The organism is Nonomuraea turcica (assembly GCF_030718205.1).
Taxonomy (GTDB): Bacteria; Actinomycetota; Actinomycetes; order Streptosporangiales; family Streptosporangiaceae; genus Nonomuraea.
In genome coordinates this window covers 56,502-114,172 of sequence record NZ_JAUZQF010000020.1, presented here as the reverse complement: position 1 = coordinate 114,172, position 57,671 = coordinate 56,502, and the positions used below count along the sequence as shown (strand labels likewise).

Annotated in this window: 50 protein-coding genes and 1 pseudogene (2 of these 51 cut by a window edge); 25 read left to right on the top strand and 26 right to left on the bottom strand. The window is 70.2% G+C overall.

Translation table 11 applies throughout. The features are described from left to right. The 5 genes from Q9G87_RS41570 to Q9G87_RS41550 all read right to left on the bottom strand — a co-directional run. A protein-coding gene (locus Q9G87_RS41570) for a segregation and condensation protein A (RefSeq protein WP_305922102.1) crosses the window boundary here: on the bottom strand, positions 1–187 show its 5' end (the start). The gene continues 629 nt to the left of window position 1, outside the view; the window shows 187 of its 816 coding nt (coding positions 1–187); its start codon is at positions 185–187; its stop codon lies off the left edge, out of view. Beyond that, complete coding sequence (locus Q9G87_RS41565) at positions 184–1,119, bottom strand: ParA family protein (protein ID WP_371825908.1); 936 nt, start codon at positions 1,117–1,119, stop codon at positions 184–186. Before Q9G87_RS41565 ends, Q9G87_RS41570 begins: the two co-directional genes overlap by 4 nt. Before the next feature lie 123 nt (positions 1,120–1,242). Then, on the bottom strand, positions 1,243–2,148 hold the full coding sequence (locus Q9G87_RS41560) for a site-specific tyrosine recombinase XerD (RefSeq protein WP_305922100.1): 906 nt from the start codon (positions 2,146–2,148) through the stop codon (positions 1,243–1,245). 15 nt (positions 2,149–2,163) lie between these two features. Further along, positions 2,164–2,772, bottom strand: a complete 609-nt coding sequence (locus Q9G87_RS41555) for an NUDIX domain-containing protein (protein WP_305922099.1) — start codon at positions 2,770–2,772, stop codon at positions 2,164–2,166. A 76-nt stretch (positions 2,773–2,848) separates the two neighbouring features. After that, positions 2,849–4,513, bottom strand: a complete 1,665-nt coding sequence (locus Q9G87_RS41550; RefSeq protein ID WP_305922098.1) for a CTP synthase — start codon at positions 4,511–4,513, stop codon at positions 2,849–2,851. A gap of 111 nt (positions 4,514–4,624) precedes the next feature. On the opposite strand from Q9G87_RS41550, the gene Q9G87_RS41545 reads away from it, so the two are divergent. Next, the gene (locus Q9G87_RS41545) at positions 4,625–5,287 is read left to right on the top strand and encodes an acyltransferase (RefSeq protein WP_305922097.1); all 663 of its coding nucleotides are present in this window, start codon (positions 4,625–4,627) and stop codon (positions 5,285–5,287) included. A 16-nt stretch (positions 5,288–5,303) separates the two neighbouring features. Further along, positions 5,304–6,428 (top strand): NAD(P)H-dependent flavin oxidoreductase, encoded by a 1,125-nt coding sequence (locus Q9G87_RS41540; protein WP_305922096.1) that lies wholly within the window; start codon positions 5,304–5,306, stop codon positions 6,426–6,428. Here the strand turns inward: Q9G87_RS41540 and Q9G87_RS41535 are convergent. Genes Q9G87_RS41535 through Q9G87_RS41525 form a run of 3 tightly spaced genes read right to left on the bottom strand, consistent with a single transcriptional unit; the run spans position 6,379 to position 10,537 of the window. After that, entirely contained in the window at positions 6,379–7,455 is a 1,077-nt protein-coding gene (locus tag Q9G87_RS41535) for a BadF/BadG/BcrA/BcrD ATPase family protein (protein WP_305922095.1), read from the bottom strand. The genes Q9G87_RS41540 and Q9G87_RS41535 overlap by 50 nt on opposite strands. Continuing rightward, positions 7,452–8,408 (bottom strand): N-acetylmuramic acid 6-phosphate etherase, encoded by a 957-nt coding sequence (locus Q9G87_RS41530; RefSeq protein WP_305922094.1) that lies wholly within the window; start codon positions 8,406–8,408, stop codon positions 7,452–7,454. Before Q9G87_RS41530 ends, Q9G87_RS41535 begins: the two co-directional genes overlap by 4 nt. Next, positions 8,405–10,537, bottom strand: a complete 2,133-nt coding sequence (locus Q9G87_RS41525; RefSeq protein ID WP_305922093.1) for an alpha-N-acetylglucosaminidase — start codon at positions 10,535–10,537, stop codon at positions 8,405–8,407. Before Q9G87_RS41525 ends, Q9G87_RS41530 begins: the two co-directional genes overlap by 4 nt. Before the next feature lie 94 nt (positions 10,538–10,631). On the opposite strand from Q9G87_RS41525, the gene Q9G87_RS41520 reads away from it, so the two are divergent. From Q9G87_RS41520 to Q9G87_RS41500, 5 genes are read left to right on the top strand one after another with little or no spacing between them, the layout of a single operon-like run. Then, positions 10,632–11,891, top strand: coding sequence for an ROK family transcriptional regulator (locus Q9G87_RS41520; RefSeq protein ID WP_305922092.1), 1,260 nt, complete (start codon positions 10,632–10,634; stop codon positions 11,889–11,891). A gap of 39 nt (positions 11,892–11,930) precedes the next feature. After that, a complete protein-coding gene (locus tag Q9G87_RS41515; RefSeq protein WP_305922091.1) occupies positions 11,931–13,250 on the top strand; it encodes an ABC transporter substrate-binding protein in 1,320 nt (439 codons plus the stop codon). Further along, on the top strand, positions 13,240–14,193 hold the full coding sequence (locus Q9G87_RS41510; protein ID WP_305922090.1) for a carbohydrate ABC transporter permease: 954 nt from the start codon (positions 13,240–13,242) through the stop codon (positions 14,191–14,193). Before Q9G87_RS41515 ends, Q9G87_RS41510 begins: the two co-directional genes overlap by 11 nt. Before the next feature lie 2 nt (positions 14,194–14,195). Continuing rightward, a complete protein-coding gene (locus tag Q9G87_RS41505; protein ID WP_305922089.1) occupies positions 14,196–15,011 on the top strand; it encodes a carbohydrate ABC transporter permease in 816 nt (271 codons plus the stop codon). 58 nt (positions 15,012–15,069) lie between these two features. Continuing rightward, the gene (locus Q9G87_RS41500) at positions 15,070–15,828 is read left to right on the top strand and encodes a GntR family transcriptional regulator (RefSeq protein ID WP_305922088.1); all 759 of its coding nucleotides are present in this window, start codon (positions 15,070–15,072) and stop codon (positions 15,826–15,828) included. Here Q9G87_RS41500 and Q9G87_RS41495 read toward each other — a convergent pair. Beyond that, positions 15,806–18,163, bottom strand: a complete 2,358-nt coding sequence (locus Q9G87_RS41495) for a GcvT family protein (protein ID WP_305922087.1) — start codon at positions 18,161–18,163, stop codon at positions 15,806–15,808. The two genes, Q9G87_RS41500 and Q9G87_RS41495, sit on opposite strands and share 23 nt — an antisense overlap. A 69-nt stretch (positions 18,164–18,232) precedes the next feature. Here Q9G87_RS41495 and Q9G87_RS41490 point away from each other — a divergent pair, with 69 nt between their 5' ends. Further along, positions 18,233–19,138, top strand: coding sequence for a phosphotransferase (locus Q9G87_RS41490; protein WP_305922086.1), 906 nt, complete (start codon positions 18,233–18,235; stop codon positions 19,136–19,138). A gap of 19 nt (positions 19,139–19,157) precedes the next feature. Beyond that, entirely contained in the window at positions 19,158–19,763 is a 606-nt protein-coding gene (locus Q9G87_RS41485; RefSeq protein WP_305922085.1) for a DUF4126 domain-containing protein, read from the top strand. A gap of 159 nt (positions 19,764–19,922) precedes the next feature. Here Q9G87_RS41485 and Q9G87_RS41480 read toward each other — a convergent pair whose 3' ends face one another. Both Q9G87_RS41480 and Q9G87_RS41475 read right to left on the bottom strand, forming a co-directional pair. Continuing rightward, on the bottom strand, positions 19,923–20,729 hold the full coding sequence (locus Q9G87_RS41480) for an alpha/beta fold hydrolase (protein ID WP_305922084.1): 807 nt from the start codon (positions 20,727–20,729) through the stop codon (positions 19,923–19,925). A 3-nt stretch (positions 20,730–20,732) separates the two neighbouring features. Beyond that, positions 20,733–21,548, bottom strand: a complete 816-nt coding sequence (locus tag Q9G87_RS41475) for a glucose 1-dehydrogenase (protein ID WP_371825906.1) — start codon at positions 21,546–21,548, stop codon at positions 20,733–20,735. Positions 21,549–21,632: 84 nt separating this feature from the next. Between Q9G87_RS41475 and Q9G87_RS41470 the strand changes: the two genes are divergently transcribed. Beyond that, positions 21,633–22,238 (top strand): hypothetical protein, encoded by a 606-nt coding sequence (locus Q9G87_RS41470; RefSeq protein ID WP_305922082.1) that lies wholly within the window; start codon positions 21,633–21,635, stop codon positions 22,236–22,238. A gap of 47 nt (positions 22,239–22,285) precedes the next feature. On the opposite strand, the gene Q9G87_RS41465 is transcribed toward Q9G87_RS41470, so the two are convergent. Continuing rightward, positions 22,286–22,774, bottom strand: coding sequence for a hypothetical protein (locus Q9G87_RS41465; protein WP_305922081.1), 489 nt, complete (start codon positions 22,772–22,774; stop codon positions 22,286–22,288). 422 nt (positions 22,775–23,196) lie between these two features. On the opposite strand from Q9G87_RS41465, the gene Q9G87_RS41460 reads away from it, so the two are divergent. Further along, a complete protein-coding gene (locus Q9G87_RS41460) occupies positions 23,197–24,081 on the top strand; it encodes a serine protein kinase RIO (protein WP_305922080.1) in 885 nt (294 codons plus the stop codon). Positions 24,082–24,249: 168 nt separating this feature from the next. Here the strand turns inward: Q9G87_RS41460 and Q9G87_RS41455 are convergent, their stop codons facing one another. Next, positions 24,250–24,783: a PadR family transcriptional regulator gene (locus tag Q9G87_RS41455; RefSeq protein ID WP_305922079.1), complete on the bottom strand. Its 534-nt coding sequence runs from the start codon at positions 24,781–24,783 to the stop codon at positions 24,250–24,252. 58 nt (positions 24,784–24,841) lie between these two features. Here Q9G87_RS41455 and Q9G87_RS41450 point away from each other — a divergent pair, with 58 nt between their 5' ends. Then, the gene (locus Q9G87_RS41450) at positions 24,842–25,603 is read left to right on the top strand and encodes an alpha/beta fold hydrolase (RefSeq protein WP_305922078.1); all 762 of its coding nucleotides are present in this window, start codon (positions 24,842–24,844) and stop codon (positions 25,601–25,603) included. A 105-nt stretch (positions 25,604–25,708) separates the two neighbouring features. On the opposite strand, the gene uvrB is transcribed toward Q9G87_RS41450, so the two are convergent. The 4 genes from uvrB to Q9G87_RS41430 are packed head-to-tail and all read right to left on the bottom strand — an operon-like array spanning position 25,709 to position 29,871. Beyond that, positions 25,709–27,820, bottom strand: coding sequence for an excinuclease ABC subunit UvrB (uvrB, locus tag Q9G87_RS41445; protein WP_305922077.1), 2,112 nt, complete (start codon positions 27,818–27,820; stop codon positions 25,709–25,711). A gap of 37 nt (positions 27,821–27,857) precedes the next feature. Then, positions 27,858–28,091, bottom strand: coding sequence for a helix-turn-helix transcriptional regulator (locus Q9G87_RS41440; protein WP_305922076.1), 234 nt, complete (start codon positions 28,089–28,091; stop codon positions 27,858–27,860). 14 nt (positions 28,092–28,105) lie between these two features. Then, complete coding sequence (locus tag Q9G87_RS41435) at positions 28,106–28,960, bottom strand: ABC transporter permease (RefSeq protein WP_305922075.1); 855 nt, start codon at positions 28,958–28,960, stop codon at positions 28,106–28,108. Continuing rightward, positions 28,957–29,871, bottom strand: a complete 915-nt coding sequence (locus Q9G87_RS41430; RefSeq protein ID WP_305922074.1) for an ABC transporter ATP-binding protein — start codon at positions 29,869–29,871, stop codon at positions 28,957–28,959. Before Q9G87_RS41430 ends, Q9G87_RS41435 begins: the two co-directional genes overlap by 4 nt. Positions 29,872–30,011: 140 nt before the next feature. On the opposite strand from Q9G87_RS41430, the gene Q9G87_RS41425 reads away from it, so the two are divergent. From Q9G87_RS41425 to Q9G87_RS41415, 3 genes are read left to right on the top strand one after another with little or no spacing between them, the layout of a single operon-like run. Further along, on the top strand, positions 30,012–31,616 hold the full coding sequence (locus tag Q9G87_RS41425; RefSeq protein ID WP_305922073.1) for an SPFH domain-containing protein: 1,605 nt from the start codon (positions 30,012–30,014) through the stop codon (positions 31,614–31,616). Position 31,617: 1 nt separating this feature from the next. After that, complete coding sequence (locus Q9G87_RS41420) at positions 31,618–32,859, top strand: SPFH domain-containing protein (protein WP_305922072.1); 1,242 nt, start codon at positions 31,618–31,620, stop codon at positions 32,857–32,859. A 9-nt stretch (positions 32,860–32,868) separates the two neighbouring features. Next, positions 32,869–33,642: a sporulation protein gene (locus Q9G87_RS41415; RefSeq protein ID WP_305922071.1), complete on the top strand. Its 774-nt coding sequence runs from the start codon at positions 32,869–32,871 to the stop codon at positions 33,640–33,642. On the opposite strand, the gene Q9G87_RS41410 is transcribed toward Q9G87_RS41415, so the two are convergent. After that, positions 33,639–34,424 carry a class I SAM-dependent methyltransferase gene (locus tag Q9G87_RS41410; protein WP_305922070.1) on the bottom strand — a complete coding sequence of 262 codons (786 nt, stop codon included), beginning with the start codon at positions 34,422–34,424 and terminating at the stop codon, positions 33,639–33,641. The genes Q9G87_RS41415 and Q9G87_RS41410 overlap by 4 nt on opposite strands. 148 nt (positions 34,425–34,572) lie before the next feature. Between Q9G87_RS41410 and Q9G87_RS41405 the strand changes: the two genes are divergently transcribed. The 4 genes from Q9G87_RS41405 (at position 34,573) to Q9G87_RS41390 (ending at position 37,441) form a co-directional block, all read left to right on the top strand. Then, complete coding sequence (locus tag Q9G87_RS41405; RefSeq protein ID WP_305922069.1) at positions 34,573–35,646, top strand: hypothetical protein; 1,074 nt, start codon at positions 34,573–34,575, stop codon at positions 35,644–35,646. 12 nt (positions 35,647–35,658) lie between these two features. Then, positions 35,659–36,282, top strand: a complete 624-nt coding sequence (locus Q9G87_RS41400) for a hypothetical protein (protein ID WP_305922068.1) — start codon at positions 35,659–35,661, stop codon at positions 36,280–36,282. A 10-nt stretch (positions 36,283–36,292) separates the two neighbouring features. Further along, positions 36,293–37,093 (top strand): inositol monophosphatase family protein, encoded by an 801-nt coding sequence (locus Q9G87_RS41395; protein WP_305922067.1) that lies wholly within the window; start codon positions 36,293–36,295, stop codon positions 37,091–37,093. A 105-nt stretch (positions 37,094–37,198) separates the two neighbouring features. After that, on the top strand, positions 37,199–37,441 hold the full coding sequence (locus tag Q9G87_RS41390) for a hypothetical protein (protein ID WP_305922066.1): 243 nt from the start codon (positions 37,199–37,201) through the stop codon (positions 37,439–37,441). A gap of 4 nt (positions 37,442–37,445) precedes the next feature. Here Q9G87_RS41390 and Q9G87_RS41385 read toward each other — a convergent pair whose 3' ends face one another. Beyond that, positions 37,446–38,618, bottom strand: coding sequence for an ArsB/NhaD family transporter (locus tag Q9G87_RS41385; RefSeq protein ID WP_305922065.1), 1,173 nt, complete (start codon positions 38,616–38,618; stop codon positions 37,446–37,448). A 58-nt stretch (positions 38,619–38,676) separates the two neighbouring features. On the opposite strand from Q9G87_RS41385, the gene Q9G87_RS41380 reads away from it, so the two are divergent. Continuing rightward, a complete protein-coding gene (locus Q9G87_RS41380) occupies positions 38,677–44,247 on the top strand; it encodes a WD40 domain-containing protein (RefSeq protein WP_305922064.1) in 5,571 nt (1,856 codons plus the stop codon). A 73-nt stretch (positions 44,248–44,320) separates the two neighbouring features. Beyond that, positions 44,321–45,043: a hypothetical protein gene (locus Q9G87_RS41375; RefSeq protein ID WP_305922063.1), complete on the top strand. Its 723-nt coding sequence runs from the start codon at positions 44,321–44,323 to the stop codon at positions 45,041–45,043. Positions 45,044–45,051: 8 nt separating this feature from the next. Here Q9G87_RS41375 and Q9G87_RS41370 read toward each other — a convergent pair whose 3' ends face one another. Next, a complete protein-coding gene (locus Q9G87_RS41370; RefSeq protein ID WP_305922062.1) occupies positions 45,052–45,603 on the bottom strand; it encodes an AAA family ATPase in 552 nt (183 codons plus the stop codon). 226 nt (positions 45,604–45,829) lie between these two features. Continuing rightward, entirely contained in the window at positions 45,830–46,432 is a 603-nt protein-coding gene (gene coaE / locus Q9G87_RS41365; RefSeq protein WP_305922061.1) for a dephospho-CoA kinase, read from the bottom strand. Positions 46,433–46,479: 47 nt separating this feature from the next. Between coaE and Q9G87_RS41360 the strand changes: the two are divergent. After that, a pseudogene (locus Q9G87_RS41360) lies at positions 46,480–46,620 on the top strand (Clp protease N-terminal domain-containing protein); the annotation flags it as partial. A 433-nt stretch (positions 46,621–47,053) separates the two neighbouring features. On the opposite strand, the gene Q9G87_RS41355 reads toward Q9G87_RS41360, so the two are convergent. The 5 genes from Q9G87_RS41355 to polA form a co-directional block, all read right to left on the bottom strand. Next, positions 47,054–47,527 (bottom strand): GNAT family N-acetyltransferase, encoded by a 474-nt coding sequence (locus Q9G87_RS41355; protein ID WP_305922234.1) that lies wholly within the window; start codon positions 47,525–47,527, stop codon positions 47,054–47,056. 85 nt (positions 47,528–47,612) lie between these two features. Next, on the bottom strand, positions 47,613–48,749 hold the full coding sequence (locus tag Q9G87_RS41350; RefSeq protein ID WP_305922060.1) for an epoxide hydrolase family protein: 1,137 nt from the start codon (positions 48,747–48,749) through the stop codon (positions 47,613–47,615). Between the two features lie 214 nt (positions 48,750–48,963). After that, positions 48,964–50,451 (bottom strand): 30S ribosomal protein S1, encoded by a 1,488-nt coding sequence (gene rpsA, locus Q9G87_RS41345; RefSeq protein WP_305922059.1) that lies wholly within the window; start codon positions 50,449–50,451, stop codon positions 48,964–48,966. 192 nt (positions 50,452–50,643) lie between these two features. Then, positions 50,644–51,738: a polysaccharide deacetylase family protein gene (locus Q9G87_RS41340; protein WP_305922058.1), complete on the bottom strand. Its 1,095-nt coding sequence runs from the start codon at positions 51,736–51,738 to the stop codon at positions 50,644–50,646. A 180-nt stretch (positions 51,739–51,918) separates the two neighbouring features. After that, positions 51,919–54,609, bottom strand: coding sequence for a DNA polymerase I (polA, locus tag Q9G87_RS41335; protein WP_305922057.1), 2,691 nt, complete (start codon positions 54,607–54,609; stop codon positions 51,919–51,921). Positions 54,610–54,713: 104 nt separating this feature from the next. On the opposite strand from polA, the gene Q9G87_RS41330 reads away from it, so the two are divergent. From Q9G87_RS41330 to Q9G87_RS41320, 3 genes are all read left to right on the top strand, one after another. Further along, positions 54,714–55,085, top strand: coding sequence for a PaaI family thioesterase (locus Q9G87_RS41330; protein WP_305922233.1), 372 nt, complete (start codon positions 54,714–54,716; stop codon positions 55,083–55,085). Positions 55,086–55,562: 477 nt separating this feature from the next. Continuing rightward, a complete protein-coding gene (locus Q9G87_RS41325) occupies positions 55,563–56,852 on the top strand; it encodes a branched-chain amino acid ABC transporter permease (RefSeq protein ID WP_305922056.1) in 1,290 nt (429 codons plus the stop codon). 16 nt (positions 56,853–56,868) lie between these two features. Continuing rightward, a protein-coding gene (locus Q9G87_RS41320) for a branched-chain amino acid ABC transporter permease (protein ID WP_305922055.1) crosses the window boundary here: on the top strand, positions 56,869–57,671 show its 5' portion. The gene runs 196 nt beyond the window's last position; only the first 803 of its 999 coding nucleotides appear in the window; its start codon is at positions 56,869–56,871; its stop codon lies beyond the right edge, outside the window.

Here is a 57,671-nt window from a genome sequence, read left to right as displayed (position 1 = left end):
CGAGGTCCCACTCGGGCCCGCGCGAACGGATGTACGCGATGAACTCGTCGGTGACCTTGGAGAGTGAGACCTCGGTGATGTCCAGCTTGTGCTTGGCGATGAGGCCGAGGAGCAGATCGAAAGGTCCCTCGAAGACGTCCAGGTGGACCTGGAAACCCCGAGGTTCGCTCTGCTCAGCGGTGGTCACCTGGACATTGTCGCAGGCTCCGGCCAGCGTGACAGCACCTCACGGGCCAGCTCACGGTAAGCGTTGGCGCCGAGGGACGACGGGTCGAACGTGGTGATCGGCTCGCCGGCCACGGTCGCGTCGGGGAACCGCACCGTACGGTTGATCACGGTGTGGAACACCTTGTCGCCGAACGCCTCCACCGTGCGGGCGAGCACCTCGCGCCCGTGCAGGGTGCGGGCGTCGTACATGGTGGCGAGCAGGCCCTCGATCTCGAGGTCCTCGTTGAGGCGCTCCTGGACCTTGGAAATGGTGTCCATGAGCAGCGCCACGCCGCGCAGCGCGAAGAACTCGCACTCCAGCGGCACCATGACGCCGTGGGCGCAGGTCAGCGCGTTGATCGTGAGCAGGCCCAGAGACGGCTGGCAGTCGATGAGGCACACGTCGTAGTGCGGCAGCAGCGGCTTGATCACGCGGCCGAGCACCTGCTCGCGGGCCACCTCGGTGACGAGCTGCACTTCGGCGGCGGACAGGTCGATGTTGCTCGGCAGCAGGTCGAGCCCCTCGACACCGGTCCCGAGCAGCACGTCCTCAGCGGTGACGTTGCGCTCCATGAGCAGGTTGTAGACGGTCAGGTCGAGCTGGAGCGGGTTGATGCCCAGCCCGACGGAGAGCGCGCCCTGCGGGTCGAAGTCGACCAGCAGCACCTTGAGGCCGTATTCGACCAGCGCGGCGCCCAGATTGATGGTGGTCGTGGTCTTGCCGACCCCACCCTTCTGATTGACCATCGCGACCACGCGCGCGGGGCCGTGCACGGCAGGGGGCACCGGTTCTGGGAACACCGGTCTGGGCCGCTGCGTGGGCCCGAGATTGACGCCATTGGAAGGCGCGTTGCTTTTCGTGCCGCCCCAGGGGTTGTCGGGGGTCCCCGGGGTTGAACCCTTGGTCGTCACAGTCACCAGCTCGAACCTCCCTGACGATCCCGAACCGGACCGTCCGGACGGACACTATGGCGTCACCACTTAACGCGGCAAGGCGGCACGCCGAGGGCGCCGCACGTCGCAAAAGACTATAGATCACTGACGGGCGCGAGGATGCGCGGCGGCATAGACCTCGCGGAGCCTATCGACCGTGACCAGGGTGTAGACCTGCGTGGTCGTCACCGAGGCGTGGCCGAGCAGCTCCTGCACCACCCTAACGTCAGCCCCGCCGTCCAACAGATGAGTTGCGAAGGAATGCCGGAGAACGTGGGGACTTATCCCGTCGAGTCCGGCGCGTTCGGCGGCTGTCTGGAGCACCTCCCAGGCTCCCTGCCTGGTCAGACGCCCGCCCCGGGCGTTCAGGAAGACGGCGGGGGTGCCCCGTCCGTGGGCGAGCAGTCCGGGCCGGGCACGCACCACGTACGCGTCCAGGGCGGAGTGGGCATAACGCCCCAAAGGCACGACACGTGTACGGCCACCCTTGCCGCGCAGGCGTACCTGGTCGTCTTCGAGGTCGTCCACGGCCAGCCCGACGGCTTCGGAGATGCGGGCGCCGGTGCCGTACAGGACTTCGAGCAGGGCGCGGTTGCGCAGCGTCAGGGGTGCTCCGTCGGGGCCGGAGGCGGCGATGAGCCGTTCGACCTCGTCCACGGCGATGGCCTTGGGGAGCCTGCGGAGCTGGCGCGGCGGGCGCACCTGGTGGGCGGGGTCGTGGGCGGTGACGCCTTCACGGAGGGCGAAACGGTGCAGCCCGCGCACGGCGGACACGGCGCGGGCGGCCGAGCTGGCGACCAGCGCCGGGTGCTCGCCGTCGCCCTCGCGCAACGCGGCGAGGAAGGCCTGGACATCGGCCTCCCCCACCTCGTCGAGCTCGGCGCGGCCACGCGCCTGCAGGTGCTCGAAGTAGCGGCGCAGGTCACGGCGGTAGGACGCGAGCGTGTTGGCGGCCAGGCCCCGCTCCACCGCCAGATGGGCGAGGTAGCTGGAGAGCACTGCCTCCACGAACCGGTCCTTCCGTCACGCCTCCGGGGCGTCGGCGGGACGCAAGCAATCGAATCCCTCAACCGAAGCCGCATATGCGGCGAGGATACCGGCCACGGCCGGGGAATTGTGGATCATTCCCATGAGCGCCTTCTCCACCGCGTCGGCCAGGGGGATCCATTCGACCGGCATGTCGATTTCCTCGTGCCGGTGGACGAAGCCGTTCTCCTCGTCGGGGATCTTGGACAGGTCACGGGCGAGGAAGACCCGGATGCGCTCGTCGCTCATGCCGGGCGAGGTGCGCAGGTCGATGAGCGTCTGCCAGGTCCCGGCCCGGTATCCGGCCTCCTCGGCGAGCTCCCGAGCCGCCCCTTCGACCAGTGCTTCCCCTTCCACGTCCCGGATCCCGGCCGGCAGCTCCCACATCAGCTGCCGGGTGGGATGCCGATACTGCCTGATCATGAGCACGCGGCCGCGGTCGTCGAGGGCCAGCACGGCGACCGCGCCGGGATGCACCACGTAGTCGCGGTCGGCGACCTCGTCGCGGGGCATCTTGACGGTGTCGGTGACCACGCGGATGACGCGGCCCTCGAACCGTTCCTTCGTCTCGACGACCTCCCATGCCTCAGGCATGTCTGCACTCATGGTCGCGCTCCCTCGGGGGCTCCGCTGGTCACGCAAGCTACCGCTCTCCGCCCCAGGCTCGCCGCTCTGGTGATTTTCACTGGCCGACCCTAGCGCCGACGCGGCCGTCGGCGTAGATCAGGGCGGCGCCGATGAGGCCCTTGAACATCGGGTTGGCGCGGGTGGGGCGGGAGCGGAACTCGGGGTGTGCCTGAGTGCCGATGAAGAACGGGTGGATGTCGACGGGCAGCTCGGTGTATTCGACCAGGCGGCCGTCGGGCGACACGCCGGAGAACACCAGGCCGACCTTCTCCAACTGCTCCCGGTAGGTGTTGTTGACCTCGTAGCGGTGACGGTGCCGCTCGTCGGCCTTGGCCTTGCCGCCGTAGAGCTGCCGGGCGAGCGTGCCCTCGCCGAGCTTGGCGGTGTAGATGCCGAGGCGCATGGTGCCGCCCATGTCGCGCTCGCCCGCGACGACGTCCTCCTGGTCGGCCATGGTGGAGATGACCGCGTGCTTGGTGTCGGGGTCGAACTCGGCGGAGTTGGCGCCCTCGATGCCGGCCATGTTGCGGGCGGCCTCGATGACCATGCCCTGCATGCCCAGGCAGATGCCGAGCAGCGGGATCTTGTTCTCGCGGGCGTGGCGGATGGCGCCGATCTTGCCCTCGATGCCGCGCACGCCGAACCCGCCGGGGATGAGCACGCCGTCCACGCCGTCGAGTTCGCGCTCGGCGCCGTCGGGAGTCTCGCAGTCATCGCTCTTGACCCAGCGGATGTTGATCCGCGCGTCGTTGGCGAACCCGCCGGCCCGCAGCGCCTCGGTCACCGACAGATAGGCGTCGGGCAGGTCGATGTATTTCCCGACCAGCGCGATCGTGACCTCCTTGGCCGGGCGGTGCACGCGGCGCAGGAGCTCTTCCCACTCCTTCCAGTCGACGTCACGGAACGGCAGGCCGAGCCGCCGCACCACGTACGCGTCGAGCCCTTCGGAGTGGAGCACCTTCGGGATGTCATAGATGGAGGCGGCGTCCACGGCGGAGACCACGGCGTCCTCGTCCACGTCGCACATGAGGCTGATCTTGCGCTTGATCGCCGTCTGCACGGGCCGGTCGGACCGCAGCACGATCGCGTCCGGCTGGATGCCGATGCTGCGCAGCGCCGCCACGCTGTGCTGCGTCGGCTTGGTCTTGAGCTCCCCGGACGGCCCGATGTACGGCAGCAGCGACACGTGCAGGAAGAACACGTTGTCGCGCCCCACCTCGTGCCTGATCTGCCGGACGGCCTCCAGGAACGGCAGGGACTCGATGTCGCCGACCGTGCCGCCGACCTCGGTGATCACCACGTCCACCTCAGGACCTGCCATGCCCCTGATGCGGTCCTTGATCTCGTTGGTGATGTGCGGGATGACCTGCACGGTGTCGCCCAGGTATTCGCCCCGGCGCTCCTTGGCGATGACGTTGGAGTAGATCTGGCCGGTGGTGACGTTGGCCGACCCGTGCAAGTCGGTGTCGAGGAACCGCTCGTAGTGGCCGACGTCGAGGTCGGTCTCGGCGCCGTCGTCGGTGACGAACACCTCGCCGTGCTGGAACGGGTTCATGGTCCCGGGGTCGACGTTGAGGTACGGGTCGAGCTTTTGCATGGTGACCCGGAGACCGCGTGCCTTGAGGAGGCGACCGAGGCTGGATGCCGTGAGCCCCTTGCCGAGACTGGAGGCGACACCGCCGGTGACGAACAGATGCTTGGTTTGCGATGCGCTGCGCAAAGGGGCTCCCGTGGCTCGAGGTGTGGTCGAAGTGTCCACGGGCTCTCAGGATATCAAACAACGCCCCTCACATGCCCGAACAGACATGACCTAGCGGTAACTTTGGTCCCTATGGCATTAGTACGGCGGGCTGTGGGCACGCTGATTCACCGTACCTACACGGCGATCCGCCGCGCGGGCGCGATCTCTCCGGCTTCTCCGGCCAGTTACCGGTTCCGCCGGTTGGGCGACGGGGTCAGCATCGCGTTCCCCCCGGGCGCCATCTTCGGCGAGCAGTGGATCGAGATCGGCGACCACACGCTGATCGGCGAGCGCGTGTCGCTCTCGTGCGGCATGATGCCGGGCCCGGACCTCGGCCCGGACTCGATCCTGCGGATCGGCCGCGGCTGCTCGATCGGCCGGGGCTCGCACATCGTGGCCCACCAGTCGATCGACATCGGCGAGGACGTCTTCACCGGCCCGTACGTCTACATCACCGACCAGAACCACGTCTACGACGACCCGGACGTGCCGATCGGCCGGCAGTGGCCGCGCAACAGCCCGGTCTCGATCGGCTCGGGCTCCTGGCTGGGCGCGGGAGCGATCATCCTGCCGGGCACCACGCTGGGCCGCCAGTGCGTGGTGGCGGGCGGGGCGGTGGTCCGCGGAATCTTCCCCGACCACAGCGTGGTCGCCGGGGTGCCGGCCAAGCGGGTGCGCGGTTACTCGCCGCACCTGGGCTGGCACGCCCCGAACGGCGCCGTCGAACCGGGGATGGACCGAACATCCTTCTAACCGTTAGCGTCGTGTCATGCGGACCGCCATCTGTGAGCGCCTGGGCATCGAGTTCCCCCTGTTCGCCTTCAGCCACTGCCGGGACGTGGTGGCGGCGGTCACGAACGCGGGCGGGTTCGGGGTGCTGGGCGCGATCGCGTACTCACCGGAGCAGCTCGACACCGAGCTGACGTGGATCGACGAGCGGGTCGGCGGCCGGCCGTACGGCGTGGACGTGCTCGTACCCGGCAAGATCGACGACTCGGCGCTGGACCGGCGCGCGCACCTGCTGGACTTCATCCCTGACCGGCACCGCGACTTCGTCACGCACCTGCTGGCCAAGTACGGCGTGAGCGCGCCGGCGCAGCCCCTGACGGCGGTGGCGGACGAGCTCGGCAGGCGGGTCACGGCGGCGGGGGCGACGGGGCTGATCGACGTGGCGTTGAAGCACCCGATCGGGCTGATCGCCAGCGCCCTTGGCCCGCCCCCGGAGGAGATGGTGGCGAAGGCCAGACAGGCGGGCGTGCCGGTGGCCGCGCTGGTCGGCACGGTGGAGCACGCCCGCAGGCAGGTGGCCGCCGGCGCGGACCTCATCGTCGCGCAGGGCACCGAGGCGGGCGGGCACACCGGTGAGATCGCCACGATGGTGCTGGTGCCGCAGGTGGTGGACGCGGTCGCGCCCGTGCCCGTGCTGGCGGCCGGCGGGATCGCGTCGGGGCGGCAGATGGCCGCGGCCATGGCGCTCGGCGCGGACGGCGTGTGGTGCGGCTCGGTGTGGCTGACCACGGAGGAGGCAGAGACGGCGCCCGCCGTCAAACGCAAGATGCTGGCCGCGTCGTCGCTGGACACGGTCAGGTCCAGGTCGCGTACGGGCAAGCCGGCCCGCCAGCTCAAGTCGGCCTGGACGGAGGAGTGGGACTCCGGGCCGGAGAGCCCGGGGCCGCTGGGGATGCCGCTGCAGATCCTGCTGTCGGAGGGGGCGATGGCCCGCATCGGGGCGGCGGCGGAGAAGGGCGAGCCGGGGGCGGTGGACCTGGTCAACTACTACGTGGGGCAGGTCGTGGGCCAGCTCGACCAGGTGAAACCGGCCCGCGAGGTGGTCTACGACATGATCAGCGAGTTCGGCGAAGCGGTGGAGCGTCTGGCGCGCCTGTCCGAGTGAAGACGTACAGGTAGGGGTGGCGTGGCCGGACCGAGCCGTCGGCGGCGGCCTTGGCCAGGGCGAGCGCGCCATCGGCCGAGGTCCCGAGCGGCGGCGTGAAGCGGGCGCCGGGCAGCGACTCGCGCACGGTGCTCTGGAACGGCTCCATGAGCAGGTCCGCGGCCTCGAAGAGGCGGCCGCCCCAGGAGAAGACCGGTTCGAGACCGGCCGCGGCGGCGACGGCCGTCTGGCCGAGCTGCCGGCCGGCCTCGGTCCAGATCCGCCGGGCGACGGCGTCACCGGCGCGGGCCGCCTCGCCAACGCACGGCGCGAACGCCGCCAGGTGGTGTGCCGCGGAGCCCGACTCGTAGACGAGCGCCACCAGGTCGAGGGGGTGGCCGTAGCGGGCCGTCATGCGTTCGAGCAGGGCGGCCGAGCCGCCGGCCCGGCCGTCGTGGGCACGCAGGGCGGCGTGCAGGCCCTGCGCGCCGACCCAGGCGCCGCCGCCGTGGTCGCCGAGCAGGTGCCCCCACCCGTCGGCCTGGTTCCAGACGTCTTTCAGGTCGGTGCCGAGCGTGATGACGCCGGTGCCCGCGGCCACGACGACCCCCGGCTGGAAACCGAGCGCGCCCACGTGCGTCGTCACCATGTCACCGGCGACCACGAGCGTGCCCAGCGCGAGCCGCTCCCGCAGCGCCCGCCACAAGGTGCCGGGATCGTTGACCAGGCCGGGCAGCCCGGTCACCCCCACCGCCATGACGGCGAGCCGGTCGAGAGCCGGCAGGGCGTCCGGCCCCGGCGCCCCGGCCTCCTGCCCGAACCCGGCGATCCGAGCGGGGGTCGCGTGCTCGAACCCGGCGGTCCTAGCCGGGGTCGCGTTCTCCACGACCGTGGCGATCCGGGCGGCGAGCTGGTCGAGGTCGACGCGGCCCTGGTCGCGTGGCACCGGCGCCGAGTCCTCCCCGTAGGCGATCACCCCTCCGGTCTCGATCCGGGCCCTGACTCCCCCGCCGCCGACGTCCACGCCGGCGAATCCGGCCCGGCTCACCGGGCCCGCCCGCGCTCGGCCGGGTGGGAGCGCCTGCGCTCGGCCGGGTGGGAGAGCGCGGCCACGGCCGCCCTGACGCCCTGGTGCGCGCCGAGCGCCGCCCGGGCCTCGGTGGCGGAGCAGCCGGTGAGCAGCCGTACGAGCGCCTCCGGGATGGCCCCGTCCGCCTCGGCGAGGGCGCTGCGGCAGGCCTCCGCGCCGGCGCCGGTGGCCTCCATGAGCAGGCTCACCGCACGCTCGGCCAGCTTGGCGTTGGTGGCCACCAGCCCGACCATGAGGTTCCCGTACGTCCGCCCGGCCTTGATCATCAAGGCGGTCGAGAACGCGTTCAGCATCACCTTGGTCGCCGTGCCGGCTTTGAGCCGGGTGGACCCGGTCAGCGCCTCCGGCCCGGTGTCGGCGACGACAAGGATCTCGGCCAGGTCACGCAGCGGCGCGTCCGGGTTGCAGGTGATCAGCACCGTGAGGGCGCCCCCGGCCCCGGCCGCGCGCAGGGCGCCGGCGACGTATCTCGTCGAACCCGACGCCGTGATCCCCACCGCCACGTCCCCGGGACCGAGGGCCTGGGCGTCGGCCTCTCCCAGCGACTCGGCGTCCTCACGGTCGATGGAGGAGTCGGTGAGCGCGGCGGCCCCGCCGGCGAAGTGCGACGTGAACAGTTCGCGCGCCACCCCGAACGTCGGCGTGATCTCGGTGGCGTCCAGCACGGCGAGCCGCCCCGACGCGCCGGCGCCGAAGTAGTGGACGCGACCGCCCGCGGCCAGGCGCCGATGCGCCGCGTCCACCGCGAGGGCGAGCGGCCCGGTGGCGGCGCGGGCCGCTTCGACGGCGCGGGCGTCCTCCTCCAGCAGCAGCCGGAGGACGTCGCCGGACTCCAGGGTGTCGATGTCGGCGGTGCGGGGGTTACGGAGTTCCGTGGGCGGTGCCGCCTGGCTCATCATGCTCCTCGTCATTCGTGTGCTGCGTCGAGTGTGCCCGCGTACGTGCTGTGCAGGCGGCGCGACTGCGTGGCCAGGTCTCCGGGCCGCACCGGGGCCGCGCCGTCCCGCAGGAAGGTCTCGGCCCGCTCGCGGAGCCGTTCGCGCAGCTTCGTCTCGGCGCCGGGATCGCCGGCGAGCGCGGGGGCCAGGCCCCGCGCCCACAGCTCCCAGCGGTCGCGGTAGTAGCCGCCGACGAGTCCCGCCCAGTGCCGGCCCGCGTAGTCGTCGAGGAGCGGGCTGTCCGCGGTGCCCCACACCGTGATGATGCGGCGGGCGTTGTCCCGCAGGACCTCGCGGTCGGCCGGCCCGGCGGCCCAGGACACGGCCTTGTCCTCCCAGTGCTGGAAGGTGTATTCGGGGCGGCAGGCCAGCATCCGGTCGAGGTCCTCGAAGACCTTGAGGAACCGGGCGACCCGCTCGGGGTCGCCCGCCGACTCCACGACGTCGAGGCAGAGGCGGTCGGCCACTCTGGCCATGTAGGCGATGCCGGTCTCCATGAGGTCGTGCCCGAGCGGCCCGTCCAGCAGGCCGCCGTCGTGCTCGGCCACCTCGATCATCTTGTCCCAGGCCTGTGCCAGCACGGCCGGCCGGTACCAGAGGGCACGGGACACCTCGGGTGTCCGCTCGTAGGAGGGATTGGTGGTGAGCACGCCCTGGAACTGGTCGGGAGCGATCCGCACGCCCTGTGCGCCGTAGACGGTGTCCAGGAGACCGCGCCAGGCTGCCCGCAGCTCGGGCGTCCCCTGCCCCTTGTAGCGCTCGCTGACGAAGGCGTCGAGCCAGGCGTCGAGGTCGGGAACCCGGTTCCAGATCTGGTCGGCGACCAGCTCGAAGAAGACGGGGTTGTTGCGGGTGGCTTCCATGGACAGGCCGAGCCCGGCGGGCGGGCTCGGCGACGCCAGGGCCGCGTCGATCCCGGCCGGGACACCACGCAGGTCGGCGGCCGGATCGGTGCGGCCGCCGAAGTTGAGCAGCGCGCACCAGAGCCACGGCTTTCCGGAGAATCCCTCGAAGGTGCCCCACAGCGGATCGTGCTCCGCCCACAGGTCGGCCACGAGCATCCGGTCGTGCGGGATCGCGTCGAGGAATGTGGTGACGCGGTCCTCGGTCCAGAAGTCCCGCTGGTAGGAGAACGGCCAGGCCTGCATGAGCCACACTGCGTCCGGGTCGGCGGCCCGCAGACCGGCCAGCGTCGCGGCCGCCACGGCGCCGGGGAAGGACGGGTCGGCGTCGATGGGGATCATCTCGATGAACGGGTCGGCGGCGTAGAGGTGGTCGGTGCCGAAGAGCTTGATCTGGGCGCGGGCGAGCTCGGCGCCGATGCGCTCGTACAGCGGGTCGGCAGGGTCGAGGGCCCAGGTCTCGAATCCCTGCCACTGGCGGCGACCGGCCTGCGCCGTCGCTGCGATCTCGCGTGGAACGTGTCCGGTGAAGGCCGGGAGCACAGGCGTCATGCCGAAGGCCCGCTCACGGTCGAGGATGCGTGCCCCGAGCTCGCGACGAGTCTCGATCCAGGACGAGGGGAGCGGGCCCGCGAAGTCGTCCAGGCAGCCCATGAACTGGAACGGCAGGTAGCCCGGCCCGCCCAGGAAGCTTCGGATCCGGTCGTCGTCGAGGCCGAGAAGGGAGTAGGCGGCGTGCAGCGCGGCCTCGTGGCCGGTGATGGCCAGCGGCATGGTGATGCCGTGCAGGGCCATCCAGTCGATCTCGCGTTCCCAGTCGGCCCAGTCCCAGTAAGGCATCGTGTAGCTGAAGGTGCAGAAGTTGAAGTAATAGCCCTCCCGCACCCGGGCCGAGCCCTGGCGGAGCGGGGCGTCGGGGAACGACGTCAGCCGCAGGGGCAGCACCGTGTCCCAGCCCACGGACATGCCGCAATGCTCCCGGAGATAGTGATGCAACGCGACGGAGGCGCTCACTCCGTCCGTCGCGGCGACGGTGAGCACGCCGCCCTTCGCCTCGTACGCGTACGCGCGCCCCGCACCGTCGTGGGCAGCGGCGCTCGTGAACCGGGCCGACTCCGCCACCGGCCCCAGAACACGATGGGCGAGGCCGCGGACGGTGTCCGCCCACAGCGGCGCATGCTCGCCGTCACCGGACAACATCGCAGGTCACACCCCTCGACGAATTAGTTCCGTACGATCCATAATTAATATGCTAGCGTACCGGGACATCGGTCGAAGGGGCTCGGAGAGGCACATGGAGCAGCTGGTCGCCGCGGGCACGCAGTTCATGCGGGAGGTCAACGCGGCCGCGATCCTGAGCAGGCTGCGGGCCGAGACCAGCATGAGCGTGTCGGCGCTGGCCAAGTCGGTGGGGTTGTCCAGGCAGGCGGTCACCCGTTCGCTCAACGCCCTGGCAGACGAGGGCCTCGTCGAGTTCGGCCCCATCGACCGCGACACCACCCGGGCGGGGCGGCCCGCGCAGCTGGTGCGGTTCCGCGCGGAGGCCGGTCACGTGCTGGGGCTGTCGATCAGCCCGCAGGACGTGCGCGTGGCGGTGGCGGATCTGTCCGGGGCGGTCATCGCGACCGACGCGGTGCAGCTCGGCCCCGGCACCGGCGGGGTCCACGCGGTGGAGACGCTGCTGTCCACGGTGGCACTGACGCTGCGGGCGACCGGCCTCACGACCGGCGATCTCTGGTTCGCCTCGGCGGGCACCCCGGGCATCGTCGACCCCGCGTCCGGGATCATCAAGCTCATCCCGAGCCTGCCGGGGCTGACCGGCGACGTCCTCCTGCGCCGGCTCCAGGAGACGCTCGGCTGCCCGATCTACCTGGACAACGACGTCAAGCTGGCGACGCAGGGCGAGCGGTGGCGAGGCGCGCAGCGGCGTGAGGACTCGCTGGTGATGGTTCACTGGGGCGAACGCGTCGGCGCCGGGATCGTGCTCAACGGCGAGCTCTACCGTGGCGCCTCCAACGATGCGGGTGACGTCGGCTTCCTCGACCTGTTCACCGACGCGGCGGGCGGCGGCCCCGCCGAGTCTCACCACCCCCACGGCCTCGGCCCGTTCGAGCACCGGGTGGGCGGCGAGGAGATCGTGCGCCAGGCCACCGCGGCGGCCGAACGCGCCGGCGACGGTGAATTCCGCGCCCGGATCGAGGCCGCGGGAGAGCGCGCGTTCGAGGCCGTGCTGGACGCCGTCGTCGACGGCCGGCCTGCGGCTCTGGAGGCGATCGACGTGGTGGCACGCCGTTTCGCCAAAGGCATCGCCGTGCTCCGAGCCATTCTCAACCCCCGGCTCGTGGTCATCGGCGGGCCCTTGGCCAGATGCGGCGAGAGGCTGCTGGAGGCGCTCCGGCGGCATCTGTCCGGCGAGCCGCTGGACCAGCCCGCACTGGAGGTCTCGACGCTCCACGAAGACGCCGTCGTTCACGGGGCGCTGCGGCACTCGCTGGAGGAGATCGAGCGCACCAGGTTCGGCCTGGTGAGAACCGGTCGTCACGAAGGCCGTTGAGGACCTGACCCCACCACCCCCCGACAGAGGAGAAAGGTCATGCGTATCACGACACCAGCCCGGCGGCACGCCCTCGTGGCGCTGGGCGTCACGGCGACACTCGCCCTGACGGCCTGCGCGGGCACCAGCAGCACGGCCGGCAACCCCGCGCCGAAGGTCGACGTCTCGACGACCATCCCCAGCGACCCGGTGACGCTCACTCTCGCCTATACCAACGACCCGCCGACCAAGGCGCTCATCGACGGCTTCACCAAGAAGCACCCGAACGTCACCATCAAGCCGCAGATGACGCCGTTCAACGACTACATCAAGTCCATCAAGCTCGCGATGTCGTCCGACGCGGCGCCGGACATCGCCCAGTACAACCCAGGCGCGATGAACTCCCTGGTCCCGGCCGGCCTCATCCTGGACCTGGGCCCGTGGTCCAAGGCGTACGGCTGGAACACGAAGTTCCCGCCGGCCAGCCTCGAGGTCCTGAGCTCGGACAAGTCGGCCAAGCAGTTCGGCACCGGCAGCCTGTACGCCGTGCCCGGCGGGCTCTCCGTGCTCGGCGTCTTCTACAACAAGAAGATCGTGAAGGAGGCGCCGAAGACGCTGGCCGAGTTCGAGGCCGCGATGAAGCAGGCCAAGGACGCCGGCCACACGCCGCTGAGCAACGGCGCGCTCCAGGTCGGCGGTTTCCACCTGTGGAACGCGCTGCTCAACGTCACCGGCGACGTCGCCGACTACCGGTCCTGGGTGTACGGCAAGCAGGGCTCGACCATCGAGAACCCCGCCGCACTGAAGGCCACCCAGATGCTGACCGACTGGGCGAAGAAGGGATACATCTCCAGCTCGGCGAGCGCCACCGCGGACGCCGACGCACTGGCGAGCTTCGCCAAGGGCGGCAGCGCGTTCCTGATCACCGGTAACTGGGCCGCCTCCACCCTGGAGACCGAGATGGGGAACGACGTCGGGTTCTTCCTCATGCCCACGGAATCGGCCGACAAGCCGGCGAACGTCGCCTCCGGGGCGAGCGTCGCCTACGCCATCTCGGCGAAGAGCAAGAACCCGAACGTCGCCGCGGCGTTCCTCGACTATCTGGGCTCGCCGGAAGCGGCCAAGATCGAGTTCGACGGCGGGTTCATGCCGGTCGACACCAAGGCCGATCTTGGGGCCGAGGGGCTGCGGGGCGAGATCGCGACCATCTTCTCGCAGGTGGCGCAGAACAACGGCATCGTCCCGTTCCCCGACTTCGCCTCCCCCGGCATGATCGACAAGCTGACCCCCGGTATCCAGGGCCTCATCAACGACAAGATGGCCCCCGATGCCTTCCTCCGCTCCCTGCAGGAGTCGTGGGACGCCCACCATGGCTCGTGAGCTGACCTCGTCCGTCTCTCCGCCGCGCGCCGTCGAGGCACGCGGCGGGGGGCGGGCGGCCCACACGCCCGCCCGCCCGCCGCGCCGGCGCGGAGCGCGCGGCTGGCTCTACGTGCTGCCCGCGCTCGCGGTCTACCTGGGATTCGCCATCTGGCCGGCGCTGAACACGCTGCGCCTGTCCCTCCTGACGTGGGACGGCATCCTGCCGGCCACCTGGGCGGGCTTCGGCAATTACGTGGAGATTTTTCAGGACTCGGCGCTGTACGAGGCCATCCTGCACAGCCTCGTGCTGATCATCTTCTTCTCGTTCATCCCCATCGGCGTCGGGCTGCTCATGACGGCGCTGCTGATGGGGAAGGTGCGCCGGGGGATGACGTTCTTCCGCGTCGTCTTCTTCCTCCCCCAGGTGCTTCCGCTCGTCGCCGTCGGCATCACCTGGCGGTGGCTCTACAGCGACGCCGGCGTCGTCAACCAGTTCCTCGACCTGGTGGGACTGGGCGCGATCACCCGCGCCTGGCTGGGCGACTACCAACTGGCGCTCGTCGCGCTCGGGCTCATCGGCACCTGGGTGATGAGCGGGCTGTGCATGATGCTCTTCCTGACCGGCGCACAGAAGATCGACCCCTCCCTGTACGAGGCGGCCAAACTCGACGGCGCGGGGTCGTTCCGGCAGTTCCGCCACGTCACGCTGCCCGGGGTACGCCGGGAGATCACCGTCGCCGGCGTCATCACCACGATCGCCGCTCTGGCCAGCTTCGACCTGGTCTTCGTCACGACGAACGGCGGCCCGGCGGGTCAGACCAACGTGCCCGGCCTGCTGGTCTACCGGCTGGCCTTCAACGAAGGCGACATCGGCGGCGCCAGCGCGCTGGCCGTCGTGCTGACCGTGATCGTGGTCGCCGTCGTCAGCGCCGTCCGATACTTCACCAGGGATGAGAGTTGAGCATGCGCGGCGGTGTCAGTCTCAGGTACGGAGTGCTCGTCCTGCTCGCGGTCATGATTCTGGTGCCGTTCGCCGGCATCATCCTGGCCGCCCTGCACCCGCCCGGCTCGCAGCTCAACGGGCTGAGCATCCCGGAGCAGTGGTCGTGGGAGAACTTCACGCTCGCCTGGGAGCGGGGCAACATGACCGCGCTCATGCGCTCGAGCCTGCTGATCGCGGTCTTCGTGGTGCCGCTGTCGGTGGTGCTGGCCACGCTCGCCGGCTACGGCCTGGCGATCCTCAGGGTGTGGGGCCACCGGACGTTGTCGTTCGGGTTCGTGATGGGGCTCACGCTGCCGATCGAGCTGATCGTGGTGGCGCTCTACTTCAACCTGCGCGAGGTCGGCCTCACCAACTCCTACGTCGGCATCATCCTGGCCGAGGCGGCCCTGTTCATGCCGTTCGGGGTCTACTGGATGCAGACGCACTTCTCGAACGTGCCCGAGGAGCTCGTGGAGGCGGCGCGGATCGACGGCGCCAGGGACCTCATCGTGCTGGCGCGGGTGCTGGTGCCCATCTCGTGGCCGGCGATCACCACGTTGTCGGTGCTGTACTTCATGTGGTCGTGGAACCAGTTCATGCTGGTGCTGGTGATGATGCAGGACCCGGACCGGCGCACCGCGCCGAGCGGGCTGGGGCTCTTCGTCGGCGAGCACACAACGGACATTCCGCTGCTGGCGGCCGCCTGCTTGATCGTCATCGCGCCGATCGTCGTGGTGTACCTCCTCTTCCAGCGCAGCTTCGTGAGCGGGATCACCCAGGGCGCCATCAAGGGCTGACCACCTGCACAGGGCTGGGGGTTTGGCGTTGGTACCGGCCCCCATGTCAAGATGCGGTGTGGTCGGTACCCCGCCTGAACTGGAGCGTGGCACCGGCGTCCCCGCGCACGTGCAGATCGAGCGATGGCTGCTCGAGTCCATCGACAGGGGCGAGCTGGCGCCGGGCGACCGGCTGCCCGGCGAGCGGGAGCTGGCCGGGCGGCTCGGCGTGAGCAGGATGACGCTCAGACAGGCCCTGGCGACGCTGGAGCACGACGGCGTGCTGGTCAGGGTGCCCGGCAGGGCGGGCGGCGCGTTCGTGGCCGAGCCGCGCATCGAGTGCGACCTGACGGGCCTGGCCGGGTTCACCGAGCAGATGCGGCGGGCTCACCTGCGGGCCGAGGCGAGGATCCTGACGGCCAGGACGGTGCCCGCCAGGGGCACGGTGGCCAGGGCGCTGGAGGTCGAGGCGGGCTCGCCCGTGCACGAGGTGGCCAGGGTGCGCTCGGCCGGGCGCTCGCCGGTGGCGCTCGAGCGTTCCTACTTCCCCGACCTGCCCGGGCTGCTCGACCAGGACCTCACCGGCTCGCTCTACACTCTCCTGGCCACCCACTACGACCTGGAGCCGCGCACCGCGGTCGAGCACCTCGACCCGGTGATCGCCCGCCCGGGGGACGCCGCCGAGCTGGGCATCGCGCCGGGCGCGCCGCTCATGCTGATCGAGCGCACGGCCTACGCGGCGGACGGCACGCCGGTGGAGTTCGCGCGCGACCTGTTCCGCCCCGACCGGGTCCGCATCGCGGTACGCAGCGGCGTCACGGGACCAGCGGAGTCTTGACCACCGTGCCCGGCACCCACGCCCCCTCGACCTCGATCTCGACCTCGGCCCCCGTCTCGGCCGGCAGGTAGGCGTAGGCGATGGACTCGCGGGCGGTGTAGCCGTACCCGCCGGAGGTGACCCGGGCGACCACCTGGCCGTCCAGCCGGACCGGCTCGTTGCCGAGCGCCACGGCCCTGGGATCGCTCAGCGTCACGCACCGCAACCGGCGCTCAGGTGCCGGGTCCAACGCGTCCCTGCCGAGGAAGTCCTTGCCGGGCTTGACGCAGAACCCCAGGCCCGCCTCGTACGGCGTCGTCTCCGGCCCGATGTCCGCGCCCCACACCCGGTAGCCCTTCTCCAGCCGCAGGCTGTCGATGGCCTTGTAGCCGCCGGCCACCAGCCCGTACGGCTCCCCCGCCCGCCACAGGGCCTGCCACAACGCCAGGCCGTACTCGCTGGAGCAGTAGAGCTCCCAGCCGTGCTCGCCCACGAACGTCACCCGCAGCGCCAGCACCGGCACGTCCCCCACGGTGATCTCCCGCGACGACATGAACGGGAAATCCATCGGGTCCGGCGTCAGCTCCTTGACGATGTCGCGGGCCCGCGGACCCCACAGGGCGAAACAGGCGTACTGGCCGGTCACGTCGGCGATCCTCGCCGTGGAGCCGGTGTGCGCGGCCTGCTTGCGCAGCCACCCCAGGTCGTGGGAGCCGAACGCGGTGCCGGTGACGATGAGGAACTCCTGCTCGCCGCGCCGGGTGACGGTGAAGTCGCACTCGATGCCGCCGCGCCGGTTGAGCGCCTGCGTGTACGTGACCGCGCCCACCTCCCGGGCGACCCGGTTGTCGCACACCCACTCCAGCAGCTCCGCCGCGCCCGCGCCGGTGACCTCGATCTTGGCGAACGAGCTCTCGTCGAACAGCCCCGCCGTGGTCCGGGTGGCACGATGCTCGACTCCGATCGCGGGCGACCACAGCCGCCCCGCCCAGCCCGCCGGCCGCTCCCCTCCCCCGTCGTCGTTGGTCGCGTAGTAGTTGACCCGCTCCCAGCCCGATTTCTCCCCGAAGACGGCCCCGTGGGCGGCGTGCCAGGCGTAGGCGGGCGAGACCCGCAGGGGCCGCCCCGCCGACCGCTCGTGCCCGGGGTAGCGGATGTCGTAGTACGTCTCGTAGTTCTCGACCGCCCGCTTGAGCGTGTACGACGGCGAGCGGTAGTGGCGGCCGAACCGGCGCACGTCCATGTGCCACAGGTCCATGCTCGGCTCGCCCTCGACGATCCACTCGGCCATCACCTTGCCGATGCCGCCCGCGCCCGCGATGCCGTGCGCGCAGAACCCGGCGGCCACGAAGAACCCGGCCACCTCGGTCTCGCCGAGGCAGAACTCGTTGTCGGGGGTGAACGCCTCAGGGCCGTTGATCAGCTTGCGGATGCCGACGTCGGCCATCGCCGGCACCCGCACCCGGGAGTTGTCGAAGATCTCCTCGAGCCTCGGCCAGTCCTCGGGCAGGAGGCGGCCGTTGAAGTCGGCGGGCACCGCGTCGTAGGCGTTGAGGCCGGCCGTCCAGGGCGCGCACGTGCGCTCGTACCCGCCCATGACCAGGCCCTGCACCTCCTGCCGGTAGTAGACGAGCAGGTCGGGGTCGCGCAGCGTGGGCAGGCCGGTGTGGTCGTGGAAGGCGTCGGTCACCACGTACTGGTGCGACATGGGCACGATGGGGACCCGCACGCCGGCCATGCGGCCGATCTCGGCCGCGAACATGCCGCCGCAGTTGACCACGATCTCGCAGGCGATGTCCCCCTGGTCGGTGCGGACCCCGGCGACCCGGCCGTTCACGACGTCGATGCCCAGCACGCGGGTGCCGGTGCGGATGGTCGCGCCGCCCTCGCGGGCCCGCGCGGCCAGGGCGTAGCACAGCTGCGACGGGTCGATCTGCCCGTCCGTCGGCAGGTACGCGGCCCCGACCACGCCGTCGGGGTCCATGAGCGGGAACAGCTCCACGGCCTCGGCCACGGAGATCTCCTCCAGCGGCAGGCCGAACGTGCGCGCCCAGCCGATCTGGCGCCGGATCTCGGCCATCCGCTCCGGCGTGGAGGCCAGCTTGATGCCGCCGCATTCGGTCCAGCCGGCGTCGAGGGTGCGGTAGAGCTCGACGGAGTATTGGTTCATCCGGGTCAGCGTGGGGTCGGCACGCAGCTGGCCGACGAGCCCGGCGGAGTGGAAGGTGGAGCCGCTGGTCAGCTCGTCCCGCTCGAGCACGACCACGTCGCGTTCGCCGAGCTGGGTGAGGTGGTAGGCGACGGACGCGCCGCCCACGCCGCCGCCGATGATCACGATGCGGGCCGAGTCGCTCATGGTCGCGAGGCTAGCCGCCACGCCGTAAAAGGTCTAGACCGTTTAGCGCGGGTCGTCCTAGCATCGAGCATGGCCGTGCCCGAGGTGCTCGATCGTATCCCGCTGCTGTCCGGCGTGCCGCGGACCGTCGAGGAGTTGCCCGGCGGGCTGACCAACCACAACTACAAGGTCGTCACGCCCGATGGGGCTTACGTGGCGCGCGTGTGGGCCAGCGACGGGGCGCTGCTGGCCATCGACAGGGACGCCGAGCACGCGAACTCGGTCGCGGCGGCCGCCGCCGGGGTGGGGGCGCCGGTGCACGCATACCTGCCCGAGCTCGGGGTGCTGGTCGTGGGGTTCGTGCCGGGGCGGACGTACACGGAGGCCGACCTGCGGGATCCGGCGAACCTACCGCGCGTGGCGCAGGCGTGCCGGCGGCTGCACGCAGGGCCGCGGTTCGTGCGCGACTTCGACATGTTCGACGTCCAGCAGCGCTACCTGGAGATCGTCCAGACTCGCGGCTTCCGGCTTCCTGCCAAATATCTCGACTTCATGCCCACTGTCGCTGAAATCCGGAAATGTCTGGCTGTGCGCGACGAAGGCACCGTCCCCTGTAACAACGACCTGCTGCCGGGCAACATCCTCGACGACGGCGAGCGCCTCTGGCTGATCGACTACGAGTACTCCGGGAACAACGACCCCTGCTTCGAGCTCGGCAACGTCTGGAGCGAGTCCGACCTGCCGCTCGGCCACCTGGAGGAGCTCGTCACCGCCTACTACGGCCGCCGGCTCCGCAACAAGATCGCCCGCGCCCGCCTGCTCGGCCTCATGTCCAAGTACGGCTGGACATTGTGGGCCTCGATCCAGGACGGCGCCAACGAGAGCATCGACTTCGACTTCTGGTCGTGGGGGATGGAGAAGTACGAGCGGGCGGTGGCCGAGTTCACCGGGCCCCAGCTGACGTCCCTCATGGACGAGGCCGCACGTTCGGACTAGGCCGGGCAGACTTGGTGACATGCTTGCCGCATTGACCGGTCTGGGCCTGTCCACGGCCGCCGGTTTGAACGCCTACATCCCGCTCCTGGTGGTGGGTGTCTTGTCCAACGTCACCGACGCCGTGAAGCTGCCCGACGGCTACTCCTGGCTGTCGAACTGGGGCGTGCTCACGGTGATCGCGGTGCTGCTGGCCGCGGAGATGGTCCTCGACAAGGTCCCCGCCGTCGACAGCGTCAACGACGCCATCCAGACTGTGATCCGCCCGGCCTCCGGCGGCGTGGTCTTCTCGGCCACGAACGCCGCCGCCGAACTGGAGCAGTCCACGTGGATGACGGAGAACCCGTGGGTGGGCTGGCTCCTGGGCATCGTCGTGGCGCTGGCCGTGCACGCGATGAAGGCGGCGGCCCGCCCCGTGGTCAACGCGGGCACGGCAGGCGTCGGGGCTCCGGTGGTGAGCACGGCGGAGGACGCGGGGTCGCTCGGCATGAGCCTGATCGCGGTGTTCGCCCCGATCCTGGTGATCGTCGCGTTGCTGGTGCTCGCCGTCCTGGCCTGGTGGCTGTTCAGGCGGGTACGCCGTTTCCGCGCCCGCCGCCGAGCCGCCCGAAGTCAGCCTCCGGGTTGACCTCCACTCCCCCTGCGGGCTGATCCGCCACCCCTCCCGCGCCTCGTACGGTGATCCCGGTTAGCGAACAACCGCAAGACGTGTGAGCGCCACCGTGGCCCCCGACCCTGGCACGCTCACACGGCCGAGGGCCCGGCGGCCTCCGCACCGCCGGGCCCCTCACCCGCGCAGTCTCCGCAACCACCCACCCACGAGGTGCACGAACTCGGCCGGGCGCTCCTCGTGCAGCCGATGGCTGGAGCCCTCCCAGCACACGACCTTCGACTTCGGCACCTTGAGCAGGCCCGCCTCCCAGCTCGCGCGGCCAGGATCGGCCCAGATCGACAACACCGGGCACCGCCTGCGGGCCAGATAGTCGTCGCTGGCCGGCCGCACGCCGATGGCGTCCGGCTCGGTGAACATGGCCTCGAACGCCTGGGCGAGCACGTGCGGCGCCATGCCGTACAGCCTGCGCTTGTGCCAGCGGCGGATGACGGCGGGCGTGGCGGCGTTCGTGCACCACTCGTCGATCGCCTCGGCGACCACGTGCGGCTGCTCGCCGCGCAGGCCCTCGATCATCTGGGGGAACCCCTGGGCGATGTCGTCGGTGATGCCGTAACCCGGGTCGAGGGCGACCAGCGCGCGTACCCGATCCGGGTGCTCGACGGCCAGGATCGACACCACCTGGCCACCCATCGAGTGCCCGACGGCGACGACCTGGGGGATGCCGAGGCGGTCGAGCAGGGCGTTCAGGTCCTCGGCCATCATGCGGGGCGTGTTGCCCGTCGCCGGGACCGAGGAGTAGCCGTGCCCGCGCAGGTCGGCGGCGATCACCCGGCGTCCAGCGGCCGCCAGCGCGTCGATGTGCCAGGACCATTGGTGCGAGTCGGTCCCCCAGCCATGGACGAGCAGCAGCGGCGGCCCGTCGCCGCTCCCGTCGTCGGTGTAGAAGAGTCTGATGTCGTCGCCGACGTCCGCGTACGGCATGGCTCACCCCACCTCTTCCGACCGGGGCAGCAGCGCCGACTCCCCTGCCGTCCAGCCGCCGTCGACGGCGAGCTCGGCGCCGGTGACGTACGAGGCGGCGTCGGACAGCAGGAACACGATCGCCTCCGCGACCTCCTCCGGCTCACCCCACCGCCCGGCCGGGGCCAGGGGGAAGGTGCCCTCGCCCGACACGGCGCCGAACCCCTGGGTCATGGGGGTGACGATCATGCCCGGATGCACGGAGTTGACCCTGATGCGGTCCTTGCCGAACTCCAAGGCGGCGATCTTGGTGAGGCCGCGCACACCCCACTTGGACGCGCCGTACCCGCCCGTACCCGGCAAGGCGAAGAGCCCCGCGACCGAGGACAGGTTGACGATGGCGCCGCCACCCGAGGTCCGCATGGCACCTGCCACGGACTTGAGCCCCAGGAAGACCCCGACCAGGTTGACCTGGAGCACCCGCTGGAACTCCTCCAGCGGCTGCTGCTCGATGGGCACCATGGTGGCGATGCCGGCGTTGTTCACCAGGCCGTCGAGCCGCCCGAACTCCTCCACGGTCCGCGCGACCACCTGCGCCCACTGCTCCTCGCTCGTCACGTCGTGCGGGATGAACCGGGCGTCGAGCTCCTTGGCCGTGGCCGTACCCTCCTCCACGAGCACGTCGGTGACCACGACCCGCGCACCGGCCGCGACGCACCGCCGCGCGGTCGCCGCCCCCATCCCCCTCGCACCACCGGTAATGATCACAACCTTGCCGTCAAGCACCCGCAACAGCCCCTTCCGCCCTGAGCCGCGACCATGTGAACTGAAACACAGCATTCCGGTTGTATCAAGGGCTTGCTTGGTCGTGCGCGCCAAGACCGCTCCGGCGCACTATCCTCTAGGCATCAACACCAACAGGGGGTGGCGAAGATCGGCGAAGTCCTTGTCATCGTGCTAGTGATCCTGGCGTTCCTCCTGCTGCTGACGGGCGTCGGCGTCTACCTGCTGGTCAAGCTGGGCAAGAAGGCGGCAGGCAAGGCCAAGGAGGCCGCGACGCGGCTGAGCACGCATGTCAACGCGATGGGCACGGGCGACGCCGCCGAGGTCGAGCGCCTCCGCCTCGACCTGCGCCGCGAGGTGTCGCTCACCCGCCAGGCGGTCGAGCAGGCGCAGCATCAGGGATGGGGTCTCGGCGACCTGCCGCGGCTTCTGGCCGACCTCGAGGCACAGGCCAACGTGCACGACGGCCAGCTCGGCATGTACGCCCAGCAGCGGCGCGTGTCACCGTACATCGACCACGCCACCCTGGACCGGCTGCGCGAACACCAGGCCAAGCTGACGGCCATGTGCGCCCGCATCCGCGCCGACCTCCTCGGCGACCAGGTCCACCACACGTCCTCCGGCATCGCCGACCTCACCTCCCGCACGGACCTGGAGATCGAGGCCCGCCGCCGGGCGCCGGACCCGCTGGAGGAGATCGACGAGCTCTACCGCCGGTCGATGGAGGAACGCAAAGACCTCCCCTGACGGCTACTCAACGCGGCACCATGAAGGCGTCGCGTGAAGCCGCCGGATCAGGCGCGGCCCCACTCCGCGTAGATCAGCGCGGCGAGTTCGGCTTCCGTGGCGCCCTTGTTGGCCATCGCCTTGGTGGCCTGGGCTTGGGTCGTCGTGGGGAGCAGGCCGTCGAGCAGGATCGGCAGCGAGAGCCGCCGTAGCAGCACCTCCGACTCCGAGATCCCGTACGGCCGGCGCGCCACGGACACGTTCACCCGCAGCGCGTGCTCGTTTCCCGGCGGAACGCCCGGGCGGTCGATCTCGATGGCCGAGTAGCGGAAGCCGTGCGCCAGGTTGCAGGCGGCACACGTGGCCGGGCCCCGGCTGAGCCGGTCGCCGCATTCGGCGCAGGTCAGCCGATCATAGGCGGCGTCGACCACGCGCCAGGGGTGCTTGTCGGGCTCATCCACGACCATTTCGGCGATGACCCGCTCGTCGGACGGCTCGGTCGTGTCGAACTCGCGCTCCAGGAACGCCCGCCACCCCTCCTCGACGATCTCGTCCACCAGCCTGGCGCACCGGCTACAAGCAGGCCCCCGCCGGCTCCCAGTGATCGCACATCCCGCATCGCCGCATGTCCGCAGACGCTACAAGCCGCTTCACAGCCGCCGCATCCGCTTTATCGGGCGGCTTCCCGCCGTCCGGAGGTCCTGCCGCCTGATGCCACCGCCGCACGAACCCCCGGAAATGAGCTCGGTGAAGCCGTCCCCAGCAAGACCGTCAGGGCGCGGATAATCGGTTGCGGCGCCCGGAGCCACCCCGGCATACTCATCCACGTTGATCGTTCGCCGCGACGCGAAGGGAGGGTGAGACCGTGACGACGACTGTTCGCGTGCCGTTTTCCGCGTCCTCATTCCTTCCCGCCGGGCGTCCGCTGAGCTGACCCGATCGACGCGCCGGTGGGCCTCATCTCTGGAGCAATCCCACCGTGCCGAAGCACTCGCAGCACCGCACCCGCGGCAAGCACGCCCTCGACGCCGACGACATCGCATGGCTCGAGAGCACTCCCGACACCACCATCGCCGATGACAGCCCGCCCGAGGGTGATCGCTGGTCCACCTGGGACCAGAGCACGCCCACCGAGAAGGGTCCCCGTCCATACCCCGACTGGCTGGTCACCGAGCTGGCAGCCGTCGACTCCGAGCACGGCGTGCTCAAGACCGGCAAGGAAGCCGACGTCCATCTGATCTCCCGTGGCGTGCCGGGCACGGATCGGGTGTGCCTGCTGGCCGCCAAGCGATACCGCTCCGCCGAGCATCGCCTCTTCCACCGCGACTCCGGCTACCTGGAGGGCCGCAGGACCCGCGACAACCGCATGAACCGGGCCATGGCCAGCCGCACCGCCTTCGGAAGGCAGGCGATCGCCGCTCAGTGGGCGGTGGCCGAGTTCGGGGCGTTGTGCAGGTTGTGGGAGCTGGGGGTTCCGGTGCCGTACCCGGTGCAGATCGTGGGGACGGAGATCCTGCAGGAGTTCATCGGATCTCCGGACGGATACGCGGCCCCTCGCCTCGCCCAGGTGTCCGACGGCCTGAATGACCTGTGGAAGCAATTGGTCGAAGCCATGGTCACCCTGGCCGGCGAGGGCCTGGCCCACGGCGACCTGTCCCCGTACAACCTGCTGGTGCACGACGGCCGTCTGGTGATCATCGACCTGCCGCAGATCGTGGACGTCATCGCCCACCCGACGGGACCGTCGTTCCTGGACCGCGACGCCCGCAACGTCGCCACCTGGTTCGCCGCCAAGGGCGTCACGGCCGCCGACCCGGACTCCCTCGCCGACCTCCTGCGCACGGAGGCCGGAATCACCCCCTAGCCCATTCCCGGCAGGGACCGCCTGCCACACGCCTGCGGGCGGCGGCACCCTCCCGACCTCGCCACTCGAGCAGGATCGCCATCCTCCTGTGCGGGACTGCTCGATGTGCGGCGGCCTATCTGCGGCAATGCGACGGCGGGTGTCCGGCGACGTGCGGGCGACAGCACGTCAGGCCGGCGAACCGTCCAGGGCGTCGATGGTGGCGCGGAGCCAGGCCAGCTCGGCCTGGCTCGTGGCGTGGGCGATGGTCAGCAGCCCCTGCCGGAACGGATCCCCGAACTCCTCGGCCGCCATCGGCCGGTCGCCGTCGTAGAAGAAGCTGGTCGGCTCTTCCAGGAACGCCAGCCGCCTGCGCAGCACGGCCCCTTGCTCCTTCGGCTCGTCCAGATGGCGGAGGAACGCCAGCAACGTGAACCACCGGTTCTCATCGCTGATGTCGAGATCGTCCGGCTCCCGCAGCCGCCGCTCCAGCTCTGCACGACCCTCGTCCGTCAGGTAGAGCATGCGGCGAGGCGCGGCCGCAGCCCCTGGTTCATCCTTCCTGACGAGCCATCCGGCCGCGGCCATCCGTTTGATCGCCGGGTAGAGCGTGCCATCGGCCACCGGGCGCACGTGCCCCATCAGGGCCGCCACACGTTTACGCAGGTCGTATCCGTGTAGTGGCCTATCTCTGAGGAACCCGAGTATCGCCAGCTCCAGCATGACGACGATCATACCTCGGGACCGATATATATTGGCCCCGATACATGAGGAGACCGCCATGCATGATGCCATCGTCCACCCCAGCGGCGCTCGCATGCGCTGGGTAGAGTTGCCGGGCGCGGAGCCGGCCCGTGTCTACGTTCACGGCCTCGGCGCCACCTCCGCCCCCTACTACGCGGAGGTCGCCGCCCATCCCCTCCTGGCGCGCCACCGCTCCCTCCTGATCGACCTGCTCGGTTTCGGCATCAGCGACCGGCCGCAGGACTTCCCCTACACGCTCGAAGCCCACGCGGACGCGTTGGCCGAGGCGCTGGGCAAGGCGGGGGTCGCGGGGGCGTCGATGATCGCGCACAGCATGGGCGGGGCGGTGGCCATCGTCCTGGCCGCCCACCACCCAGAGCTGGTCGCCAACCTGATCCTTGTGGACGCCAACCTGGACCCATACTCCCCGATTCCCGTACGGCCCGGCAGCAGCGGTATCGCGAGCTACACGGAGGAGGAGTTCGTCGCGCACGGGTGGAAGGAGGTGCGCGACCGGGTGGGACCGCACTGGTGGTCCACGATGCGGCTGGCGGACCTGCGCGGCCTGCACCGCACGGCCGTCAGCCTCGCCCAAGGCACCGACCCCACGATGCGCGAGATGCTCAAGGCCCTGACGATCCCCCGCGCCTTCCTGCACCCGGAGGGCGACCCGCCGGAGGCGGCCGACGGCCTGCGCGCGGCCGGCGTCCAGGTCCTCGGCATTCCCGAGTCCGGTCACAACATCATGCTGGACAACCCGGAGGCCTTCGCGCAGACGCTCAGGACCCTTCTCCCCTAGGCCCCTGTCGCGCCGGCCGCCTCTCAGCCGACCCGGCGGCGCGCAGCTGCACCACCGACCGGCGCGACGATCTCCCTGAGCACGTTTGCCCAGGCCAGGAACCCCTTACTGCACCCCGGCCTCGCGCATGTCCCTGAGCTCGCGCTTGAGCTCCTTGATCTCGTCGCGCAACCGGGCGGCCACCTCGAACTGCAGGTCGGCCGCGGACTGGTGCATCTGCTCGGTCAGCGACTCGATCAACGACTCCATCTGCGCCCGCGGCATCTCCCCGGCGATGGCCTTGGCGTGCTGCCCGACCGGCCGCGACGCGAACCCCGGCGTAGGCGCCTTGCCGCGCGACTGCTGACGGCCGCCGCCGCCCAGGAGCTTGTCGGTGTCGGCGTCCTCGCGCTGCAGCGAGTCCAGGATGTCGGCGATCTTCTTGCGCAGCGGCTGCGGGTCGATGCCGTTGGCCTGGTTGAAGGCGACCTGCTTGGCCCGCCGCCGGTTGGTCTCGTCGATCGCCCGCTCCATCGACGGGGTGACCTTGTCGGCGTACATGTGAACCTGGCCCGACACGTTACGGGCGGCGCGGCCGATGGTCTGGATCAGGGACGTCTCGGAGCGCAGGAAGCCCTCCTTGTCGGCGTCCAGGATCGCCACCAGCGACACCTCGGGCAGGTCGAGGCCCTCGCGCAGCAGGTTGATGCCGACGAGCACGTCGAACTCGCCGGTGCGCAGCTCGCGCAGCAGCTCGATGCGGCGCAGCGTGTCGACCTCGCTGTGCAGGTAGCGGACCCGGATGCCGAGCTCCAGGAGGTAGTCGGTCAGATCCTCGGACATCTTCTTCGTCAGCGTGGTGACCAGCACGCGCTCGTCGCGGTCCGCGCGGTCGCGGATCTCGTGGACCAGGTCGTCGATCTGGCCCTTGGTGGGCTTGACGACGATCTCGGGGTCGACCAGGCCGGTCGGGCGGATGACCTGCTCGACGACCTCGCCCTTGGCCCGCCCCAGCTCGTAGGGTCCCGGCGTGGCCGACAGGTAGACGGTCTGGCCGATGCGCTCCAGGAACTCCTCCCACTTCAGCGGCCGGTTGTCGAGCGCCGACGGCAGCCGGAACCCGTGCTCGACCAGCGTGCGCTTACGGGAGGCGTCGCCTTCGTACATGGCGCCGATCTGCGGCACCGTCTGGTGCGACTCGTCCAGGACCAGCACGAAGTCCTCGGGGAAGTAGTCGAGCAGCGTGTTGGGCGCGCTGCCGGGCTCGCGCCCGTCCATGTGGCGCGAGTAGTTTTCGATGCCGGAGCAGGTGCCGATCTGCCGCATCATCTCGATGTCGTAGGTGGTCCGCATCCGCAGCCGCTGCGCTTCCAGCAGTTTGCCCTGCCGCTCCAGCTCCGACAGCCGCTCGGCGAGCTCCGCCTCGATGCCCGTGACCGCGGCCGCCATGCGCGCCTCGCCGGCGACGTAGTGGGAGGCGGGGAAGATGTAGAGCTCCTCGTCCTCGGTGATGACCTCGCCGGTCAGCGGGTGCATGGTCGAGAGCTTCTCGATCTCGTCGCCGAACATCTCGATGCGCACGGCGAGCTCTTCGTATTTCGGGATGATCTCGATCGTGTCGCCGCGCACCCGGAACGTGCCGCGGGTGAAGGCGAGGTCGTTGCGCGTGTACTGCATGTCGACCAGGCGGCGCAGCAGCTGGTCGCGGTCGACGTCCATGCCGACGCGCAGCCTGGCCATGCGGTCGACGTATTCCTGCGGCGTGCCCAGGCCGTAGATGCAGGACACGGAGGCGACCACGATCGTGTCCCTGCGGGTCAGCAGCGAGTTGGTGGCCGAGTGGCGCAGCCGCTCGACCTCGTCGTTGATCGAGGAGTCCTTCTCGATGTAGGTGTCGCTCTGCGGGACGTAGGCCTCAGGCTGGTAGTAGTCGTAATAGGAGACGAAGTATTCCACCGCATTATTGGGCAGCATCTCCCGCAGCTCGTTGGCGAACTGGGCGGCGAGCGTCTTGTTGGGTTGCATGACCAGCGCGGGCCGCTGCAGGCGCTCGATCAGCCAGGCGATCGTGGCCGTCTTGCCGGTGCCGGTGGCGCCCAGCAGGACGTTGTCCTTCTCCCCGGCCTTGACGCGGCGCTCCAGCTCGGCGATGGCCGTCGGCTGGTCGCCGGAGGGAGTCATCTCGGTGACGACCTCGAACGGCGCCACCTTCCGCTGCAAATCTGTGACCGGTCGCATGTTGTCACTGTAGGCGGCGCGGCCGACAGAATTCGCGTCAGGCCGTCCGCTCCCCGATCCGCGGGAACGGAGTGGTGGAGAAGACGACCTCGACGGGCACCTCGAAGTATTCGGCGATCTTCAGCGCCAGGTAAAGGCTCGGGCTGTACTCTCCCCGTTCCAGGTAGCCGATGGTCTGGTAGTGCACGCCCAGGGCATTGGACAGCTGCCTGCGGGTCACGTTGCGCTCCGCGCGCAGCAGCGCGATGCGGTTGTAGACGGTCTCGCTCATCACCGCGTATCTTCTCAGCCGGCCCGCTGGAGTGCCCGGTGGCGCCGCGCCTCCATCAGCGAGCCCGACTCGCGCCGGGCCATCCTGCGCAGGATCGGCGGTGCGATGAGCAGGCCGGCCGCCACCCACGCGCCGAGCACCAGGACCATCTCGACCGGCCGCCAGGACCCGCCGATCTCGGCGGCGGCCATGGAGCCGGGCAGCAGCGCCGCACGCATCCCGAGACCCAGCCAGTACAGCGGGAACGCCTGCGCGACGGCCTGCAGCCAGCCGGCGAGCGCGGAGATGGGATAGAAGATGCCGGAGATGGAGACGAGCCCGCCGACGACGAGCATCGACAGCCCCGTGGACGCCTGCGGGTTGTTGAAGAGCGAGCCGATGACCGCGCCCAGCGGCAGGGTGGCCAGCAGCCCGGCCAGCGTGATGACGAGCACGAGCAGCAGTCCGCCGGGCCCCGCCCGAGTGAGCTCGGGCACCAGGAACAGGCCGGCCACCAGCAGGATGACCATACTGCCCAGCGCCTGGAGGGTCAGCACCGTGATGCGGCCGATGAGGTATCCGAGCATGCCCTGCGGAAGTGCTTTGGCACGCAGCAGGGTGCCGTCCTCGCGCTCGACGGCGATCATGCTCATGGCGCCGATCAGGCCGTTGAAGGCCGCCAGCATGCCGAGGAGGCTCGGCAGCGTGAACCCGGCCAGGGTGAATGTGCCGCCGGGCACCGTCGCGTCACGCTGGAACCAGAGCACGGCCACGAAGGCCACCGTGGAGAGGACCGTGAAGGCGAGGTCCGGCGGATTGGTCAGGCTGTTCTTGAATTCGATCCAGCCCCTGGCCAGGCCGAGTCTGACGGCGTGCGGCGCGGGTTTCACGCTTCCTCCCTCTGCACGATGGTCATGTAGGTGTCCTCGAGCGTGGCCCGGCGCACCTCCAGGTCGCCGATCTCGGTGCCGTACTGCTCGAACAGCCCGCGCACGAAGCCGGTGGCGTCCTCCGTGGCGTGCACGAAGTGCTCGCCGCCGCGGCTCCAGCGCACCTGGGCGTCGCGGGAGAACTCGCGGGAGAGCTGGTCGGCGCTGCCCTCGGCGACGATCTTGCCGCCGGCCAGGATGAGGATCCGGTCGGCGAGTTTTTCCGCCTCGTCGAGGTCGTGCGTGGTGAGCAGGATGGTGGTGTCGTCGAGGTCGGACAGGCGGTGCACGAGGTCATGGAAGTCGCGCCTGGCCCGCGGGTCGAAGCCGGCGGTCGGCTCGTCGAGGAAGAGCACCTCCGGCCGTCCCACGATGCCGATGGCGACGTCGAGCCGGCGCCGTTGGCCGCCGGACAGCCGGTTGACGCGCTGGCGGGCGTGCTCGGCGAGTCCGACGGCCTCGATCAGCTCTGCGGTGTCGAACGGCGGCCGGCCCGCGTTCGCGTAGGGCTCGTAGTAGCGGCTCAGGTGGCGCAGGAGTTCGTGCACCCGCCAGCGGCCGTGGTCGCGCCACGACTGCAGCACCACGCCCAGCCTGGCCCGCCAGCGCTCGTCGCCGCGGACCGGCTCGATGCCGAGCACCCGCACGTGGCCCGCCGAGGGCGCGCGGAAGCCCTCCAGGATCTCGATCGTCGTGGTCTTGCCCGCGCCGTTCGGCCCGAGCAGGGCGATCACTTCGCCGGCGCCCACCGTGAAGCCGACACCCTGTAATACCTGCTTCTGGCCGTACGTCATACGCAGGCCCCGGACCTCGATCGCGGCTCCTGTGTTCGCGCGATCGAGGCCTCCTTCAAGCGCTCTCACCGCCTCCATGAGACCTCCAAGTAGTACGTCTACTACATAGATAGCACACCTACTACGATCCGCAATAGACCTGTGACAGGACATTGCAAGCGAACAGCAAGTCACACCCGATACGGTCGGATTCGCCTGTAGCGGAAAAGGAAGGTTCCATGTCACGACCCAGAGAGGCACTGATCCAGGCAGGTCAGGGCATAGCCCAAGCGGTCGCCCAAGGAGGTGATGTGCGACAGGCGATGGGCCAGGCCGTGGGACAGGTCGTCGACCAGGCGGGGCAACTGGCCGGCCAGGGCCGCGGCTTCGCGCTGAACCCGCACGACTTCGCCGCCGCGCGTGACGGAGGTGCCTCCGTCGGCACGCTCATCGAGGCCAGGACGGCGTCGCTGACCGAGGCCGGGGAGATCGTCAACCGCAGCTTCGCCGAGAACGGCATGCACGTCATCTCGCCCGTGGTGATCCCCAAGGGCAGCACCGCGAAGGTGATCGTGCCGCTGGGCATCCTGGTGGTGCTCGGCCTCATCGGCGCGCTCGGCAACGTCATCCCGAACACCGATCTGATCTTCGGGCCGCACTACTGGGTGGTGCTGGTCCTGGCCGCCGTGTTCCTGTGGTGGCGGCGCAGCGTGGTGATGGTGCCCGAGGGCTGCAAGGCGCTGATCACGCAGTTCGGCAAGCTGGTGCACATCGCGGACCCGGGCCGGGTGACGCTGTTCAACCCGTGGAAGCGGGTCAGCTACATCGTCAACACCACTCGCGAGTACCCGTTCAACGCGCCGATCAGCGAGGCCCCGACCCAGCAGGGCGTCAAGGCGAGCGTTGATCTGTTCCTGCAGTTCAGGATCGAGAACCCGGCGGAGTTCATCTTCGTGCTCGGCTCGGTCAGCGGCTTCCAGTCCAAGCTGCAGAACGCCATCAGCGAGGTCACCCGCTCCCTCATCTACGCCCAGCGGGCCGAGGAGATCTACGACCTGGTGGGCGAGAGCACGCTCGGCATGCTGGAGAGCCTCAACCAGCAGTTCCTGCCAGCCGTACGGCTCACCGACGTGAACATCACCCACGCCGAGCCGTCCAGCCAGGAATACCGCATGGACCTGGCCGCCCCCGAGATGGTCAGGGTCGCCAAGGAGGCCTACACCTACGAGTACGAGCTCCAGCTGCGCAAGGAGCAGAACGAGGGCGACCTGATCAAGGAGCTGGCCGGGCTGCAGGAGACGCTGAGCGCCATCCAGGCGGAGATCGCCGGCTACCAGGCCCGCATGGACACCGCGCTCGAACGCGCCAGCCACCAGGCCAAGGCGCAGGCCGGGCAGCGCCTGGTCGAGGCGGAGTCCACGGCCAACGCCAACGCCGCGCTCCTTGAGGCGCAGGCGCTGGACATCAGGGCGCTGTCGGCCGCCGAGGCGCCCGAGATCCTCGACTACCGCTTCCAGCAGGACCTGCTGAACAAGCTCGAGTCGGTCGCCACCAGGCTGCCCCAGGTGGTGCAGATCGGCGAGCAGACCGACATCGACTTCCTGGCCCTGGCCCAGCAGCTCGTGGGCGGCAAGGGCACGGCGTTGTTCTCGGCCGAGGACATGGCCGCCATCCGCTCCAGGCTCGACGAGATCGCCTCCCGCGTGGCAGGCCGCGAGGCCGAGATCGCCGCCCTGCTCAAGAAGGCCGCCGCCGACGTGACCGTGCCCCAGGATCCGCCGGAGCCGGACGCGGACCTGGCACGCACCGTCGAACGCCTGCTGCCCGGCAAGGAGGAGATCTGATATGACACGCGAGTTCTCGAAGATCAAGGAGTCGCTGGCCTCCTGGGGTGAGATCCGCCAGCTGCTGCGCGGCGGCGAGCAGGGGCAGCTCGTGCCCGTCGTGATCCCCAAGGACCGGCGCGGCTTCGCGTGGATGTCGCTGGTGTTCCTGGCGATCTACTTCGCCGGCATGGCGGCGCTGACCGACTTCACGATCATCGCGGCGCTGGTGGCGCTGGCCCTGCTGCTGCTGGCGGCGGTCACGATGTGGCGCAAGGCGATCATCGAGATCGAGGAGGGCACCACCGGCGTACGCAGCCGCTGGGGCGCCATCACCGGCACGCTCCCGCCGGGCCGCCACTACCTGTGGCTGCCGTGGGACCGGGTGGACGCGGTCGTGGACACCTCGACGGAGATCCCGTACTCGGCGCCGATCGTGGCCTGCCCGACGGCCGAGAACGTGCCGCTGAAGTCGATCGAGTTCTTCCTGAAGTTCAGGATCGTGGACCCGGTCGCGTTCGTGCGCACGATCGGCGCGGGCAACTTCGACCTGGTGCTGTCCAGCGCGGTGCAGGACGCGATCAGGCAGCGCAGCCGCAGGGTCAACACCGAGCGCGCGTACGACCTGCGCGGCTCCGACGTCGGCGACATGCAGGACGCGCTCAACCGTCAGCTCGGCCGCTACGGCGTGCGCATCACCGGCGCGAACATCCCCGACGTGCAGCTGCCCGACCAGTACCAGCAGCACCTGGCCACCCGCGAGAAGGTCGCCAAGGAGCTGTCGGCCTACGAGCGCGAGTGGGAGCTGACCCGCAAGCGGCGCATCGACACCCTGCTGATGGAGATCGAGCGCTCCAAGAAGACCCGTGACGCCCGCGTCGTCGAGGTCAAGGCCGCCCACAACAACGCGCGCAAGAACGTGGCGCGCATGCTGGAGGAGCAGGAGACCGAGGCGCAGCGGGTGACGTGGGAGATCGAGGCGCGGGGCAGGGCCGACCTGACCTCCGCCGAGAACGAGGCCAAGGCGCTGCGCCGGCTGGCCGAGTCGTACCGGGACAACCGGGCCGTGCTGCAGTACGAGCTGGCCCGTAAGCGCCTCGACGTGGGCGCCAAACTGGCGGAGAACGCACCCCAGGCGCTGGTCGTACGCACCCAGCAGGGGCAGGCGGACTCCGCGCTCTCCACCCTCCTCCTGGCCCAGTTGCTCCCCCGCATCTCGGGCACAGGAACCGGCCAAGTGAACGGCCACACACCTTCCGCATAGGAGAACCCCATGGTGTTCCGCAAGTTGATGGCCGCGTTCGGCGCGGGCGTCGAGGTTGACACGGTGTTGACCAACACGGGCGTGCGCCCCGGCGAGCCGCTGCGCGGCGTCGTGCACTTCCGCGGCGGCAACTCCGAATACAAGGTCGAGGGCATCTACATCGACCTGACCGCGGTGGTCGAGATCGAGTCGGGCGACAGCGAGTACAAGACGACCTACAGCTTCCTGCGCCAGCAGGTCGCGGGGACGTTCCAGCTCGCCAAGGGCGCGCAGCACCAGCAGCAGTTCGAGGTCATGATGCCGTGGGAGACGCCGATCAGCGCGATCGCCGGGCACCCGCTGCACGGGATGAAGCTGGGCGTCCAGACGGAGCTGGCGCTGGCGGGCGCGCTCGACAAGGGCGACCTCGACCCGCTGTTCGTCAGCCCGCTGCCGGCTCAGGAGCACGTGATCGGCGCGCTCGACCGGCTGGGCTTCCAGTTCAAGAAGGCCGACCTGGAGCGCGGCACGTTGTACGGCTCGACGATGCCGTTCTTCCAGGAGATCGAGTACTACGCCGGCGGGCAGTGGCGGCGTTACTTCAACGAGCTGGAGCTGACGTTCATCGCCGGGCCGCGGCAGATGGACGTCATCCTGGAGGCCGACAAGCGGGGCGGCTTCCTGACCTCCAGCCACGACGCCTACAACCGGTTCACGGTCCGCTACGACGACCCGCCGAACTCGGCGGACGCCGCCCTGCAGCGAGGCCTTGAGCAGATGGCCCGCCACCGCGGGTGGTTTTAGACGATCCTGACGGCCAGGAGGTGGCCGCTGACGCCCAGCAGGGACGGCTCGGACTCCAGGCGGCGGGCGGCGTCGAGCAGCAGCTCGCGCCGCTCGTCGTCGTCCAGCCAGTCATCGACGTCGCCATAGAGCCAGAACGCGCCCTCCAGGCCGTAGCGGCGCGGCTCGGGCAGGCCGGCGTCGGCGAACTCGCCCAGGATCTCGTCGGGTTCGTGGAGGTAACCGCGGAACCCCATCTCCCGGGGAGAGATGATCACGCCTGTCTCGAGCGCGTGGTACTCGGCCACCCGGTGCTCATCGCGCGTGAGATACCCGTGGTAGACGCTGTCGTGGAGGGCGGCGTAGCGGCTGATGAAGGCCGCCACGACCAGCCCGCCGGGGCGCACGGCGCGGCGGGCCTCTGACAGGGCGCGCACCCGGTCGGCCCGCTCGGGCAGGTGGTAGAGCGGGCCGAGCAGCAGCGCCGCGTCCGCCTCGCCGTCGGGGACCGGCAGGTCGCGGGCGTCGCCGAGGCGCGCTGTCACGCCGGGCAGCGCCGAGGCCTCCCGCACGTGCAGCGGCACGGGGTCGATCAGCTCGACCGCATACCCCTCCGCCGCCAGCCATTCGGCGTGCACGCCCGTGCCGCCGCCCACGTCGAGCACCCGGGCGGGCGCCGGCGGAAGGGTGCGCAGCAGCACATCACGCGTGCGCAGGAACTCCAGCCGGTTGCGGCCGTGCCGCAACCTGGTCAGCTCACCGCCGCGTTCGTAGTAGCCGAGGACGGCTGGATCCACGATCATGCCCAGGAATCCTACCGAGCGGCCCTGATCGGACTCGAAGCAATATTCCCCGGTACCTTTCGCCAGATGATCGTTCTCTGGTGGTCGCGTGGCGCGGTCGTTACCATAACCTCGGGAACTGACTGATCGTCGAACGGCGGGGCGAACGATGACACGGTTCATGGCGGCGGTGAAAAGAGTCGCCCCATGGGCGGCGCGCAACGCCGACGGCGCCATCGCGCTCGGCCTGGCCATCGTGGTCGGCGTGCTCGGCATCATGCCCGACCGGATCTTCGGCAAGGATGGCGAGAAGATCCAGGACGATCTCGTCAGCGCCGCGACCCTGGTCATGCTCGCGCTCGTGGCCACCGCGCTGCTGCGCGACCGCGCCCGCCAGGCCCCCGTCGAGAAGGCGATCACCTCGGGCGTCCTGGCCGAGCTGCCGGTGCGGCTGGCCCGCCTGGAGCAGATCGAGACGCTGGCCCACAGCACCCGCCGCGCCCTGGACGCGCTGCAGCTGGTCCGGGTGCTGGGCAGCCGGCAGGAGATCGCCCAGTCGCACGCCGAGGCCCGCAAGGACACCGTCAGGTGGAGCTTCAAGGGCGGCACCGGCACCTACCTGCGCGCGGTCACGCTCCCCGCCTGCGTGGCGGCGGCGCGCAGGGACAAGCGCCACCTCACGGTCAGAATCGAGGTGATCGACCCGGCCGACGCCGAGGTGTGCGAAGCGTACGCCCACTACCGCCGCTCGTTGTCCGACGTGCCCGACGGCACCGGCGAGACGTGGACGACCGACCGGGTCAGGAAGGAGTCGTACGCGACGATCCTGGCCGCCTTCTGGCATCGGCAGCGCTACGGCCTGCTCGACATCGCGGTGGGCCTGTCGCGGACGATGACGACGTTCCGCTGGGACCTGTCCACCACCCGCCTGATCATGACGGTCGAGGATCCGAACATGGCGATGACGGCGCTGGCGGGCACGTTCTACTACGAAAACTGCGACACCGAGTTGCGGCTCAGCTTCGAGCAGGCCCGGCGGGTGCCCCTGGAGATGTACAAGAAGGCACCGCTGAGCGATGAGCCGACCATCGAGGAGGTGCAGGAGTTGTTCGAGCGCATCGGGATGCCCCTGCCCAAGTCCTACAACGGCCATGACGTCGTGGACATCGCCCGCAAGGCGTTGCGCGCGGTGGATCCGTATGGTGAGGCGCATCCAGCGGCTCACCGGCGAGACGGCACGTAAGTACGGGGGGCCATGAGCTACCACGGAGTGCACCGGCTGTTACGCGAGGGCCGCGCCCGGTCGTGGGCCCTTGAGGTGCTGGCGGGTCCGGTGACCGCGGTGCGCCACCCGCTCGGGTTCGTCTGCCTGCCGCTGGAGCGGGACGGAGCTCGCGGCGGCGAAGGGGTATGCCTGCACCTGTGGTCCGACTCGCTCGCGCACGCCGAGAGCACCACCTCACAGATCCACTGCCACAGCTGGGACCTGGTGAGTCACGTGCTCTACGGGCAGATGCGCAACGTGCACGCGGTGGTCAGCGACGCCGGCGCGGACGCCACCCATCGGGTCTTCGAGGTCGTCAGCGGGGCCGACGGCGACCGCATCTCGCCGACCGGCCGCACCGTGCGGCACGCGACCGGCCTGGTGGAGGTGTTCGGCCCCGGCGACACCTACACGCTGCCGTCCGGCCGCTTCCACAGCAGCGTCGTCCCCGAGGGCGGCGAGGCGGCCACGATCGCGCTGGGCCGCGGCCGGCCCGGCAGCCGCGACCTGTCGCTCGGCCCGCTGGGCGCCGGGCCGCACCACGTGTCCAGGCAGCCGCTGGACCGCGACGAGACGGCCCTGGCCGTACGACTGATCACCGCGCACCTGACCTGAGAGGCACCTGATGGACCTGGACCACGCTCGCACGGTCGCCGTCGAAGCCGCCGAGGCCGCCGGGGCCCTGCTCCTTGCTGGCACCCGCGGCGCGGTCGGGGTGCGCGCCAAGGGCGAGGCGGGCGACGTGGTCACCGATCTCGACCTGGCCTCGGAGAAGCTGCTGCTGGAGCGCATCCTGACCGTCTATCCCTCGCACGCGGTGATCGCCGAGGAGTCGGGTCTGGTCGGCGCGGCGGGCGGCGAGTGGACGTGGCTGGTCGATCCGCTGGACGGCACCAACAACGTGGCGATCGGGCTGTCGGCGTTCGTGGTGGGGGTGGGGCTGTGCCGGGACGGGCTGCCGGTGCTGGGCGTGGTGCACGATCCGGTCTCCGCCCAGACGTGGTCGGCCGTCAGGGGGCGTGGCGCGCTCTCTTCGGAAGGGGTGCGCCTGGCGCCGCCGTACGCGCCGCGCCCGCACGGGCCGCTGCTGGCCTGGACCCAGGGGCACGGAGTGAGCAGAGGCGACGCGACCGTGCGCGCCCTGAAGCAGGCTCTGGAGCTCCACGCGCGCAGGGTGCTGCAGCTGTGGGCGCCGCTGCTGTCGTGGGCGATGCTGGCACGCGGCGACATCGACGGCATCGTCGGCTACCAGGCCGAGCTGGTGGACCTGCCGGCGGGCGCGCTGCTCGCCCAGGAGGCCGGCATCGAGATCAGGACGCTGGACGGCGGCCCGTTCGAGGCGTGCATCGACACCACGGCCGAGCAGCGCAGTTTCGTCGCCGCACACCCGCGTGCCATCCCCGGGCTCCTCGCACTCGTCCAGTGAGGAAAAGTACGCGAATAATGTGTGTCGAATGTCGATGAGTTCCTCCGCCGTTCGACGTCTATTTAGAGGAAGCCGGACAACGGCACTTCGCTAGAGGAGCCCGACATGATGACCACGACCGAGCTGGCGCAGGTGCTCTTCACGACCACCCTGCAGCCGTCCGACGAGCTGTCCCCCTGCCAGATCCGCGAGGCCGTGGACGAGCGGCTGTGCGCGTGCGGCGGCGACCCCGCGTGGTGCACCGCGTACGTGGCCCAGGAGGCCGGCGACCACCCCGAGACGTACGTGCTGCGGATGCGCTGGGCGCTGACCGCCGTCGCCGGCGCCTACGCCCTGGCCGCCGCCTGACGGCTCAGCCGAACGCGACCAGCGCCCACACCGTGGCGAGCAGCCCCACGACGGCCAGCCCGGCGCCGGTGAGCAGGAAGCGGCGCATCGGCACCTTGACCCCGTGGCGGCGGCACGACTCGAACCACAGCAGCGTGGCCAGCGACGCCCACGGCGTCACGACCGGTCCCACGTTGGTGCCGACCAGCAGGGACAACAGACGGTCCCGCTCGGCGGCCGGGATGACGGTCTCGACCGCCTGGTAGGCGGGCAGATTATTGATCACGTTGGACAGCCCGGCGCCCACGGCGGCCGTGCGGTAGGGATCACCGTCGGCGCCGACCATCCACGTCATCAGGTCCGACAGACCGTTCCTGCTCAGCATCGGCACGACCAGGAACAGCCCGGTCACGAGGATCACCAGCTGCCACGGGAAAAGGCTCCAGGTCAGACGCTCGCGGGCGCGCAGCAGGAAGGCTCCCACCACGATCGCGGCGGCCGTGGTGGCGGCGACCGCGACATGCGCCTTGAGCAGCAGCATCACGATGAACAGCAGGCATCCGGCCGAGGCGGCCGCGAACAGCACCCGGTCAGCGACCGGCTCCACCACCGGCGGCGTGTATCGCAGGTCGCGCCGCTCGCCCCGGCGCCAGAAGAACACCCACAGGAACACCATCGTCACCGCGATGGAGGCGATCTGCGGCGCCCACATGCGGGCGGCGAACTCCTGGGCATCGAGGCCGATCTTCTCCATGCCGAGGAGGTTCGTCAGGTTGGAGACGGGCAGCAGCAGGCTCGCCGTGTTGGCCAGCCAGATCGTGGTCATGGCCAGGGGCAGGGCGGCGATGCGGGCCTTGGGCGCCAGGGCGAGCATGACGGGGGTGAGGAGCACCGCCGTGGTGTCCAAGTTCAGAAATATCGTGACAAAAGACGCGAAAGCGACACAAAGAAAGAAGAGCGCGGCGTAGTTGCCACGGCCCAGCACCGCCATCCTGGCCGCGATGGCGTCGAAGACCTGGGCCTCCTTGGTGAGCTCGGCCAGCACGATGATGGCGACCAGGAAGATCAGCAGCGGGCCGATGTCGTCCAGGCTCTCAGCCGCGGCCTCCCAGGGCAGCAGCCCGACCGGCACCGAGACCACACCCAGAACGAGCAGCCCGATCCTGATCCAGTCGAGCACCCCAAAACGCCGCCACACCCGTCGATGATCGCACACAGTCTCCAAAACCCCGACGGCGCAAGGGATACTGGGCGGCATGGCACGTGACGGCAGGCCGACCGAGATCTTCGTCAGCTACTCCCCGGCCGACACGGCGTGGGCGACGTGGATCGCGTGGGAGCTCGAGGCGGCGGGCTACAAGACCATGATCCAGGCCTGGGACTTCGTGCCGGGCACCAACTTCATCGACTTCATGGACCGCGGGGTCACCGAGGCGCAGCTGGTCGTGGCGGTGCTCTCGCGTAACTACCTGACCTCCCGGTACGGCCGGATGGAGTGGCAGGCGGCGCTGCGGGCCGACCCGGACAACCCCTCCAACAAGCTCGTCACGATCCGGCTGGAGGACGTCCAGCTGGAGGGCCTGCTGTCCACGATCACCTGGGTCGATCTGCTCGGCGTCACCGACCCAGGCCAGGCCAGGGCACTGCTGCTCGGCCGGGTCAGGGAGGCGCTGGCGGGCCGGGCCAAGCCCGAGGCGGCGCCGGCGTTCCCCGACGGCTCCGGCGTGCCGGCGGCCGCGCCAACGCTGCCGCCGCCCGGCAATGAGCGGGCCAGGGCGCGCCGCGCGCCGGTCACCGCGCCCAAGTTCCCGCCCGCGGCGAGCTCCGACAGCGGGAGGGAGTCGATCAGCGTGCTGCACATCGGCGGCCCGCGGTTCGGCAGGGCGCTGCCCGACCCGGGCGACCCGTTCACGCCGGAGGACATGCAGGCGCGGATCTGGGCGGACCTGACCGGCATGTACGACCGGGGCATGCCCCGCCCCGACCTGATGATCGTCAGCGGCGACCTGACCGAGTCCGGCAGCCTGGGGCAGTTCGGGCAGGCGACGCGGTTCGTGACCGACCTGCGGCTGCTGATCGGGCTGGAGCCGCACCGGCTGGTGCTGCTTCCGGGGCCGCGCGACGTTACCAAGGCGGCGGCCAGCGCCTACTTCATGACGTGCGAGGCCGACGACGTGAGCCCGCAGCCTCCCTACTGGCCCAAATGGCGGCATTTCGCCGGGTTGTTCGGCGAGGTGTACCAAGGGCTGGACGACCGGGTGTTCGACGGCGGGCAGCCGTGGACGTTGTTCGAGGTGCCCGACCTGAAGGTGGTCGTGGCGGGTCTCAACTCGACGATGGCAATGAGCCATCTGGAGCGGGACGCGTACGCGCTGCTGGGCGAGGCGCAGGCGGCCTGGTTCGCCGAGCGGCTGCGGCCGTATGAGGAGAGCTCCTGGCTGCGGCTCGGCGGGCTCGGGCACCCGCCGGGCGCGCTGCGGGACGCGCCCACGTTCGAGCGGCTGCTCGCGCACCGGCTCAACCTGCTCTTGCACGGCGGATCCCGGGAGGCCGCCGACGGGCGGATCGCCGCGCCGCGGGCCGGACGGCACCAGGTCGTGGAGATCACCCCGGACGGGCTGCGCACGTGGCGGCCCGACGAGCGCGAGCCTGAGCTCGTGCCGTACAAGTGGCGGGCCGCGCGGGCGACGTTCACCGGCGAGGCCCCGCCCGCCCCGTCGCCCGGGCCCAAGCCCGACGAGCGCGAGCCCAGCCCGGTCGAGCTGCTGCTGGACCGGATCACCGAGGTCTGCGAGGCCAGGCACGAGCGGGCCAAGATCCGCAGGTTCGCCGCTCATCTCGTGGTCACCCACCCGGAGGACGGGTTCGTCCGCCAGACGATGATCGGCGCGCAGGCCGGCGAGGTGACCGCGGAGGCGGCCGACGCCTTCGCCCGGCAGGCGCACGCCACCGGTCTGGCCGCCGAGCTGGTCTACCAGGGTCCGCCGGCCCCGCGCGCGGTCCGCGACGACCTCATGCGCAAGGGGGTGCGGCTGCGCAGCTTCACCGAGTTCCAGGGCCTGCTCGACCTGACCGGCTACGTCACCGAGCAGACGGCCAGGCTGACCACCGACCGCCGCTACCCGCCGGACCTGTACGTGCCGCAGCGCTACCGCGAGCTGGACCGGCCGGGCAGCCAGGTCCGGCACGGGCTGACCGACGAGCTGATGCGCCTGCTGGCCACCGACCACGGCCGGTTCCTGCTGCTGCTCGGCGACTTCGGGCACGGCAAGACGTTCGCGCTGCGCGAGCTGGCCCGCCGCATCCCGGCCGAACTGCCGCACCTGACGCCGATCCTCATCGAGCTGCGCGCCCTGGACAAGGCGCATTCGGTGGACGCCCTGGTGGCGGCGCACCTGGCCGGCCACGGCGAGGAGTTCATCGATCTCAAGGCGTTCCGTTATCTGCTGCGGCAGGGACGGATCGTGCTGCTGTTCGACGGGTTCGACGAGCTGGTGACCCGGCTGACCTACGACCGGGCGGCCGACCACCTGGCCACGCTGCTGTCGGCGGCCGAGGACAAGGCGAAGATCGTGGTGGCCAGCCGTACCCAGCACTTCAAGTCGAACAGCCAGGTGCTGACCTCGCTCGGCGAGATGGTCGGGGTGCTGCCGCAGCGGCGGGTGCTCAGCGTCGAGGACTTCACGCCCGACCAGATCCGCTCCTACCTGGACAACAGGTTCGAGGACGGCGCCGAGGCCAGGGCCCGCATGTCGCTGATGGGCGAGATCAAGGACCTGCTGGCGCTCGCGCAGAACCCGCGCATGCTGAGTTTCATCGCCGACCTCGACGCCGACCGGCTGCGTACGGTGGCCGGCGCCCGCCACACGCTCAGCCCCGCGCTGCTGTATGAGGAGATCCTCGGCTCGTGGCTGGCGTTCGAGGAACGGCGGGCCAGGCTGCCCGGCTCGGCCACGGCGCTGAGCGTCGAGGAGCTGCGGCGGGCGGTGACGGCGCTGGCGCTGCGGCTGTGGGAGACCGGAGAGTCGCTGCTGGGCGTGGACGAGCTGACCGAGATCGGCGAGACGCTGGCCGATCTGGCGGGCGGGCAGCTGTCGGCCGCGCACGCCGCGCACGCGATGGGCTCGGGCAGCCTGCTGGTGCGGACCGAGGAGGGCATGTTCGGGTTCATCCACGCCTCGGTCATGGAGTGGCTGATCGCCCGGCACATCGCCGTAGACGACGTCACGCTGCTGTCGCGAAGGCCGCTGTCGGCGCTCACGGTGGAGTTCCTGTGCGACCTGGCCGACGTGCGGGTGCTGCGCGCGTGGGTGGCGGATCCGCCAGGCGACGACGTGTCCCGGGCGAACGCCGTCAAGATCGCGGCCAGGTTGCGCACGCCCGCCCGCGCCGATCTGCGCGGCGCGAGCCTCAAAGGCGAGGACCTGTCGGCCAGGGACCTGCGGGAGGTCGACCTGACCGGTGCGGACCTGTCGGAGGCGACGCTGGCGGGCACGAACCTGTCCAGGGCCGTCCTGCGTGACGCCAAGCTGGTGGGGGCCCGGCTGGACGGCGCCGTGCTGACCGGGGCCGACCTGACCGGCGCCGATCTGACGGGGGCGCGGCTGGCGCAGGTGGACCTGAGCGACGCGGCCGTCGAGGGCGCCCGCTGGCACCGCGCCTCGCTGATCAACGTGACCGGGACGCTGCCGCACCTGCCCGGCGCGGCGGTGGTGCCGGGGCAGCCGGTGGAGGTGGAGTTCGCGCCGGCCGCGATCGGCGTCCCGTACGGCTATCACTTCCAGACCACCCGCCTGCCCGAGCCGATCGCCTACAGTCCCGACGGCGACTTGATCGCGATCGGCAACGAGGACGGCAGCGTGCTGCTGTGCGCCGGCGGCGCACCCGTGCGCACGCTGCAGGGGCATCGTGGCCGCGTGTATGCGGTCACGTTCGCGGGCGAGCTGCTGGCCACGGGCGCCGGCGACGGCATGGTGCTGGTGCGTGACGCCGTCACCGGCGAGCTGCGGCACACGCTGACCGGCCACGGCGACGGCGTCTGGCCGGTGCGCCTGAGCCCGGCGGGCGACCTGGTGGCGGCCGGCGGCGGGGACGGCGTCGTCCGGGTGTGGGAGACCGCCACCGGGCGGCTGGTCCACGAGCTGGCCGGTCACGAGGCGCCGATCTACGCGGCGGCCTTCGTCCACGGGGCGCTGGTGACGGGCGATTCCGCGGCCGTGGTGCGGGTCTGGGACCTGGCCTCCGGGCGGATGACGCGCACGCTCGACGGCCACCGTGGCAAGGTCTACCGCGTGGTGGCAGGACCCGGCGGCCGGCTGCTGGTCACCGGCGACGAGGCGGGCGTGCTCAGGGTGTGGGACACCGCCACGTGGGAGCTGCTGCACACGCTGACCGGTCACCAGGGCAGCATCTACAGCGTGGCGTTCTCGCCTGACGGTTCCCTGCTGGCCTCCGGCGACACGGCCTGCAGCGTGCGCCTGTGGGACCCGGTGGGCGGCGTGGCGCGCGGGGTGCTCACCACGCATCCGGCGTTCGTCTACCACGTGGCGTTCAGTCCCGACGGCCGCACCGTGGCGAGCGGCGACTCCAGCGGCGTCATCAGGTTGCAGCCGGTGGACGGCGGGCAGTGGGTGGAGTTGTCCGGCCACCGGAGTTCGGTCTGGCCGTTCGCCTACCGTCCCGACGGGCGCCAGCTGGTCACGAGCAGCAACGACGGCACGGTGCGGCTGTGGGACCCCGACACGGGCAAGTGCCAGCGGGTGCTGCGCGGGCACGGACGGCGGATCTCGTCGGTGCGCTTCAGCGCTGACGGCTCGATGCTGGCGACCAGCGGCAACGACGGCGTCGTGCGGGTATGGGAGCCGCGTACGGGGCGGCGGCTGCGGGAGTTCACCGGCACCTCCGACCGGCTGATCTCCGCGGTGTTCTCCCCCTCCGAGCCGGTGCTGGCCACCTCCAGCAACGACGGCGGCGTGCACCTGTGGAACGCCACCACCGGCGACTACGCGCGCGAGCTCAACGCCGAGACCGATCACGTCTGGGCCGAGGCGTTCAGCCCCGACGGCGACATGCTGGCCACGGCCAACGACGACGACAGCGTCAAGATCTGGAACCGGCCGACCGGGCGGCTGGCGGTCAACCTGATGGACCACCGCGGGCGAGTGCGCTCGATCGCGTTCAGCCCCGACGGCGCGTACGTGGCCACCGGCTGCGACGACAAGCTCGTCCGCATCTGGCACGTGGCCTCCGGCGGCCGGGTGGCCACCCTCGAGGGGCACACCGACCGGGTGTACGCGGTGGCGTTCTCCCCCACCGGGCGTCATCTGGCCAGCGCCGGCAACGACGGCCGGGCCATGGTGTGGGAGCTGCGGCCCGCCCAGCCGTGGCAGCCGCGGCTGGTGCACACGCTGGACGGGCACGACGGGCGGCTGTGGAGCGTGGCGTTCGACGCCACCGGCGACCGCTTGGCCACCGGCGGCGACGATCTGATGGTGCGGGTGTGGGACACCGCCAGCGGGCGGCGGCTGCACGAGCTGGCCGGGCACGCCCGGCGGGTGTGGTCGGTCGCCTTCAGCCCCGCCTCCGATCTGCTGGCCAGCGCGGGCGACGACGGCGTGGTGATCCTCTGGGCGGGGGGCGAGCGGCAGGCGACGCTGCTCGGGCTGCCCGAGGGGTGGGCGGCGCTGGCGCCCGACGGCCGCTACAAGATCCATGGGGCACCGGCCGGGCAGTTCTGGCACGTCATCGGGATGTCGCGGTTCGAGCTGGGCGAGCTGGACCCCTACCTGACGACGGTGCGGCAGGTCGCGCTCGACTCACCCTTCTGACGTACCGGCCGAAAGGCGCACGAGGCCCCGGCGCGGGAGCGACTGTGGAAAGATCCATGTCCAGGTCGTTTCGGTGGCGTCGAGCATCGCGAAGGGGATCACGTATGCCTACCTGCCGGAAGCCGCGCTCGTGACCGGCAAGCGGGATTCCGAGCCCGGCTCAGTGGTCGTCGCCGAGCCGGGCTCAGAGGCCTGGCCGGTCGTGGCCGGCGAGCGGGAGTCAGCGGGCCGGAGGCGGACCGTCAAGATCGCGGTCGTGCTGGTCGGCGTGGTCAACCTGGTCGTGGCGGGGATCCTGATCGGGATCCCCGGGTTCAGGACGACGCTGGACCGCGTTCCCACCCCGGCCGGTGATCGCGGCACGCCTCCCGCGGCGGCCCTGAGCCGCAGTCCCGCCGCCACCCCGGCCCCGACCTCCGGCCCTCCCGACGCGAGCACCCGGATCTCCAGCACCCCGGCCCTCGCCGCCCCGGACTCCACCCCAGCCGCCGCCCCGGACTCCGCCGGCGCCACGACCTCCGGCATCCCGGACACGCCCGGCGCCGTCCAGCCGCAGGGCGCCCGTGCGACGCGGACCCGGGAACCACGGCCGCGCCCGATCCGCCCGCGAGCGGTCCGCCCCAAGAAGCCGGTCGTGATCCGGCACACGGACGAGGTGGTCGCGAGCAGCTCCACGACCCCGTCGGCCACCCCGGCCACCGAACCGCCGATCTCCCCTTCCGCCCCGGCCGCTCAGCGCCGCACGGGGCAACTGCCCGGCCAGGCAATGCTGGACGATGGGACCGCATCCGGCTGAGGCGCGCTTCAGAGGCCGGCGAGCTGGGAGATCACGGTACGGATCGCGGTCACCCGGTCGGGCAGCGGCCCGGCGGGGACGTCGATGAGGCGGTAGCCGAATGCGCGGTAGGTCTGCTCGTGGAGGCGTTCGAACGTCAGGGAGTCTTCGAAGCTGATCCGGCGGGCCTCGGTCGGCTCGCAGAAGCCGAGATTGCGGATGAAGAACACATTCCGGTCGTAGATCTGCTCTCGCGTGATCCTCTCGATCTCCGTGGACAGGGCCGAGGAGATCGAGTGCCCGACAAAGGTGCTGAGAGCGTGCGTGCAGATGGGCGAGCGGTCGAAGAACTGCACGCACGACTCGGAAGTGATCGACTGCATCTGCCACCGTCGTTGCACGGCCACGATCGCGTCGATGAAGGACGGCCGGGTCCACGGCTCGGCGACGCCGCGCGCCTGCTCGTCCGCGATGGCCGCCGTGGCCGCCTCCTCGACCGTCGCGTATCCGAGGGCCGCCAGACACCGCAGGATCGTGGTCTTGCCGGCACCTGGGGTGCCGGTGAGGATGTAGCGCTTCATCGTCGTCTGATCGCCTTTCTGATCACACCGGAACGATCTTGCTTATGAGCGCACGCGGACGCGGCAGGGTAGATCACCTGGGATTTGTCGGTGGATTCCACGAGCGTCCGGGGCAAGCCGGCACGCGGTCGGGGCGCGGTCCGGAGCGCGGTTGGGGCGCGGTTGGGGCGCGGTCCGGAGCGCGGTCGGAGCGCGCAAAAGGGATGGGATCGCAGACGGTTCGCGGTCAGCCGCGGGCGGCGCGCCGGCGCAGGTCCTCCCACACCTCGCTCACCCGCATGTCCAGCTCCTCCAGCGAGCCCTCGTTCGGGACCACGATATCCGCGACGGCCAGCCGCTCCTCCCGGCTCGCCTGCGCCGCGATGCGGGCCTTGGCGTCGGACTCGGCCATCCCCCGGTGCTCGGCCAGCCGCCTGATCCGCACGCCGTCGGCCGCGTCCACCACGATGACCACGTCGTACATCGGGGCCAGCTTGTTCTCGGCCAGCAGCGGCACGTCGTACACGACGATCGCGTCATCGGCCGCCGCACCCTGCAGCTGCGCCACCCGCTCCCCCACCAGGGGATGGACGATCGCGTTGAGCGCCGCCAGCCGCTCGGAGTCGGCGAAGACGATCGACCCCAGCTTCTCCCGGTTGAGCGAGCCGTCGGGACGGAGCACCTCTTCCCCGAACGCGGCCACCACCCGCGCCAGGCCGACCGTGCCGGGCTCGACCACCTCGCGCGCGATCTTGTCGGCGTCGATCACGACGGCACCCCTGGCCGCGAGCCGCTTGGACACCTCGCTCTTACCGGAGCCGATGCCGCCGGTGAGCCCAATCTTCAACACCGGGAAAGCCTATCCACCAATGTCGCATACGGGGTCATCATCGACGTATGACGACCACGATCGTAGGGGCGGCGCACGACCAGGCCACGGCGGTCGGCGACGACTGGGTGGGGCCGCCGCACATCGTGCTGGCCCTGCTGGCCGTCGACTCGATCGCCGCCCACGTACTCGCCGAGGCCGGGCTCGATCGGGCGCGGGCGCTGGAGTGCCTGCCGCGCCGCCGCACGAGGCCCGGACACGGCGCGGGCGGCTTCGCCAACCCCGCCTTCCACAAGCTGTACGGCATGGCCACCGGCCTGGCGCTGGCCGCCGGGGACCGGAGCCCGGCACCCGAGCACTGGCTGCTCGCGCTGGCGTACGAGGCGCAGAACAGGGAGGCGACGCCGCTCCACATGTTCGGCCTGGACCCGGCACGGGTGGTCGAGGCACTGCGCGAGCACGGCGTGCGGGTGCCGCCGATCGACCCACCCGTGTACGTGCCGTGGCGGGGCCGGCACCAGATCGTCGTGCCCGCGTCCAGGCTTCAGCCGGTGCTCGACCGGCTCAACGCCCAGCATCCGGCGGGTTCGGAGTGGCGGTGGGGCTGGAACTGGGTCGACGACGACATGGGCCGCGCCATGATCATTGCTGAGGAGGGGATCGATCTGGCCGCGGCCTGCGCAGGTGAACCATCGTCAGATGATCGTCCATCCGCTCACGGTGCGTCTCCCGATAGCCCAGGCGGCGGTAGAGCCGCAGATTGACCTCCGACAGGTGCCCGGTGAACAGGTCGAACGCCGTGGCCTCCGGCAGCTCTTCGTGCAGCGCGCTCAGCAGGGCCGTGCCCAGCCCTTGGCCCTGCCGGTCGGGGGCGACGACAAGGCGACCGACCAGGCAGGTGGTGCCGGACACCTGCCCGCGTACGGCGCCGACGATCCGGCCGGCGTCGAGCGCCTTGAGCACGACGGCGGTCTCGATGACCTTCCGCAGCTGCTCCAGCGACTCCACGAGCGGCAGGATGTAAGGGTCGCCGTAGAGCTGGGCCTCGCTCACGTACGCCGCCCGCTGCACGGTGAGGATCTCCCCCGCGTCCGCCGCCACCGCCCGTTCGATCATCACGCGCAGCACCCTACCCGTTCGGCGTGGCCGCGGCGGGCATGTCGGCCGCGTCAACCGCCAAGAAGGATCGGGCACACCTCGGTTACCCAATAATCCGGAAAAATGCCCGGATGCCCTCCACCAGCGAGTCCGGAGCCGCCATGGCCACCATGTGACTGGAGGAATGGGCATCCCCCCAGTAAACGATGTTGTTCTTGCGCTCGGCGATCCGCCGCAGCAGCGCCGGGCCGCCATGGGTCGCCCCGGTCGGCACCGCGGTCTGGTCGATCGGCATGCCGGCCGCGCCCTCGTAATACGTCCACGACGACGAGCCACCGGTCCCCGTCAGCCAGTACACGCTCGCGTTCGTCAGCACCAGGTCGCGATCGATGGGCTCGTCCTGCGATCCCCACCCGTCGAACTCCTTGAACCGCTCGACCAGGTAGGCCAGCTGCGCCACCGGCGAGTCCGCGAACCCGTAGGCCAGCGTCTGCGGCCGGGCGGCGAGATACGGCCCATAGCCGCTCCCGCCCGCCATCCGCTCGGCCAGTTCCTTGAGCTCGGCCAGCTCCTCCTCGCTTGCCCCCTCCAGCTCGGCGGGGTCGCCGGTGGGGATGCCGAGGCCGGCTGTGATGACCGCGCCGGCCAGGTGTTCATGGTCCAGCACGGCCAGTTGCGGCGTCACCAGCGCTCCGGCGTCGTTGCCGTGCGCGCCGTACCGGTCGTACCCGAGCCTGCGCATCAGTTCGGCCCACGTGCGTGCCACCCGCTCGATGCTCCACGGCCGCCCGTCGGCAGGCTCGGGGAACGGCGAGAACGCGAACCCGGGCAGCGACGGCGCGACGACATGGAAGGCCATGGCGGGGTCGAGCCCGTGGCCACGGGGGTCGGTGAGCGGGCCGATGACGTCGAGCAACTCGGCGACGGAGTTCGGCCAGCTGTGCGTGATGATCAGCGGCACCGCGTCCGGCTCCGGAGAGCGTACGTGCAGGAAGTGGATCGACTGCCCGTCGATCTCGGTGGTGAACTGCGGGAAGGCGTTCAGCTTGGCTTCCTGGGCCCGCCAGTCGAACCCGTCGGCCCAGTACGCGGCCAGCTCGCGCAGATACTCCACCGGCACGCCACGGCTCCACCCTCCGCCCGGCAACTGGCCGGCCCATCTGGTCCGCCGCAGTCGTTCCTTCAGGTCTTCTAGGTCGGCCTGGGGGATCTCGATGCGGAAACGCTTGATCTCATCCATGCGTACGACGTTAAAGTCGAAAGCGGCAAGGTTCCTTCCGCATTTCCCGCGCGATCGCCCGCCGCACAACGCGCCCCTACGCCGCCACCGGACGCATGCCAAGCGGCCCAGCGCCGCCACCCAACGCGGATGAGCCCAGCGCCGTCGCCGGGCGAGCATGCCAAAAGGCCCCGCACGGCGAACCGTGCGGGGCCTCAGGAAGGGGCTAGATGCCTTAGCTCTGGCCGCCCGCGAGCTTCTCGCGCAGGGCCGCAAGCGCCTCGTCAGAGGCGAGCGCGCCGCTGGCGGGAGCCGACGACGAGGTGCCGCCGCCCTGCTGGGGCTGGGTCTCGCCGCTGTAGGTCGAAGGAGCAGCCTCGCCCGCCTCGGCCTCGGCCTTGCGGGCCTCCTCGATCTGCTTCTTGTGAGCCTCGAAGCGCTGCTGGGCCTCGGCGTACTGCCGCTCCCACTCCTCGCGCTGCTTGTCGAAGCCCTCGAGCCACTCCCCGGTCTCCGGGTCGAAGCCCTCGGGGTAGATGTAGTTGCCCTGGTCGTCGTAGGTCGCCGCCATGCCGTAGAGCGTCGGGTCGAACTCGACCTCGGTCCCGACACCCTCGTTGGCCTGCTTCAGCGAGAGGCTGATGCGACGGCGGTCGAGGTCGATGTCGATGATCTTGACGAAGATCTCGTCGCCGACCTGGACGACCTGCTCCGGGATCTCCACGTGGCGCTCGGCCAGCTCGGAGATGTGGACCAGACCCTCGATGCCCTCCTCGACCCGGACGAACGCACCGAACGGCACCAGCTTGGTGACGCGGCCCGGCACGACCTGGCCGATCTGGTGGGTGCGGGCGAACTGCTGCCACGGGTCTTCCTGGGTGGCCTTGAGCGACAGGGAGACGCGCTCGCGCTCCATGTCGACGTCGAGGACCTCGACCGTGACCTCCTGGCCGACTTCGACGACCTCGGACGGGTGGTCGATGTGCTTCCAGGACAGCTCGGACACGTGGACCAGGCCGTCGACCCCACCGAGGTCGACGAAGGCGCCGAAGTTGACGATCGAGGAGACGACGCCCTTGCGGACCTGACCCTTCTGGAGGGTGTTGAGGAACGTCTGGCGAACCTCGGACTGCGTCTGCTCGAGCCAGGCGCGGCGCGACAGGACCACGTTGTTGCGGTTCTTGTCGAGCTCTATGATCTTGGCTTCGAGCTCGCGGCCGACGTAGGGCTGCAGGTCGCGGACCCGGCGCATCTCGACCAGGGAGGCCGGCAGGAAGCCGCGCAGCCCGATGTCGAGGATGAGGCCGCCCTTGACGACCTCGATGACGGTGCCGGTGACGATGCCGTCCTCGTCCTTGATCTTCTCGATCGTGCCCCAGGCGCGCTCGTACTGGGCGCGCTTCTTGGACAGGATCAGCCGGCCCTCCTTGTCCTCCTTCTGGAGAACCAGGGCCTCGACATGTTCGCCGACCTCCACGACGTCAGCCGGATCGACATCGTGCTTGATCGAAAGCTCGCGCGAGGGGATGACACCCTCGGTCTTGTAGCCGATATCGAGAAGGACCTCGTCTCGATCGACCTTGACGACGGTGCCCTCAACAATGTCACCGTCGTTGAAGTACTTGATGGTCTCGTCGATCGCGGCGAGGAAGGCTTCCTCGGACCCGATGTCGTTGACCGCTACCTGCGGGGTGCTCGAGGTGGCCTCAGTGCTGGACGTCATGTGTGGAATTGCTCCGAACGCGGACAGGATGTCGATGTGGCGGATGCGCGGCAGGCCCTCTTCCGCATCAAGCCGAGGAATTACGACATCGACGTGACCGAGCGCGAGCCCGCTCCGTCTGAGGCGCGCGCGAGCCCACAGCGCAGCGATCAGCATATGAGACCTGGGGCACGGGGTCAATCCGGGGAGAGGTCAATAGACGATGACCTGGAGCCCTCGCTTGGCGACGATATTACCCTGAAGTTCCTCCGGCATGGAGATCCGGTCAGGGTCTCCATCGGAGACGTAACGCTCGCCAGGGTGCTTGTCCAGCCATTCCAGCCAGTATTGCGAGCACCACTTGCGGCACTCGCCTGCCTTGCCGTTGCTCTGGATCCGCTGGATCGCCCCTCGATCGAAATTTTTCGCGTAGGGCGAAAGCGACGGCTCGGCTCCGGCGAGGAACACGCCGGAGAAATCATACCGGCTGCCATCCCAAGATCCGGTCCGCGCCGCCTTCTTGTCGCGGGGTAACGCCCCGTACGGCAGCGCCATGGTCGTGGACGACGGCGCGCCGAGCTTCTTGAACAGCCGCTCGAGGCGGACGATCTGCTCGCGGACCCGCTTCCTCTTGAGCGCGCGCAGGTTGGCGTGACCCCAGGTGTGGTTGGCCACCTCGTAGCCGTGCTCGGTCAGCCACCGTAAGGCGGCCGCCTGAGAGGCGTGGTCGCGCAGCCCGAACGGCTCCTTGTTGACCCAGAACGTGGCGACCGGCCGGAACCCCGGATAACGGGCGGCCACGTCCTGGATGACGGCCACGGCCGTGTCCGGAGCGGGGTTGCCGTTCACGTCCAGCGCGAAGTGGCTGGGATGCCCGTCGTCGAACGTCAGCACCACCGGGAACTTGCCCGCCGGCACGTGAATGTCGCCGGCGGCGAACTCCGCGGCGGTGATCGGCACGTAACCCCTCTTCGCCAGCTTCTCCAGCTCCTTCATGAGCTGGTCGGGCGTGCGGTCAAGGGAGGCCATCCGCTTGCGGAGGAGCCGGTGGTACATCAGGACCGGCACTTTCCCTAACTCGTTGGCCCCCACCTGCCTGGCGAACTCGGGCGTGGCCACGATCCCAGGGGGCTGGCCGACCGGGGTCAGGGTGGGCGCCGGGACGGTGTCCTGCGGCTTGGCGCCGGCCTGTGGCTTGGCGTGCGGCCGGGCTCCGGTCGGCAGGAGGCTCAGCCCGATGATCGCCACGGTGACCACGACGACGTTCGCGAGGCCGATGATCCTCGTGAGGGACGCTGATACCCGCACAGAACTCCCGTGCCGCTCGGGGGAAAAGACACTCCAGGGTAGTGGAGATCCCCATAGGGCCGCGCCCGCGAGCGCCCGCGCGGACGGCCAGCGCCCGGCGTCGCGGGCCGACCCTCGTGAGCGCTCGCGAAGGTCAGCGCCCGTCCGCGCGGGGCCGGCCCTCGTGAGCGCCCGCGGAGGTCAGTGCCCGGCGTCCTCCCACGTGCGCCCGACGCCCACGGAGACCTCCAGCGGCACCCGCAGGTGATAGGCGGCGTTCATCTGGTCGCACACGAGCTGTTTGAGCTGCTCCAGCTCCCCTGGCGCCACCTCGAACACGAGCTCGTCGTGAACCTGGAGCAACATCCTGGAGGCCAGCCTCTCCTCGCGGATCGCCTGGTGCACGTGGAGCATGGCGACCTTGATGATGTCGGCCGCCGAGCCCTGGATGGGGGCGTTGAGCGCCATCCGCTCGGCCATCTCGCGGCGCTGGCGGTTGTCGCTGGTGAGGTCGGGCAGGTAGCGGCGGCGGCCCATGATCGTCTCGGTGTAGCCGTCGGTGCGCGCCTGGGCCACGATCGCGTGCAGGAAGTCGCGTACGCCGCCGAACTCCTGGAAGTATTCCTCCTTCAGCGCCCGCGCCTCGGCCACCGGGATGTTGAGCTGCGCGGACAGCCCGAAGTCGGACAGCCCGTAGGCCAGGCCGTAGTTCATGGCCTTGATGCGGGCCCGCAGGTCGCCGTCGATCTGCTCGGGCGGCAGGTCGAACACGCGGGCCGCGGTGGCCTGGTGGAAGTCGTGCCCGGACTCGAAGGCGGCGATCAGCGACTCGTCGCCCGACAGGTGGGCCATGATCCGCAGCTCGATCTGGCTGTAGTCGGCCGTCAGCAGCGTCTCGTAGCCCTCGCCGACCACGAAGCCCTGCCGGATGCGGCGGCCCTCGGCGGTGCGGATCGGAATGTTCTGCAGGTTGGGCTTCTCCGAGGAGAGCCGGCCGGTGGCGGCGATGATCTGGTTGAACGTCGTGTGGATGCGCCCGTCGTCGCCGACCTCCTTGATCAACCCTTCCACCGTGGTGCGCAGCTTCTGCTGGTCGCGGTGGCGCAGCATGATCGTGGGCAGCTCGTGGTCGGTCTGGGTGGCGAGCCAGGCGAGCTGGTCGGCGTCGGTGCTGTAGCCGGTCTTGATCTTCTTGGTCTTGGGCAGGTTGAGCTTGACGAAGAGGATCTCCTGCAGCTGCTTGGGCGAGCCCAGGTTGAACTGCTCGCCGACGGCGCGGTGCGCCTCCTCCACCGCGTGTTTGACCGCGGCGCCGAACTCGGCCTCCAGGCCGGCGAAGTATTCGCTGTCGACGGCGATGCCCGCGCGCTCCATCTCGGCCAGCACGCTCAGCAGCGGCAGCTCAACCTCACCGAGCAGGTGGGTGCCACCGCGCCCGGCGAGGAAGCGCTCCAGGGCCTCGGCCAGCTCCCGCACGGCGTGAGCGCGCAACGCGAGGTCCTTGGCGGGGGCGTCCTCGTCGTCGCCGAACAGCGCCGCCTGCCCGTGGGACTCCTCCTCGGCCCGCAGGTCGCGGTTGAGGTAGCGGCGGGCCAGGTCCTCCAGCGCGAACGTGCGCTGCCCCGGCATCGCCAGATAGGCGGCCAGGGCGGTGTCACAGCCGAGGCCGCGCAGCTCCATGCCCTGCGCCCACAGGGCCAGGATGGGCCCCTTGGCGTCGTGGACGGCCTTGGGCTTGGTCTCGTCGGCCAGCCAGGCCCGCAGGGCGGCCTCGTCGGCCTCAGTGAGCTTGACGGGGTCGATGTGGGCGGCGGTGCCGGTGGGCGAGGCGATGGCGATGGCGTCGATGCGCCCGGTGCCGCTGCCGTAGACGCCCTTGACGGCGAGCCCGGCGCGGCCCTCGGGCAGCGCGGCCAGCCAGCCGGCCACCCGGTCGGGGCCGAGCAGCACGGTCTCGACCTCGAACCCCTGGTCGGGCTCCTGCTCGCCGGTGCCGAGCACCTTGAACACGCGCTCACGCAACTCGCCGCGGATCTGCAGGGTGTCGAACAGCTTGTTGATCTCCTCGCGCTCCCAGGTGCCCTGCTGGAGGTCCTCGAGCTCGGCCTCCAGCGGGACGTCGCGCAGCAGCTCGGTGAGCCGCCGGTTCATCAGCACCTGGGCGACGTGCTCGCGCAGCTTGTCGCCGACCTTGCCCTTGACCTCGTCGACCCGGTCGACGAGTGCGGTCAGCGAGCCGAACTCGCGCACCCACTTGGCCGCGGTCTTCTCCCCCACGCTGGGGATGCTCAGCAGGTTGTCACTGGGGTCGCCGCGCAGGGCCGCGAAGTCCGGATATTGCGCCGGGGTCAGGCCGTATTTCTCCTCGACCGCCTCGGGCGTGAACCTCGTCATGTCGCTGATGCCGCGCCGGGTCATCAGGACGGTGACCTTGTCGTCGACGAGCTGCAGCGCGTCACGGTCGCCGGTGACGATGAGGACGCTCATCCCCTGCGCGGAGGCGCGGGTGGCGAGCGTGGCGATGAGGTCGTCGGCTTCGAACCCGGCCTTGGACAGGCGCGGGATGCGCAGCGTGTCGAGCAGCTCGAAGATGAGCTGCATCTGCCCGCGGAAGTCCTCGGGCGTCTCGCTCCTGTTGGCCTTGTAGTCGGAGTATTCCTCATGACGGAAGGTCGGCTCCGACCTGTCGAAGGCCACCGCCACATGGGTCGGCTGCTCGTCGCGCAGGACGTTGGTCAACATCGAGGTGAACCCGTAGACCGCCTCGGTGTGCTGACCGTCGGTGGTCATGAGGTTGGCGTCCTTGAGCGCGAAAAAGGCGCGGTAGGCCAGCGAATGCCCGTCGAGCAGCAACAGGCATGGGCGGTTGGGGGTCACTTCACTCTTCGGCACACCCGCAGCCTAGTCTGCGACTGCGACAGAAAACCTGAGCTCGGAAGAGTGGAGACGTCCCTTTGACGCAGACCAACCCCCAGGATCTCCTTGTGCTGAGCGACATGCACGACGGCACGCTGGCCCAGCGCATGGGGATCGAGTTCCTCGAAGCCGGGCCTGAGCGGGTCGTGGGCCGGATGCCGGTGGACGGCAACACACAGCCGTACGGGCTGCTGCACGGCGGCGCCTCGGCAGTCCTCGCCGAGACGCTGGGCTCGGTGGCCGCGGCCATCCACGCCGGTCCCGACCGCCTCGCGCTGGGCATCGAGATCAACGCCACCCACCACCGCGCGGCCTCCTCGGGGTACGTCACGGGCGTCGCCACCAGGTTGCACGGCGGCCGCACGCTGGCGACGTACGACATCGAGATCACCGATGAGCAGGGGCGACGCGTGTGCACCTCCCGCCTCACCTGCCTGCTGCGGGACCGCTGACCCTGCGGTCACTTCAGTGGATCCTTTGCGCTGCGCCCCCGTGGGTCGCTACGGTTGTCCGGACGGGCGAGCCTGCGGGGAGGCCCAGTAGATAACGTGTATCGGCCCGCGCCTGCGGGGATGCTCCCGTGAGCCCGCGCGGAGGCCCAGTGGATCATGTGTTGGCTCCGCGCAAGCGGGATGTTCCGCCCTACACGGCCCCAAAGGCCACCCCGTGGGCTCGTCCATGTTTTCGTAAAATCGTTACTGATCTGTCTCTGCGAAGCGCCAGGCGTCTCCCCCTATGTAGCCCCTGACCTGGCGTGTTGTTTCCTCACATGAGTGACACACAGTTGTCACTAATTGGTGACGAACGATACTGAACCGGGCGTCACCGGATTAGGCTCCCGCCATTGCATCCCAGTTGTGCCTGCGATGCGCGCGTGTCGAGATGGAGGGGCACAACCCCGCCTTGACCTAACTTTTGAGGGAGCACCATTGCGCAGAGCCGTGATCGCGTTCACGGCCTTCCTGGGTGGACTCGTCTTCCTGCTGGCCGGACCCGCCCACGCGGGTCCCGCCGACTGCCAGGGACTGAGGGGAACACTCAAACTCCAAGGCCAGCCAGTGAACGGCGCCAAAATCTCGGTGGCCACCGAGGGCGGACAACCCGTCAAGGAGGTCACCACCAACGCTCAAGGCACTTGGGACGTTCAGCTAGAGGACCCGGGCAAGTACAAGGTCACCCTGGATCCGAGCACCCTTCCGCAGAACGCCGAGGTGCGCGGCGGCAGCAACGTCCGCACGCCGACCGTCTATGAGGGCAACTGCTCCACGGTCCTGTTCGCCCTCCAGCCCAAGACGGCCCCGGGCCAGCAGCCGCAGGACGACACCGGCGGCAGCACGTTCTGGACGCAGGCCGCACAGCTGACCTTCGAGGGACTCAACCTCGGCCTCATCATCGCCCTGGCCGCGCTCGGTCTGTCGCTCATCTACGGCACGACCGGCCTGACCAACTTCGCCCACGGCGAGCTGGTCACGCTCGGCGCGCTCCTCGCCTACGCGTTCAACGTGGGCTTCGGGCTCCATCTGATACCCGCCGCGTTGATCGCGGTCGTGGTGGCCGGGGGGCTCGGATACGGCCAGGACCGCCTGTTCTGGGGCCAGCTGCGCAGGCGCGGCACCGGCACCATCGCCATGATGATCATCTCGATCGGCGTGGCGCTCTTCATGCGTTACGCGTTCCTGATCTTCTTCGGGGGCCAGACCGAGGCTTACGCGCAGTACACCGCGCAGCCGGGCATCGAGGTCGGGCCGATCTCCGCCGCCCCCAAGAACTTCTACGCCATGGGCATCGAGTTGGCTGTTCTGGTCGTCGTCGGCTTCGCGTTGATGCGCACCCGGACCGGCAAGGCGGCTCGCGCCGTGGCCGACAACCCCGCTCTCGCGGCCTCGTCCGGCATCAACGTCGACCGGGTGATCAGGATCATCTGGACCGTGGGCGCCGCCATCGCCGCGCTGGCCGGCATCATGCTCGGGCTCTCGCAGAACCTGAAGTACACGATGGGCCAGGACATCCTCCTGCTCATCTTCGCCGGCGTGACGCTCGGCGGCCTCGGCACCGCTTTCGGCGCCCTGGTCGGCTCGCTCGTGGTGGGCCTGTTCATCCAGGTCTCCACGCTGTGGGTGCCGCCGGAGCTCAAGAGCGTCGGCGCGCTGGCAGTGCTCATCATCGTGCTCCTCGTCCGGCCGCAGGGCATCCTGGGCCGCCGCGAGCGGATCGGCTGATCGGGGGAGGATCAGAATGGACTGGATCACGATCTTCAGCACCACCATCAAGGCCGCCATCGGCGTGGAGACGGTGCTCTACGGACTCGCCGCCATCGGCATCAACATCCACTTCGGCTACACCGGCCTGCTCAACTTCGGCCAGGCCGCGTTCATGGGCGTGGCCGGCTACGGGCTCGCCGTCACCGTCACCGTCCTGGGCCTGCCCTTCTGGATCGGCATCGCCATCGGCATCGCGGCCGCGGTGCTCCTGGCGATCATCATGGGCATACCGACGCTGCATCTGCGCGCCGACTACCTAGCCATCGTCACCATCGCGGTGGCCGAGATCATCCGGCTCGTCTTCCGCTCGGTGCAGTTCAAGAGCGTCTTCGGCGGCTCCGACGGACGGCGCGGCTTCTCCGACGGGTTCTACGCACTGAACCCCTTCCCCGAAGGGGACTATGGCTTCAACCTCGGCCCGGTGCCGATCTTCTTCCCCCACTGGCAGCTGTGGGTGATACTCGTCGGCTGGGTGCTGATCGCCCTGTGCTGTGGCATCGTCTACCTGCTGATGAAGAGCCCATGGGGCCGCGTGCTCAAGGCCATCCGCGAGGACGAGGACGCCGTGCGCAGCCTCGGCAAGAACGTCTTCTCGTACAAGATGCAGTCGCTCATCCTGGGCGGCGTCGTCGGCTGTCTCGGCGGCTTCGTGTACGGCCTGGCCTTCGGCTCGGTCCAGCCGGACATCTTCGGCACCGAGACCACGTTCTTCCTCTACACGATGGTCATCCTGGGCGGCGCCGCCCGCGTCCTCGGCCCCATCGTCGGGTCGATGAT

Coding starts and splice junctions, on each gene's coding strand:
- Q9G87_RS41425 (WP_305922073.1), top strand. CDS start 30,012: ATGTCACGACCCAGAGAGGCACTGATCCAGGCAGGTCAGGGCATAGCC.
- Q9G87_RS41480 (WP_305922084.1), bottom strand. CDS start 20,729: ATGCCGTACGCGGACGTCGGCGACGACATCAGACTCTTCTACACCGAC.
- Q9G87_RS41485 (WP_305922085.1), top strand. CDS start 19,158: ATGCTTGCCGCATTGACCGGTCTGGGCCTGTCCACGGCCGCCGGTTTG.
- Q9G87_RS41545 (WP_305922097.1), top strand. CDS start 4,625: ATGGCATTAGTACGGCGGGCTGTGGGCACGCTGATTCACCGTACCTAC.
- Q9G87_RS41330 (WP_305922233.1), top strand. CDS start 54,714: ATGCACGACGGCACGCTGGCCCAGCGCATGGGGATCGAGTTCCTCGAA.
- Q9G87_RS41475 (WP_371825906.1), bottom strand. CDS start 21,548: ATGCTGTGTTTCAGTTCACATGGTCGCGGCTCAGGGCGGAAGGGGCTG.
- Q9G87_RS41515 (WP_305922091.1), top strand. CDS start 11,931: ATGCGTATCACGACACCAGCCCGGCGGCACGCCCTCGTGGCGCTGGGC.
- Q9G87_RS41415 (WP_305922071.1), top strand. CDS start 32,869: ATGGTGTTCCGCAAGTTGATGGCCGCGTTCGGCGCGGGCGTCGAGGTT.
- uvrB (WP_305922077.1), bottom strand. CDS start 27,820: ATGCGACCGGTCACAGATTTGCAGCGGAAGGTGGCGCCGTTCGAGGTC.
- Q9G87_RS41380 (WP_305922064.1), top strand. CDS start 38,677: ATGGCACGTGACGGCAGGCCGACCGAGATCTTCGTCAGCTACTCCCCG.
- Q9G87_RS41520 (WP_305922092.1), top strand. CDS start 10,632: ATGGAGCAGCTGGTCGCCGCGGGCACGCAGTTCATGCGGGAGGTCAAC.
- Q9G87_RS41505 (WP_305922089.1), top strand. CDS start 14,196: ATGCGCGGCGGTGTCAGTCTCAGGTACGGAGTGCTCGTCCTGCTCGCG.
- rpsA (WP_305922059.1), bottom strand. CDS start 50,451: ATGACGTCCAGCACTGAGGCCACCTCGAGCACCCCGCAGGTAGCGGTC.
- Q9G87_RS41350 (WP_305922060.1), bottom strand. CDS start 48,749: ATGGATGAGATCAAGCGTTTCCGCATCGAGATCCCCCAGGCCGACCTA.
- Q9G87_RS41370 (WP_305922062.1), bottom strand. CDS start 45,603: ATGAAGCGCTACATCCTCACCGGCACCCCAGGTGCCGGCAAGACCACG.
- Q9G87_RS41395 (WP_305922067.1), top strand. CDS start 36,293: ATGGACCTGGACCACGCTCGCACGGTCGCCGTCGAAGCCGCCGAGGCC.
- Q9G87_RS41455 (WP_305922079.1), bottom strand. CDS start 24,783: ATGCTGGAGCTGGCGATACTCGGGTTCCTCAGAGATAGGCCACTACAC.
- Q9G87_RS41450 (WP_305922078.1), top strand. CDS start 24,842: ATGCATGATGCCATCGTCCACCCCAGCGGCGCTCGCATGCGCTGGGTA.
- Q9G87_RS41540 (WP_305922096.1), top strand. CDS start 5,304: ATGCGGACCGCCATCTGTGAGCGCCTGGGCATCGAGTTCCCCCTGTTC.
- Q9G87_RS41400 (WP_305922068.1), top strand. CDS start 35,659: ATGAGCTACCACGGAGTGCACCGGCTGTTACGCGAGGGCCGCGCCCGG.
- Q9G87_RS41530 (WP_305922094.1), bottom strand. CDS start 8,408: ATGACGAGGAGCATGATGAGCCAGGCGGCACCGCCCACGGAACTCCGT.
- Q9G87_RS41510 (WP_305922090.1), top strand. CDS start 13,240: ATGGCTCGTGAGCTGACCTCGTCCGTCTCTCCGCCGCGCGCCGTCGAG.
- Q9G87_RS41555 (WP_305922099.1), bottom strand. CDS start 2,772: ATGAGTGCAGACATGCCTGAGGCATGGGAGGTCGTCGAGACGAAGGAA.
- Q9G87_RS41390 (WP_305922066.1), top strand. CDS start 37,199: ATGATGACCACGACCGAGCTGGCGCAGGTGCTCTTCACGACCACCCTG.
- Q9G87_RS41440 (WP_305922076.1), bottom strand. CDS start 28,091: ATGAGCGAGACCGTCTACAACCGCATCGCGCTGCTGCGCGCGGAGCGC.
- Q9G87_RS41525 (WP_305922093.1), bottom strand. CDS start 10,537: ATGTTGTCCGGTGACGGCGAGCATGCGCCGCTGTGGGCGGACACCGTC.
- Q9G87_RS41490 (WP_305922086.1), top strand. CDS start 18,233: ATGGCCGTGCCCGAGGTGCTCGATCGTATCCCGCTGCTGTCCGGCGTG.
- Q9G87_RS41405 (WP_305922069.1), top strand. CDS start 34,573: ATGACACGGTTCATGGCGGCGGTGAAAAGAGTCGCCCCATGGGCGGCG.
- Q9G87_RS41420 (WP_305922072.1), top strand. CDS start 31,618: ATGACACGCGAGTTCTCGAAGATCAAGGAGTCGCTGGCCTCCTGGGGT.
- Q9G87_RS41355 (WP_305922234.1), bottom strand. CDS start 47,527: ATGATCGAACGGGCGGTGGCGGCGGACGCGGGGGAGATCCTCACCGTG.
- Q9G87_RS41430 (WP_305922074.1), bottom strand. CDS start 29,871: ATGGAGGCGGTGAGAGCGCTTGAAGGAGGCCTCGATCGCGCGAACACA.
- Q9G87_RS41495 (WP_305922087.1), bottom strand. CDS start 18,163: ATGAGCGACTCGGCCCGCATCGTGATCATCGGCGGCGGCGTGGGCGGC.
- Q9G87_RS41410 (WP_305922070.1), bottom strand. CDS start 34,424: ATGATCGTGGATCCAGCCGTCCTCGGCTACTACGAACGCGGCGGTGAG.